This window comes from Amycolatopsis sp. NPDC043889 (genome assembly GCF_056435645.1).
Genome location: NZ_JBWKEC010000006.1, coordinates 188177 through 243818 on the forward strand (window position 1 = coordinate 188177; position 55642 = coordinate 243818).

The window sequence follows — 55642 nt, forward strand, 5'->3', positions numbered from 1 at the left end:
CGTGTCGGACACGGGCGCCTTCCTGGACGCGCTGATCGAGGCGGCGTCGAAGCGTTCGCCGGTGCGGGATCGCGCGTGGCCACAGCGGATCGGCGAGCTCAAGGGGAGCCTGCCCCGGCGCGAAGACTTCGAGGACACACCGATCAAGGCGCCCCGGGTGTTCAAGGAGATCAACGAGTTCTACGGCGAGGACGCCTACTTCGTCACCGCGATCGGGCTCTACCAGATCTGGTCCGGGCAGTTCCAGCGCGCGCACAAGCCGCGGCACTACCAGGTGTGCGGCCAGGCGGGGCCGCTCGGCTGGGAGATCCCGGCGGCGATCGGGGTCAAGAAGGCGAAACCGGAGGCCGAGGTCGTCGGCGTCGTCGGGGACTACTCGTTCCAATTCCTGGTGGAGGAGCTGGCGGTCGCCGCGCAGTACGACGTCGGGTTCGTGCTGATCATGCTGAACAACGAGTACCTCGGGCTCATCCGGCAGGCCGAGACCGGCTACGAGATGAACTTCGAGGTCGACATCCACTACGACAAGATCGGCACGGACAACGTGAAGGTCATGGAGGCCTACGGCTGCTCCGGCACCCGTGTCACCGAGCCTGGCGATATCCGGGCTTCGCTGGAATGGGCGCGCAAGGAGGCCGAGCGGACGTCGCGACCGGTGCTGGTGGAGATCATGATCGAACGCGAAGGGAACGCCGCGATGGGCAAGGCACTCGACAGCGTCGTCGAGTTCGAACCGATCGCGGGCTGATGACGGTGTCCCGGCGGCCGGCCCGCCGGGACACCGTCATGCGGTCAGGCCTTGCTCTGGTCGTTGCTCAGCCACTTCTCCGGCCGGACGCGGACCAGCACGGAGTTGTCGCTGAGCGCGCCGTCGACGTACTTGGTGCCCTCGTCGCCGGGCAGGTAGCGGTGCGCGATCTTCAGCGCCTGCTCCCTGGTCGGCGGCGTGTCGTTCGCGATGACCGGACCCTCGGCCGTCACGTACTTGTAGGGGAAGGTCTCCGTCTGCGCGACCAGGCTGAGCCTGCCCGCCTTCTTGATCGCCTTGTCCTTGACCGAGCCGCCGTCCATCCAGATCAGGAGCTCTCCGCCTGGCTCGTAGTCGTACCAGACCGGCACGGCCAGCGGCGCCCGGCCCTCCCGTTCCACGGCCAAGACCCCGATGTGGACCTCGCTCAGGAAGGCTTCCCGTTCTTCGGCGGTCATGACGAAAGACGACATCCGTGTCTCGCTTCTCTCGGTTGGTGGCTACGAGAAGCGGTAACGCGGAACGGGTTCAGGCCATTCCGGGCGCTGAGTCGGCGATGTCACGTGATTGACCGGACGACACGCGTGATCCGGCGGATGACACGCGTGACTGGATGGACGACACGACCCGCGGCCGATTCCGCCGCGAGTCGTCCGCCCGAACACGCGAAACCGCCACCCGCGCACCGGCAGAACCTACTAAGCGAGCGTGGCGGTCCCAGCGGTAGTGAAGGCCTCCTTCCCTACCCTCAAGGTAGGCAAGGAGGCCTTCACGGACCGGCCCGCGCAAGCTCATCCAGGCGCCAGTAGGTACCTAAGACACGGCTGGCCCTAACCGTCCTTACCACTGACGAGCGTCACGGGGTGGGTGAAGTGGTGGTGCTGGTCGGGCTCGTCTCGCCGGTGTTCCCGGCCGGTGTCGAGGACGGCGCAGCCGAGGACGTGCTGGACGGCGGGGGCGTCGTCGAGGACGGAGGCGTGCTCGAAGGCGGTGTCGACGAAGACGGTGTCGACGAGGGAGGTGTCGACGACGGCGGGGTGCTGGTCGGCTTCGAGGGCGAAGTACTGCTCGGCGGTGTGGTGCTGCTCGGCGGGAGCGACGTACCGGGCTGCGACGTCGGCGGCGGCGTGGTCGTACCGGGCGGGGGAGTGCCGGGCAGGGTCGGCACCGGGACCTCGCCGCCGGGCGTGCCGGCGGCGACGTCCGGAGAGTCGGGAGCGCCGACGGGCACCTGGCTGTCCGGCGTGGTCGCGACGCCGCCGCGGTAGGCGACCGCCCAGCGGATCACGGTGTCCACATAGGACAGTGAGTGGTTGTAGCGGTACACGGCCACGCGCTGGGTCTGTTCCGACGTCAGGTCGACACCGCCGGAGCAGAGGTACCGGCCCGAGGCCAGCGTCGCGTCGTAGATGTTGTTCGGGTTCGACTCGCCGTCGCCGTTGCCGTCGGAGGCGTAGCCCTTCCACGTCGACGGGATGAACTGCGTCGGTCCGACCGCGCGGTCCCACACCGTGTCACCGTCGTACTTGCCGCCGTCGGTGTCGGAGATCGCGGCGAACGGCCCGGCGCCGTTGAGTTGCGGGCCGAGGATCGGTTCGAGGGTGTTGCCCTTGGCGTCGACGTAGCCGCCGCGTGCGTGATTGGACTCGATCCGGCCGATGCTGGCGATCAAAGCCCAGTCGATGTGGCAGCCGGGCAGTTCCTTCGCGAGGATGTCGGCCGCGTTCTTGTACGCCTTCATCATGCTGGCGGGGATGCCGAGCGCGCCCGACGGCGCGAACGCGCCGCCGACGTTGCCGCTGTGGCCGGGGACGGTCAGCGGGTCCGGCGTGGGCGGCTGGGGGAGGCTGCCGTCGACGGCGATCTCCGGGACCGTGCCCGCCGGCGGTTGCCAGGCCGCGGCCTGGTTCTGCGGTGCGGCCGATTTCGGCGCGGCGACCGGGGCGTCCGGGCCTGCCGACGCGGTGACCGCGGGCAGGACGGCGAGCGCCCCGCCGGCGAGCGCGAAGGCCGTCCGGTGCCGGGCGGACAACTTGTCCGTCTGTCGAGGGCGGTGCTTCGGCATGTTCTCTCCCGCAAGGTCGACTCCGGGCAAAACTATCCGATATCACCGAATTTCGGGGACGGCGCAACGAGAAACCCGCGATCCTGTCGAGTTTTCGTCCGCCCGGCACAAGACCTTCGTAGTGAAGTTGTCAATTTCACGCTGAGTTCACCGAATCGTCAGCAGAATCCCCGCTCGCTTCTCGGGGTGGCCTGAACCGCGTGCAAAGAGACCTTTGCACAATCTCCTTTGCACGGCTACCTTGGTGCCATGACCGGTCCGCCGCCACCCGAAGAGATCGCCGACGCCGCCGTGCTGAAGGCGGTGATGCACCCGCTGCGCCGCCGGATCATGGAGGCGCTGGGCCGCGGACCCGCGACGGCGACGAAGCTGGCCAAGGAACTGGGGGAGAGCTCGGGTGCGACCAGCTACCACCTGCGGGAACTGGCGAAGTACGACTTCGTCGACGAGGCGCCGGAACTCGCGCACGGCAAGGAGCGCTGGTGGCGTGCCCGGCAGCGCGACATCCGCTGGCCCCGGCACAGCGAGCAGAACGACGAGATGCGCGCCGTGTTCGACGAGGCGCAGCGCGCCGCGTTCACCGAAGACCTCGAACAGCTGGCGCGTTTCCTCGAGCGCCGCGGTGAGCTGGGCGAATGGGGTGACGCGCTGGTCTTCTCACGCGGTTCGGTCTACCTGAACCTCGAAGAGCTCAAGGAGTTCTTCGACGAGTACCTGGACCTGCTGCGCCGCTATTGGCGGCCGGAACCCGGCCCGGACGCGCGGAAGGTGCTCGTGCGCTGGACGGCGTTCCCGGATGCCGATGGGGAGGTGGGGGAAGGGAAGTGAAACCGGTGGGAGAGCGGCCACTCGACCACCGGTATCGCGTCACCACGCCGGACGGCGTGTCTTCACGAACGACTCCACAGACAAGGGGGAGCAGCATGCTGCTCTGGAAGAGAATCGCGGCCGTCTGCGCCGCGGCGAGCCTGCTCGCGGCGGGGACCGCGGCGGCCGCGCAACCGCCGGACGGGGCAACCCGGGCGGACGCCACCATCCGCTACACCGAATACGGCATCCCGCATATCGTCGCGAACGACTGGGTGAACCTGGGCTTCGGGCAGGGGTTCGCCGCGGCCAAGGACAACATCTGCGCGATCGCGGACGTCGCGGTCACGACTCGGGCCGAGCGTTCCCGCTGGCTGGGGCCGGACGCGCCGCCGACGAGCGGGGTGAGCCAGGCGAGCACGAACCTCGCGAGCGACCTGTACTTCCAAGGTCTGAACGAAAGCGGCGTGATCGAGCGGCTCCTTTCGGCGCCCGCGCCGCGCGGGCCGTACCGAGAGGTCCGCGAACTGATCCGCGGCTACGTCGAGGGGGTCAACAAGTACCTCCGCACCGGTGAGATCACCGACCCGGCTTGCCGGGGCGCCGGCTGGCTGAAGCCGATCACCGAACTCGACGTCTACCGGCACAGCCACGCGGTCGGCATGATCTTCGGACAGGGCGGCGTCGCGGACTCGATGACCGCGTCGCTGCCGGGTGCGCCGCCCGCGGGCGGCGGTGCCGGACAGATGCTCGGGGAGACCGGGATCGGCAGCAACGCGATCGCGATCGGCTCGGCGGCGTCGGCGAACGGACGTGGTGTCTCGCTGGCCAACCCGCACCTGCCGTGGCAGCTGAGCGGGACCAGGCTGTGGCAGTCGCAGGTGACGCTGCCCGGCAAGCTCAACGTCAGCGGAGCCGGTATCCCCGGTATTCCGCTCATGTGGCTGGGACACAACGAAACCGCCGCCTGGAGTGGAACCGCCACCGACACGACGCGGACGTACACGCTGTTCGAGCTGAAGCTCGCGCCCGGCTCATCGACGACGTATCTGGTCGACGGGAAGCCCGAGCGGATGCGCCGCCACGACGTGAGTGTCCTGTCGCGCAAGGCGGACGGCACTCTGGAGCGGGTCGTACGTCCACAGTGGACGACGCGGTACGGCCCGGTGACGACCCGGCTCGGGCAGCGGGAACTGCCGTGGACGGCGTCGAGCGCGTTCGCCATCGCGGACGCCAACGCCACGAACCTCGGGATGACGAACTCGATGTTCGCGATCGCCCGCGGCCGGACGGCGGGGGAGATGATCGGCGCGGTCCGCGAGACCCAAGGGCTGCCGTGGATGAACATCCTCGCCACCGACGACCGCGGCCGGGTGGAGTTCAGCCAGATCCACGGCGTCCCGCACGTCACCGACGAGAAGGCGGCGCGCTGCAACACGCCACTGGGCAAGGAGCTGTTCGACTCTGACGGCGTCGCGGTGCTCGACGGTGCCAAGACGGCCTGCGCGTGGGGCCGGGATCGCGACGCGCTACGACCTGGCGTCTTCGGCCCGTCCAGCCTGCCGAGCCTGAGCCGGTCCGACTACGTGGCGAACTCGAACGACAGCTACTGGCTGCCCAACCCCTCGGCCGCGACGACCGGTTTCCCCAGGATCGTGGGCCCGGTCCGCTACGAACAGAACATGCGGACCCGTGGCGGCTTCGTCGAGATCGCCGATCAGCTGAAGAAGGGCGGCTTCACGGGGCAGGCGATGCGGGACCTGATGTTCTCGCACCGGGACCACGCCGCCGAACTCGTGCGGGCCGACGTCGTCGCGATGTGCCGCACGATGCCGGGAATGGAGGCCGCGTGCGCCGCGCTGGCGGGCTGGGACGGCCGTTCGGACGCGGAGAGCAGGGGCGCTCTGCTGTTCGACCGGTTCTGGTCGGCCGTGGATCGCGTGGGGCCATCGATCTGGAAGGTTCCGTTCGACGTCAAGGACCCGGTCCGCACGCCGAACACCCTCGACACGGGCGACGCGGCGGTCCGCAAGGCGCTTTCCGATGCCGTCGCGGAGTTGCGAGCGGCGAAGATTCCGCTCGACGCGCCGTACGGCGACAACCATTACATCGTCCGTGACGGCCGGAAGATCCCGCTGGGTGGTGGAACCGCGGGCCGCGGCGTCTACAACACCCTGGGCGGACCTTGGGATCCGGCACGCGGCTACACCGAGTTCACGCACGGCGGGACGTACCTGCACGTCGTGGCGTTCGACGGTACGGGCTGCCCGGACACGACGACGCTGCTGACCTACTCGCAGTCCGCGAACCCGGAGTCCGCACACCACAGCGACCAGACGGAGTTGTACTCGCGCAAGCAGTGGGTCACCGAACGGTACTGCGAGAAGGACATCCTCGCGTCGCCGTCGCTGGAGGTCGTCCGGGTGAGCAGGCGATGATCGCCGCGCTGCTCGCGGCCGTCGTGGCGGTCTCGGCACCGGTGCCCGCCGCGGCTCCGGACGGCGAAGTTTCGTTCACCAGCCACGGGGTCACCTTGCGGGGAACGGTGGTCGCGCCGGAGGGCGGCGGTCCGGCGCCGGGCATCGTCATGGTGCACGGATCCGGCGAACACGACAGGGACGACTATCGCGCCGAGGCGGAATCCTTCGCCAAGGCGGGGATCGCGACCCTGATCTACGACAAGCGGACCGAGGGCTATTCGCTGTTCGAACGGGACTACTCGGTCCTGGCCGACGACGCTCTCGCCGCTGTCCAGGCGCTGCGTTCGCGTCCGGGGGTGGATCCGGCCCGCGTCGGCGTGTGGGGACTGAGCGAGGGAGGCTGGGTCGCGCCGCTGGCGGCGTCGAAGTCGAAGGACGTCGCCTTCGTGGTCACCGTCGGTGCCAACGGCGTTTCGCCCGACCGCCAGCAGTCGTGGGCCTTCGAGACCTATCTGCGCCGCGGCGGGGTCACCGGTTCGATGGTGGACATGGTGTCGTCGACGAACATGCGCACCCTCGCGGGCGCCGGCGTGTTCCCTGAGGCCGGATACGACCCTGTTCCGGTGCTGGAGAGGGTGCGGCAGCCGGTGCTCGGCCTGTGGGGCGAGCTGGATCGGCTCACCCCGCCCGGCGAGGCCGTCCGGATCTTCCGGGAAACGCTGGACAGGGCCGGGAACCGGCAGTACACGCTGAAGGTGTTCCCGCAAGCGCAGCACGGGCTCCGGCGGACCACCGATGGTTTCGACAAGCTCGACGGGTTCGCTCCCGGCTACCTCGACCTCGTCGCGAACTGGGTGAACGGAGCGAAGGGCGGGCCGTCGGCAGACCCGCCTCCGGTCCAGGCGAGCCAAAGTGCGGCACTGGCGCCGCTCGCCTGGTACGAGGCGCCGTGGGTGCAGATCGGGGTCTGGGCGCTGGCTTTGCTGGCGTTCGCGGCCTACCCGGTGACAGCGTTGTTCCGCCGTCGTAAGGAGGTTCCGCTCGGCAGGCCCGCGCGTTGGCTGGCGTCGGCCGGCCTGCTCGGCACGGTGGGATTTCTCGTCTACTACGTCGTGCTGACGATCGGGGCGGCGATGGCGCCGGGCCCGGTCCTTTTCGGACGGACATTGCCGTGGCTCGCGTTGCAGCTGATCGCGGTCGGGGTCGTCGTCGCCGGAGCGGTGACCGCGGTTTCGTGGTGGCGGAAGAAGGAAGGCGCGGGAGTGCGCGTCGGCCTGCTGCTGGCCGGGACCGTGCTGTTCGTCCCCTGGGCCGTCCACTGGGGACTTTTGGTGCCGTGAAATGAGCCTGGGTGCCGGGCGGCCACCCGGCACCCAGGCGAACGGAAGCCGCGTCACCACGCCCGAGGGCGTGTCTTCACGAACGGACCTCCGGGTCAGAAGATACTCAGGACTTCGGGGTGACGGCGAACCGGCGCAGTTCCAGCGCCGGGTTCTTGGCACGTACCTCGGAGATCCGCTCGGCGGAGACCTCGCCGCTCGCGGTCCCCGTGCGCTCGCCGAGCGAGGCGACGACGACGCCCATCGGGTCGACGATCATGCTGTGTCCCGAACCCGCGGGCGCGGCCTGCCCCGCCGCGACGAGGTAGATCGTGTTCTCGATCGCCCTGGCCCGGACCAGGGTGGTCCAGTGGTCCTCCTTGAGCGGACCGGGCATCCACTCCGCGGGCAGCAGCACCGCGTCCGCGCCCGCGTCGACCAGGCGGCGGGTGACCTCCGGGAACCTCAGGTCATAGCAGGTCTGAAGACCGAAGGTGATGCCGTCGACCTCGAACGTCTCCGGGGCCTCGATGTCGCCGGGCCGGACCAGTTCCGATTCGCGGAAACCGAAGGCGTCGTACAGGTGCAGCTTGCGGTAGAGCGCGGCGATCGCGCCGTCGGGGCCGGCCGCCACCAGCGTGTTCGAGATCCGCTCGCCGCCGGGGAGTGCTTCGTTGATGCCCGCGACGACGGTGATTTGCCGGTCCTTCGCGAGGCCGCGCAGCTCGGTGACGAAGGGCCCGTCGAGTTCTTCGGCCGAGGTCACGAATTCCCGGCTCATCGTCGGTACGGTGAACAGCGAGTACTCGGGCAGCGCGACCACCCGCGCACCGCGGTCGGCCGCTTCGCCGACGAGGGAGGCGACTCGGGCGAGGTTGGCCTGTTTGTCGTTGCCGGGCGCGAACTGCGCCACCGCGACGTGCACCATGGGACCCCTTCCAATCAGTGGAACTCTTGTATACATGATGGATACTTGAGTGGTCCAGGTGTAGGCTCTGTCGTGGAAAGTAAGGGAATAGAGGGGGAACGAGATGACTGTGACCGCCGAAGGGGGCGGCCCGGCGCGCGAGCGGGTCTACACGTGGCTGCGCGACGGAATCATCTCGGGCGAGCTGGAGGGCGGCCGCTTCCTCGACGAAATGTGGGTTTCCGGCGTCGTCGGCGTCTCCAGGACCCCGGTGCGCGAGGCGTTCCACCGCCTGGCCGCCGAGCGGTTCATCAGCCTCCTGCCCCGCAAGGGCGCCCAGGTGCGCACGGTCACCGCCAGGGAACTGGAAGAGGTCTACCAGAGCAGGCGGCTGATCGAAGGGCACGCCATCGCGGCGCTCTGCGCGAACTCGGCGGGGGCCCCCGCCGAACTGCCGGAACTCATCGAAGCGATGGCGAGCTCCGGCGCCGAACGTGACTGGTTCGCCGTTTCGGGTTTCGACCGCCGGTTCCACCGCGCCATCGTGAACGCCGCGGGCAACACCGTCCTGACCGAGCTGTACGACACGCTCCGTTCACGGCAGCAGCGGGTCACGGTCCGCGCGCTGGAGGCACGCCCGGAACGGCTGACGGTGATCAACGAGGAGCACCGGGCCCTGGTCGCCGCCCTGAACGCCCATGACGTCAAAGAGGCGTCGCGGCTGCTGGAGGAGCATCTGCGCCCGGTGTCCGAAGTGATGTCGGCGCTGCCACAGGAAGGCTGACCTCGATGGGACTCGAAAAGGTCGTCGGCGTCATGCGCGACAACCTCACCGTCCGGCGTGTCTACGGCGAGCCCGTCGAGAAGGACGGCGTCGTGGTCATCCCGGCCGCGAGCGTGATCGGCGGCGGAGGCGGTGGGCACGGAGCCGAACAAGACAAGGAAGGCGAGGGCGGCGGTTTCATCCTCGCCGCGCGACCCGTCGGGGCCTACGTGCTCAAAGGCGGCGAGGTGCGCTGGGTCCCCGCGGCGGACGTGACCTTTCTCGGAGCGGTGTTCGCGGTCATGGTCGCCGCGATCCACCGGCGCCGGCTATCCCGGCGAGGATCAGATCGAGCCCGGTGAGGAACTGCATCCGGTCGTCGTGATCGCGGGCCTCGGCGGCGACTGTCCGGAGGAAGGGGAATTCGCCCGGATCGAGGTCTTCCCACGCGTCCGCCGCGGCGTGGAGGAATTCGGTACGGTCCACCCCGGGCCCGAGCACCCGGGCGTTCGCGGCGTGCTGGCCCGCGGCGCCGAAGATGTAGTGCACCAGCGCCGAGGTCGCCGTGAACCAGGTGGTTTCGGGGACGCCGAGCGCGCCGACCCGCTGTCCGATGCTTTCGAAGATCCGCGGCGTCACCGAACCCCATGGGCTGCGGGAGAGTTGCGGGGAAAGCCAGGGGTGCCGCTCGATCGCTTCGAACAGGCCGAGCGCGAGGGCGCGGATCTCGCGCAGGGGTGAGCCCGTTGCTTCGACGGCCGGCGCATCAGCGATGACGGACGTGGTCGCGGCGTCGAGCAGCGCGCCCTTGTTCGGCACATGCCAGGAGATCGCGCCAGGGCCGGTGGCAGTGCCTCCGCGCGTGTCCGTGGTGCCATGTCGTTCATCCTGGCAGAGCGCGGATAGGCGGCTTTCGGGTTAGTTTCCCTGTATGGCGAAAAGCTCGGCGGTGGAGATCGAGGTCGGCGACCGGACGGTGCGTGTCTCGAATCCGGATCGTGTCTACTTCCCGGCACGCGGCGAGACCAAGCTCGACCTCGTCCGGTACTACCTCGCCGTCGGCGACGGGATCGTGCGGGCACTGCGGGAACGGCCGTGCATGCTGCATCGGTTCCCGTCCGGCGTTTCGGGGGAGAAGGTCCATCAGAAGCGGGTGCCGAACGGTGCTCCCGACTGGTTGCAGACCGTCCGCGTCGATTTCCCCTCCGGCAGGCACGCCTACGAACTGTGCGTCACCCATCCCGCGGACGTAATCTGGGCGGTGCAGATGTCGACCGTCGAGTTCCACCCGTGGAACTCCCGCCGCGCCGACACCGAACGACCCGACGAATGGCGGATCGACCTCGACCCGATGCCCGGCTGCCCGTTCTCCACCGTGCGGAAGGTCGCCCACACGGTCCGCGAGATCCTGGACGAGCTCGGGATCACCGGCTGGCCGAAGACCTCCGGCGGGCACGGCCTGCACGTCTACGTCCGGATCGAACCACGCTGGGGTTTCCAGGAGGTCCGCCGGGCGGCGCTCGCGTTCGCGCACGAGGTCGAGCGGCGGATGCCCGACGAGGTCACCACCACCTGGTGGCGCAAGGACCGCGACCCGTCGAAGCTGTTCGTGGACTACAACCAGAACGCGCGCGACCACACCATCGCGAGCGCGTATTCGGTTCGTGGCGTGCCCGAAGCCGTCGTCTCGACCCCGATTCGGTGGGACGAGATCGACGACGTCGAACCGCGCGAGTTCACCATCGCCACCGTGCCCGCGCGCTTCGCCGAACTCGGCGACCTGCACGCGGGCATCGACGACACGGCGTACTCGCTCGACACCCTGCTCGAGTGGGCGGACCGCGAAGGCCTCGACGCCGACGGCGAGTGACCCCCTCCCGCATTTAGAGGACTAAATGCGAGAGGGGCAGAGGGTCACTTGCCGACGTAGGCCGCCAGGTGTTCGCCGGTGAGCGTCGAAGCACTCGCGACGAGGTCGGACGGCGTGCCCTCGAAGACGATCTTGCCGCCGTCGTGGCCGGCGCCCGGGCCGAGGTCGATGATCCAGTCGGCGTGCGCCATGACCGCCTGGTGGTGCTCGATCACGATCACGGACTTGCCCGCGTCGACGAGCCGGTCCAGCAGGCCGAGCAGGTTCTCGACGTCGGCGAGGTGCAGACCGGTGGTCGGCTCGTCGAGGACGTAGACGCCACCCTTGTCACCCATGTGCGTCGCGAGCTTCAGCCGCTGCCGTTCACCGCCGGAAAGCGTGGTGAGCGGCTGGCCGAGGCTGAGGTAGCCGAGCCCGACGTCGTCGAGCCTGCTGAGGATCGCGTGCGCGGCCGGGATGCGCCCGTCGCCCTCACCGAAGAACTTCACGGCCTCGGAGACCGGCATTTCGAGCGCTTCGCTGATGTTCTTGCCGCCGAAGGTGTACTCCAGCACTGACGCCTGGAACCGCTTGCCGTCGCATTCCTCGCAGGTGGTCGCGGTGCCCGCCATGATGCCGAGGTCGGTGTAGATGACGCCCGCGCCGTTGCAGTTCGGGCAGGCACCTTCGGAGTTGGCGCTGAACAGCGCCGGCTTCACCCCGTTGGCCTTGGCGAAGGCCTTGCGGATCGGTTCGAGCAGGCCGGTGTAGGTGGCCGGATTGCTCCGCCGCGAGCCGCGGATGGGGGTCTGGTCGACCGAGACCACGCCCTCGGCGGCGGGGATGGAGCCGTGGATCAGCGAACTCTTGCCGGAACCCGCGACACCGGTGACCACGCAGAGGACACCGAGCGGGACGTCGACGTCCACGTTCCGGAGGTTGTGGCGGTCCGCGCCGCGGATCTCCAGTTTGCCGGTCGGCTTGCGGACGCTGTCCTTGAGCGACGCCCGGTCGTCGAGGTGCCTGCCGGTGATGGTGTCGCTGGCGCGCAGGCCTTCGACGGTGCCCTCGAAGCAGATCGTCCCGCCCGCGGTACCCGCGCCGGGCCCGAGGTCGACGACGTGGTCGGCGATGGCGATGGTCTCCGGCTTGTGCTCGACGACCAGCACCGTGTTGCCCTTGTCTCGCAACTGCTGGAGCAGGTTGTTCATCCGCTGGATGTCGTGCGGGTGCAGACCGATGGTGGGCTCGTCGAAGACGTAGGTGACGTCGGTGAGCGAGGAGCCGAGGTGCCGGATCATCTTCGTGCGCTGCGCCTCGCCACCCGAAAGCGTGCCGGACGGCCGGTCGAGGGAGAGGTAGCCGAGGCCGATGTCGACGAAGGAGTCGAGGGTGTGCTGGAGCTTCTCCAGCAGCGGCGCCACCGACGGCTCCTTGAGCCCGCGGACCCAGTCGGCGAGGTCGCTGATCTGCATCTCGCAGGCGTCGGCGATGTTGATCCGCTTGATCTTCGACGATCGCGCGAGCTCGCTGAGCCTGCTTCCGTCGCATTCGGGGCAGGTGGCGAAGGTGACCGCCCGGTCGACGAACGCGCGGATATGCGGCTGCATCGCCTCGCGGTCCTTGGACAGGAACGACTTCTGGATCGTGGGAATCAGTCCCGAGTAGGTCAGGTTGATGCCCTCGATCTTGAGCTTGACCGGCTCCTTGTAGAGCAGGTCGTTCATCTGCCGCTTGGTGTACTTCTTGATCGGCTTGTCGGGGTCGAAGAAACCGCAGCCGCGCAGGATGCGGCCGTACCAGCCGTCCATGGAGAAGCCGGGGATCGTCAGCGCGCCCTCGTTGAGGGACTTCGTGTCGTCGTACAGCGCGGTGAGGTCGATGTCGTTGACCTGCCCCCGGCCTTCGCAGCGGGCACACATGCCGCCGGTGATGCTGAACTCGCGGCGTTCCTTCGTGGTCCGCCCGCCCTTCTCGACGGTCACCGCGCCCGCGCCGGAGATCGACGCGACGTTGAAGGAGAACGCCTGCGGCGAGCCGATATGCGGTTTTCCGAGCCGGCTGAAGAGGATGCGCAGCATGGCGTGGGCGTCGGTGGCGGTGCCGACCGTGGAGCGCGGGTCGGAGCCCATCCGCTGCTGGTCGACGATGATCGCGGTGGTCAGGCCGTCGAGCACGTCGACCTCGGGCCGGGCCAGCGTCGGCATGAAGCCCTGCACGAAGGTGCTGTACGTCTCGTTGATCAGCCGCTGCGACTCGGCCGCGATCGTGTCGAAGACCAGGGAGCTCTTGCCCGAACCGGAAACCCCGGTGAACACCGTCAGCCGTCGCTTCGGCAGCTCGACGGCGACGTTCTTGAGGTTGTTCTCACTCGCGCCCAGCACGCGGATCAGGTCGTGGCTGTCGGCGGGATGTTGCTCGGGCGGCTGCGGCCTGGTGGTCTTGCGCATCTTCTCTCCATCCTCATGTGGGCCGCGTGTACGTTCCGTCAGCCTCACCGGGCTCGATCTAACCAGCTTCGAGCTGTTCGTCCTCGACGATGATCACGCTAGGTGAGTTCGGGCGCATTGTGCTTCTCGATTCCTGATCCGTCTTCCCGAAGCAGGGCCGCGAGGAGCTTCTCTCCCTCGGGCCACGGCCCGTGCGCTCCGGTGAGGTGCCCGACGAGGCCGATGTCGGCGAACTCGGCACCCCAGCTTCCGGCGAAGGACCGCGCGCGGGCCGGGGTCATCCAGCGGTCGTTCGCGCTCGCGGCGACGACGGCCGGGAACGGGAGCCGCAGGCGGGGGATCGGGCCGAACCCGGCCAGCGCGGGCTCGGGGTTCTCCTCGACGTCGGGAGGGGTGACGAACAGGGCGCCGCGCACAGGGCGGTCACCCCCTGCGGCGAGCCAGTGCAGCACGGTCAGGCAGCCGAGGCTGTGCGCCACCAGCACCGGCGGGGTGGTCGTTTCCGCGAGCGCCTCGTCGAGCCTGGCGACCCAGGCCTCGCGAACCGGCGAGTGCCAGTCGTCCTGCTCGAACCGCCTCGACCCCGGATAACGGTCACACCAGACCGACTGCCAGTCCCCGGGCTCGGGGCCGAACCAGCCGTCCACGAACAGAAGTGCCATGGGCGTCAGTATTCAGACGCTCCAGCCCTCGCTCTTCGTCGCCTTCAGGTAGTCCTCGACCGGCGGGCCGACCGGCCTGCCCTCGTACTGGGTCGACAGCACCACCGACGACCGGATCTCGCCGTGTTCGCCCAGCCGTTCGAAGAGGCCTTCGAGGTGTTCGAGCGAAACGACCCGCACCTTCAGCATGGTGCAGCGGTCGCCGCTGAGCCGATGCAGCTCGACCACCTCGGGGTAGTCCTCGGACTTGCTGGTGCGCAGGAGGCAGCTGCCGAGCGAGCAGCGCATCTCGACGAACGCCTGGAGGCCGTACCCGGCGCGGCGGGCGTCGACCTGGGCGCGGTACCCGGTGATGACGCCCGCCTCCTCCAGCCGCCGGACCCGTTCGGCGACGGCCGGGGCGGAGAGGTTCACGCGGCGGCCGAGTTCCTTGAACGAGAGCCGCCCGTCGCTCTGGAGCGTTTCGAGGAGCCGCCAGTCGAGGTCGTCCAGCGCCCTTTCCGATCGTAAGGTCATCGCGCCCGGATTCCTTCCATGATGCGCCTCGCACCCCCGCGAGGCCTTCGTCAGCCTATTCGCCGGAGCGCCCGGAATCCCTAGGTTTGAATCATGAAACCGATGTTCGCGCTCTTCATGGGCGTCGCCTGTCTCAGTACCGCGGTCGTCGGCCTGTCCACCACGGCGGCGCTGATCGTGGTCGAGCACGCCGGCGCAGCGTGGAGCGGACTGCCGAACGCCGTGCTGGTACTCGGTTCCGCGGCGGGTTCGCTGTGGTCGGGGGCACTGGCCGCCCGCTACGGCAGGAGGCTCGTCCTGGTGCTGATGTACGGCGCCGCGGTGGCGGGCGCGCTGATCTCGTTCGCCGGTGTGCTCGGCGGATCCGTGCTCGCGCTGGTGGCGGGGATGCCCTTGATCGGCTTCGGCAACAGCGGCGCGCAGCTGTCCCGGTACACGGCCGCCGACCTGTCGCCCGAGCACCGCAAGGGGTTCGCACTGTCCACAATGGTCTGGGCGGGCACGGTCGGCGCGGTAGCCGGGCCCGCACTGATCGCACCGGCCGCGGCGAGGGCGGAAGCCGCCGACCTGCCCGCCCTGTCCGGCCCGATCGCGGCAGGGGCGATCGTCGTGGCCATCGCCGTGGTCGCCGTCGCCACCCTGCCGCGTGGCCTCGCCGCCCCGGCGGAGGGGGTGCCGAGGAGGGAGCGGATGTCCGTGCGGAACCCGGTGATCCTCGGGCCGCTCGTGGCGATGGTCGGCGCGCAACTGGCCATGGTGGCGGTGATGACGATGACGCCGGTCCAATTGCACCAGCACGGTCAGGGACTGGACGTCGTCGGCTGGGTGCTGAGCGCCCATCTGGTCGGGATGTTCGCGCTGGCACCGCTGTCCGGCTGGATCACCGACCGCTGGGGCGGCCGCGCGGCGATCTTCGGCGGGATCGGTACGCTCACCGTCGCGGCGGTCACCGCGATCGGCGCCCCGGATTCGCATCACGTGGGAATCCCGGTCGCGATGTTCCTGCTGGGCTACGGCTGGAACCTGGTGTTCGTCGGCGGCAGCAGCATGCTCAGCCGCGATCTCCCGCCCGCTCAGCGGACGAGGGCGCAAGGCACCGTCGACGCCTTCGTCTGGGGGACCTCGGCCGCGGCGAGCCTGCTCGCCGGGCAGCTGTTCGGCCTGGGCGGATACGTTCTGGTCGCCGTCGCGGGCGGACTGTGCGCTCTCGTCCCGCTCGCGGTGATCGGCCGACGGGCGGCCGCGCCGGAACCCGTTGAAAAAGCCGGGCTCCGCTGATCTGCGAAACCCGGGGCCTGCCGTCATACTGCTCCACTCCGACACGAACGAACCCGTGATGACGCAGATCACGTGGGTGACCGATTCGGAGGGTCCTAGGGTGAAAGCAGACAAGATGCGGGAGATCGGGGGTGCACGATGAGCGAGTTCGCGGTGAATCTGCGGGACCGGGTACGGCAGGCGAGGGAAGACGTCCAGATCGCCAAGCAGGCCTCGGACGAAGACAGGGCTTCGGCCGTCGGCGCCGATCTGGCCAACCTGGAGCGACTGGCCGCCGAGCACGGCGTGGAGCTGCCGGAGCAGTCTTCGGGTGACGTCCGGGCGTGACCCGGGTTCGGAGCCGATGATCGGGCTTTGACACCCTGGGGCGTGTGACCGCAAGCCTGAACCGGATCCGCGCCTTCCTGGCTGACCGCGAGCCGCCGACACCGTGCCTGGTCGTCGACACCGACCTGGTCGCGGAGCGTGCGGCCGCGGTCTCGGCGGCTTTCCCGGACGCGCTGATCCGCTACGCGGTCAAGGCGAATCCGGCTCCCGAGGTACTCGACGCCGTGGCGTCGACCGGCGCGGGCTTCGACGTGGCGGGCACGGCAGAGATCGAGCTGTGCCTGTCCCGGGGCGCGCGGGCGGCGGACCTGGCCTACGGCAACACGATCAAGAAACCGGCGGACATCGCCTTCGCTCACGAGCGCGGGGTCCGTGAATTCACCACGGATTCCGCCGGTGATCTGGCGAACCTTGCCGAGCACGCGCCCGGTTCGCTGGTCTCGGTCCGCCTCCTGACCGGCGGCCCGGACTCGGTCACGCCGTTCGGCCACAAGTTCGGGTGCGAGCCCGCGGTGGCCGCGGTCTTGCTCCGCCAGGCCGCGGAAGCCGGACTGCGGCCGGGGATCGCGTTCCACGTCGGCTCGCAGCAGCCGGATCCGGCCGCCTGGGAGATCGGGATCGCGACCGCGGCCAAGGTCGCCGCCGACGCGGGCGTCGTACTGGAGCGGCTCAACATCGGCGGCGGGTTCGCCACCGAGCATCGGGAACCCGTGCCGTTGCTGACGGACTACGCCGCGGTGATCCACGCCGCACGCTGGGAGCATCTGCCGGAGCCGGAGTTGCTGCTGGAACCCGGTCGCGTGATCGTCGGCGACGCCGGGCTCATCAGGACCGAGGTCGTCCTGGTGACGACTCGCGCCGCCGCCGACGAACGCCGCTGGGTCTACCTCGACGTCGGCAGGTACAACGGAATGGCGGAGTGCGAGAACGAAGCCGTCGCGTATCGGCTGGAGGCCGTCGGCGTCAAGGGACCGCAAGGACCGGTGGTCCTCGCCGGGCCGACCTGCGATGGTGACGACGTGCTCTACCAGCGGACGCCATGCGCCCTGCCGATGTCGTTGAAGGCCGGCGACCGGCTGGACATCCCGGGCACCGGGGCGTACACCGCCAGCTATTCGTCCGTCGCGTTCAACGGAATCGAGCCGTTGCGTACCTATTGTGTGGGGAGGTTCGCCGATGCCGGGTGAAGTACCACTCGTCGGCCGGTTCGCCGGCCGCCACGTACTCGCGGAGTTCGAGGGGATCGAGCCGTCGTTGCTCGACGATGCCGTGCTCCTCAAGAAGACGCTCGCCGAAGCGGTGACCGAGGCGGGCGCGACGGTCTGCGAAGTCGTGTCGCATTCCTTCGCCCCGCAAGGGGTCACCGTGCTCGCGCTGCTGGCGGAATCGCACGCGTCGGTGCACACCTATCCGGAGATCGGCTCGGTGTTCGTGGACGTGTTCACCTGCGGGGACCGGGCGGATCCGGAACGCGCGGTCACACTGCTGGCGAAGATGCTGGGCGCCGGTACCGTCCGGATGTCCACCGTGGAACGAGGAGAGAACTGATGGCGCAGCGAGTGATCGTCGAGCCGATGGGCGCGGGGCTCACCCGGAACTGGGACGTCGAGGAGGTCCTGTTCGAGGGCCGCACCGCCTTCCAGAACGTCCTCATCGGACGCACCGCGCAAGGGATCTCGTTGTTCTGCGACGACGAAAGGCAGAGCACCGAACTGAGTCAGCTCGTATACCACGAGGCGCTGATGATCCCCTCGCTGCTGCTCGCAGAACGCGTCGAGCGGGTACTGATCATCGGGTCCAGCGAAGGGGTCGCCTCCGAACTCGCGGTCGCCGCGGGCGCAGAGGTGGTCGATCACGTCGACATCGACGCCGAAGCGGTGCGGGCCTGCGCCGAGCATCTTCCCTACGGCTACACGCTCGACGATCTGGCCCGTGCCGAGCGCGGGGAGGGGAAGATCCGGATCCACTACCGCGACGGCTGGGAGTTCCTCGCCGACGCGCGTGAGCGCGGGGATTCCTACGACGTGGTCGTGATCGACCTGCCGGACGAGAACGACGATCCGGAGGCGCAGCACAACCGGTTGTACGGTGCCGACTTCCTCGCCCGGTGCACGGCGTTGCTCACCGACGGCGGAGTGGTCGGGTGTCAGGCGGGTTGCCCGACGTTGTGGCGCAACCAGACGTTGAGCACGTCGTGGCGCCGGTTCAGCGAGTCTTTCGGTACCGTTCTCTACTACGGTTCGGACGAGCACGAGTGGGCGTTCCTGAGCGGCAGGGCCGACGCGCTCGAAGAGCCCGGCGCGCTCGTCGCGGAAAAGCTCGGCAAGGCGGGCATCGGGGAGTCCACTTTGGACGAAGAGGCGTTGAGGGCGAATACAAAGCCGCCGTTTTCCCTGCGGCGGTACTGAGAACCCCGCCCGTCGTTATCCAGCCGAGATCAACGGTCGTCGCCGTGTGTGACGCCGTCGGAACAGGATCCTCCATCTGGGCGTTGCCGGTGATCGCGGTGAAGGCCAGAATCGCTCGGGTGAACAGCTGGCGAACGGACCGGGAGCCCGCGGTCTGTGCCGCCTTCGCGAGTTTGACCGCGAGTGTCACGGAAGACCTCGGGCCGGACCGGGTGGTGGACACCTTGTCCAGCGAATGCACGCGACTGCTGCCGATCGATTCCACCGAGGTCTTCCTGCCGGGTCTCGAACTCGAACGCCATCCCTCGGCGGTGGCGGAAGGGCCCGCGCGAGAGTCGTTCGAAACCGGGAACGACATCGCCGTCCGCGACCTTTCCGCGGAGGCTTCGCGCTGGCCGGGTTACGCCGCCAGAATGGCGGGGAAGGGTTATGCCGCGGTTTCCGCGCTGCCGTTGCGGACGGCGGACGAAACCGTCGGCGCGATCGCCTTCCTCAGTGCCGAAACCGCGGTCCTGAGTGCCGAAGACCGCCGTCTTGGCCGGGCGCTCGCCGACGTCGCGACGTTGTGCCTCTTGCGCCAGCGGGAATTGCGCCACTACCGGACGCTTTCGGAGCAGTTGCAGACCGCGCTCGAAAGCCGGGTCGTCATCGAACAGGCGAAAGGCATGCTCGCCGAACGCGCCGGTGTGGATGTCGGCACCGCCTTCAAGCGCTTGCGTTCCCTCGCCCGCGGTACGAACAGGAAGCTGTCGGAAGTCGCGCGCGGCGTCGTCGAAGGCACACTGGACGCCCGTGAACTCCGGTCGCGAGGCCGGTGACGGCTGCCGGGAAACGGTAAGCGTGGGCTGGTAGGGCCGTTGGTCACCGGAACCGGGGACTTGTCCCGGACAACGCGCGACCGTGCGGCCCTAGGGCGCTAGGTCGTCATCGGAAAGGCTTCACGCACCAGAAGGGTGCGGTGAGGTCATGGCGTCGCTGGGAGGTCTGCGCGGGAGGAGCCGGTCGGTGCGGCCGAGCCTGCTTCCGTTGCTGGAGTTCAGGTCCGCGGCATTGACACTGCGGTCCGGGTACGGGCTGGCGTCCACCGGATCAGGGACGGTTTGCTTCGTCGCGGAGGGCCGTCCGGGCCAGGGGACGGAGGCGGAGATCGTCGCCGGGCTCGCCGGGGACTCCGTCCGTCGTAACGTGGTCAATCACGACGCGCTCGGGCGGACGATCGTGCGCTGCTGGCGGGAGAACGGCGACCTGGGCTGGTTGCTCGACGACCTCGCCGACGTCAACGAGCGGTTGGCTCAGGCCGGGTTCGCGCCCTGGCTGCTGCACACGACGGTCGACTTCGCCGAGCTGCGGGACATGCGCCATCCCAAGCTGACCATGGTCTATCGCCGGGAGCGCGGCACTTTCTATCCGTACGCGCCTCGTGGGACCCAGGGCCGGGACAGGGCTATGGAACTGAGGATCCGCTCGTCGCTGAGCCGGATCGTGCCGATGGAGTCCGACATCGGCCGGTGGCGCCCGGTGTGACGGGCGCCTGCCCGGTCAGCCGGGTGCGCCGCTGAGCCAGCCGCGCAGCCGCTGGACGCGCCGGTCCCGCGGGGTCCACCCCGGGAGACGGCGCCGCGACCGCGTGGCCAGGGCCGCGCCGTCGAGATGCCGGATGGCGGTGAGTACGTCGTCGAGCAGCGAAGCGTGCGTTTCGGGTTCGGCCACGACCCTCGGCAGCCGCCCGCCGGCCGTGACCCGCGCCCGGCGGGCGACCGCGTGCGTGCCGGGATGGCGGCGGGTCTCGCAGATCCTCGTGGTCACGTCCCGGTCACCCTTCCCGTGCTCTCGGTCCGGCAGTCGACGCGTACGACGATGAGCCACCGAGGGCCGTTCCGGTCAGCGCCGAAGGTTGTGCCATCGAGGGCACAAAGACCTCACTGCGGTCGCCGGACGGGTACAACGGGTCACGGGTTGGCCTCGAAACGACGGCGGGACCGGAGGCAGTGGGAAGATGCGCCGGTCTCCAGCCGGACCACACGTGTGCCTGGGCGGAAGACTCGTGTGTCCAGCCGGATCTCGCGTGCTTGAAGCCGGAAGACACCGTGCGATCCGGTTTCGGGTGTGTTCCGTCTTCGGGCACGCGAATTCGCACCAGGGTGAATGCGGCCGTGGGCGGGATTGATTTCCGGGAATCTGCCGGACAATGGTCAGGGCGAGACCACGATCGACGGAGAAGGTGCATGCCGAACCCGACCTCCCCGCAGCCCGCGCCCCCGGAGGCGGCCCCGATCCGGGTGCTGCTCGTCGAGGACCACAAGATGGTGGCCGAAGCGCTGGGCGCGGCCTTCGGGGAATTCCCGGAGATCGACCTGGTGGCGTCGGTGGAGTCCTTGGCGCACGGGATGATCGCGGCGGAAGAGCACCTGCCCGACATCGTGCTGCTCGATCGGCGGCTGCCGGACGGCGACGGGATCGAGGCGATCGCCGAGTTCCGCGCGATCTCGCCGTCGAGCAGGGTGCTGGTGCTCACCGGTGACGCGAACAGCGCCATCGTCGCCAGGATCCTGGAGGTCGGCGGGGCCGGGCTGCTGCTGAAATCCGGTCTCCTCGACGAACTGGTCACGGCGATCCGGACCATCGCGGCGGGCGACGTGGTCATCGACCCCGAGCTGCTCGGCGGCGCGCTGGCCATGCTGGGGGCGGGCAGCCCTGGCAGGCTCGGGCCGGTACTCACCCTGAGGGAACGACAGGTGCTCGGGCTGATCGCCGAAGGAGCGGGAACCGACCGGATCGCCGAAGAGCTGCGGCTGGCGCGGAATACCGTGCGGAATCACGTGCAGCGGATTCTGGTGAAGACCGGGACCCATTCGAAACTCGAAGCCGTGGCGCACGCGCGCAAGAATGGCCTCCTCGAACGGCCGTAGCGGGGAGACGTATCCGAGTGCCAAGCTGCACTATGGCCATGCTGCCATCGGAACAGACGCCTGATCACCGCAGCGCTGTGCTCTTCGAGTTGTTCATGCACAGCGTCGTCGACTACGCCATTTACCTGCTGGACGCCGAGGGCCGCGTGATCAGCTGGAATCCGGCGGCGGAGCGGATCAAGGGCTATTCCGAGGACGAGATCCTCGGCCGTCATTTCTCCGTTTTCTACACCGAAAACGACGTCGCCGACGGCAAACCCGCCTCGGAGCTGCTGGTCGCCGCCGAGATGGGGAGTCACGAGGACGAGGGCTGGCGCGTCCGGCGCGGCGGCGAACGGTTCTGGGCCAACACCGTGATCACCGCCTTGCGGAACGCACAAGGCGGCCTCGTCGGTTTCGGCAAAGTCACCCGTGATCTCACCGAACGCCGGAAAACACTGGAGGAAAGGACCGAACGCCGCCAGGCCTTCGCACATTTGGTCCGGGCACAGGAAACCGAACGTCGCCGTATCGCGTGGGATGTTCACGACGATTCCATTCAGTCGATGATAGCCGTCAGCATGCGGTTGCAGATGCTCGCCGCGCAACGGCGGGATCCCGCTTTGAAGCAACTCGACGAAGCGATTCAAGGGGCGATCCGACGATTGCGGATCCTCGTCGCCCAATTGCGGCCGCCCGCGTTGAACGACGAGGACCTGATCGCTTCCGTCCGCGACTACCTCGACGAGGTCGTGGCGGGGTGGGGGCTCGAATGCACACTGCGGCACGATCTCGCCGTCAAGCCGCCGCCCCACCTCGTCGTCACCGCCTTCCGGATCCTGCAGGAGGCGTTGGTGAACGTGCGTAAACACGCGAACGCCACTTCCGTCGCGGTCTCGCTGACCGGTCAGGACGGCGGTCTGCTGGTGACGGTCGCCGACGACGGCGATGGGATGAAACCGGACGGCGAGAACGCGCATGAATCGTTGTCGGGCGAGCACATCGGCATGGCGTCGATGCGTGAACGTGCCGAAGCGGCGCAAGGCTGGTTTCGGATCTCCAGCAGACCCGGCGAAGGTACGTCGGTGACCTTCTGGATTCCGTTGGGCCCTCTCCGCGGGTAGTCAGGACAAGGAGCCATTTCGATGCCGGAACCGGGAAGCAAGCGCGGATCACGAGAGACGGTCCGGGTGGGCGGGGCGATCGACGACCAAGGCTTGCAGCGGCTGCTGGAGGGCCTGAAAGCCGTTCGCGACGGTGATTTCAGCACCCGGCTGCCCCAGGTGGACGACGTCCTGATGGACGAGATGGCGCTCGTCTTCAACGGGATGGTCGATCAGCTGGCGTTGTTCACCTCCGAGGTCACCCGGGTCGCGCGCGAGGTGGGGACCGACGGAAAGCTCGGCGGCCAGGCGGCGGTGCCCTCGGTTTCGGGGACCTGGAAGGACCTCTCCGATTCGGTGAACGCGATGGCGGGCAACCTCACCGGCCAGGTCCGCAACATCGCCGAGGTCGCGACGGCGGTGGCGAAGGGTGATCTGTCGCAGAAGATCACCGTGGACGCGCGGGGCGAGATCCTGGAGTTGAAGAACACGATCAACACGATGGTGGATCAGTTGTCGTCGTTCGCGGACGAGGTCACGCGGGTCGCGCGGGAAGTCGGCAGCGAAGGCCGGCTGGGCGGGCAGGCGGAGGTGCCCGGGGTGGCGGGGACCTGGCGGGATCTGACGACGTCGGTGAACTTCATGGCCGGCAACCTGACCGATCAGGTGCGGTCGATCGCCGAGGTCACCACGGCGGTGGCGAAGGGTGACCTGTCGCAGAAGATCACCGTGGACGCGCGGGGCGAGATCCTGGAGTTGAAGAACACGATCAACACGATGGTGGATCAGTTGTCGTCGTTCGCCGACGAGGTCACGCGCGTGGCTCGCGAGGTCGGCACCGAGGGGCGGCTGGGTGGTCAGGCGGACGTCAAGGGGGTGTCGGGCACGTGGAAGGGTTTGACCGAGTCGGTCAATGTCATGGCAGACAACCTGACCGATCAGGTGCGGTCCATCGCCCAGGTCGCGACCGCGGTCGCCAGGGGTGATCTGTCGCAGAAGATCATCGTCGAGGCCAAGGGCGAGGTCGCCGCGCTAGCGCAGACGATCAACACGATGGTCGACACGCTGTCGGCCTTCGCGGACGAGGTCACGCGCGTGGCGCGCGAGGTCGGCACCGAGGGCATCCTCGGCGGGCAGGCCAGGGTGCCGAACGTCGCCGGGACCTGGAAGGACCTCACCGACAACGTCAACTCGATGGCGAACAACCTCACCGGCCAGGTCCGCAACATCGCCCAGGTGACCACCGCGGTCGCGCAGGGCGACCTGTCCCGCAAGATCGACGTCGACGCCCGCGGCGAGATCCTGGAGCTCAAGACCACCATCAACACGATGGTCGACCAGCTCTCCGCGTTCGCCGCGGAGGTCACCCGCGTCGCGCGCGAGGTCGGCAGTGAGGGGCGGCTCGGCGGCCAGGCCGAGGTCGAAGGCGTTTCGGGCACCTGGAAGCGGCTGACGGAGAACGTCAACGAGCTGGCGGGCAACCTGACCCGCCAGGTCAGGGCGATCGCCGAGGTCACCAGCGCGGTGGCCACCGGCGACCTCACCCGGTCGATCTCCGTCGAGGCGCAGGGCGAGGTCGCGGAGCTGAAGGACAACATCAACGCGATGGTCCAGTCGCTGCGCGAGACCACGCGGGCGAACGAGGAACAGGACTGGCTCAACAGCAACCTGGCGCGGATCTCCGGCCTGATGCAGGGGCACCGGGATCTGCGGGTGGTGGCCACGCTCATCATGAACGAGCTGACCCCGCTGGTCGGCGCCCAGCACGGGACGCTGTTCCTCACCGAATCCGGTGAACACGGCACCCGGCTGCGGCTCATCACCAGCTACGGGCACAGCGAGGACCCGGACACGCCCTCGGAGTTCGCGATGGGGCAGTCGTTGATCGGCCAGGCCGCGCAGACCAAGAAACCGATCGTGGTCGACCGGACGCCACCGGGTTTCGTGAAGATCTCGTCGAGCCTCGGCTCCGCCCCGCCGGTCACCCTGATCGTGCTGCCGATCGTCTTCGAGGACCAGGTGCTCGGCGTCATCGAACTGGCCACGTTCGGCCAATTCACCGCCGTCCGCAAGGATTTCCTCGAACAACTGATGGAGACCATCGGGGTCAACGTCAACACGATCATCGCCAACGCGCGGACCGACTCGCTGCTGGAGGAGTCCCAGCGGCTCGCCGAGGAGCTCCAGGCCCGCTCGGAGGAACTCCAAGCGCAGCAGGCGAAGCTCCAGGTCTCCAACGCGGAACTGGAGGAGAAGTCCGAACTCCTCGCGCGGCAGAACCGCGACATCGAGGTGAAGAACTTCGAAATCGAGCAGGCGCGCCAGGAGATCGAGGAACGCGCGCAGCAGCTCGCGCTGGCTTCGAAGTACAAGTCTGAGTTCCTGGCGAACATGTCGCACGAGCTCCGTACGCCGTTGACCAGCCTGCTGATCCTCGCCGGGGTCCTCTCGCAGAACACGACCCAGAACCTGACGCCCAAACAGGTCGAGTTCGCCAAGGTGATCCAGTCCGCGGGCACCGACCTGCTGCAGCTGATCAACGACATCCTCGACCTGTCGAAGGTCGAGGCTGGCAAGATGGACATCCACCACGAGCCGTTCCCGCTGCGCCAGCTGCTCGACTACGTTGGCACCACCTTCCTTCCGCTGACCGCGGAGAAGGGGCTCGACTTCCAGGTCACCGTTGAACCCAACGTGCCCGAACTGCTCTTCACCGACGAGCAACGGCTGCGGCAGGTGCTGCGGAACCTGCTGTCGAACGCGGTCAAGTTCACCGAAGACGGCAGCGTCGAACTGCGGGTCAAACTGGTCGACACCGTCGTTTCGCCGTCGGGGGCGCTCCCGCACGAATCACTGGTGGCCTTCAGCGTCATCGACACCGGGATCGGGATCGCCGAGGAGAACCTCGAATCGATCTTCGGGGCCTTCCAGCAGGCCGACGGCACAACCAGCCGCAAGTACGGCGGCACCGGGCTCGGCCTGTCGATCAGCCGTGAGGTCGCGTACCTGCTCGGCGGTGAGATCCGGGCGGACAGTGCGCTGGGGACGGGCAGCACGTTCACGCTCTACCTGCCGGTGGCCAGGTTCGCCGCGCCCGCGAGCCTCGACGAGTCCACTGTGGACAACGTCGGCGCGGAGCGGCGGGTCCTGGTCGTGGAGGGCGAGCGGAACAGCCTGCTGACCCTGCTCGCTCGCGGTGTCGCGGCCGACGTCGCGGACAGCCACGGCTCGGTCCAGGTACGGGCGGTGGCCGATCCGGTGGAGGCGTACGAGGAGGTGAAGCGCGAGAGCTACCGGTGCGTCGTGCTCGACACCAGCATTCCCGGAACGAGCGCGCTGACGTTCCTCAAACAGCTCGCCGAGGGGCCGGACCCCGTCGAGGTCCCGGTGCTGGCGTACGCGACCCGCAAGCTCAGCGCGGCGCAGGAGCGATTGCTGCACGGGCACGCGAAGGTGCATCCGGTCGAGCTGTTGCCGTCGCTGGACATGCTGCGGGAACGCATCATGCTGCACATCTCGGCCAGCGAACTCGAAGGCATCCTGCCGCTGATGCGGCAGCCGGAGGTGACGGTGCCGTCGCCGGACGACCAGCCGCCCGGCCTGCCTGCCGGCTCGCCGCGGTTGCAGGGGCGCAAGGTCCTGCTCGTCGACGACGACCCCCGCAACGTGTACGCGATCTCGGGGATGCTCGAACTGCACGGACTGTCGGTCGTGCACGCGCCCAACGGCCGCAAGGGCATCGAGGAACTGCTGGCCGACGACGACATCGACCTGATCCTGATGGACGTGATGATGCCGGAGATGGACGGCCACGCGACGACCGCGGCGATCCGCGAGATGCCGAAGTTCGCCGGTCTGCCGATCATCACGGTGACCGCGAAAGCGATGGAAGGGGACCGGAAGAGCCTCGCCGCCGGGGCGAGTGATTACGTCACCAAACCCGTGAACGCCGAGGAACTGCTGGCTTGCATGGAACGCTGGCTCGCGGACTGAGTGTCTGTTGGTGAACTCGCGTCGGCAGGGCGCGATCTGGTCTTACCTCTCACGTTGGCGACAGAGGCGCCCTGCCACCGCGATAGCGGGGCCTTCGGCCGAGGCGGGTTCACGCGTTATGTCCCTTTCGCGAGGCACGTCGCAGCTCCGCCAACAGGCTCTCAGCGGCGGGCTACTCGGTCCCGTTGGCGCTGCTCGCGCAGACGCGGCGGATGGCCGCGACGATCTCCGTGTTGGGGCTGCCCTTCACGAGGTATTCGGTGACGCCCGCGGACGCCATCTGGGCGATGGACCGGGTGTCGCTGTGCGCGGAGAACGCCATCAGCCGCGTATGGGGCACCCGGCGCCGGATCTCCCGCGCCATCCACGCGCCGCCTCCGCCGGGGATCCGTACGTCCAGCAGGGCGACCTCCGGGGCCAGCAACTCCGCGAGCGCGACCGCTTCACCGGCGTCGAGCGCGACGCCGACCACCTCGATGTCAGGTTCGGATTCCAAGAGGGCCCGCAGGGCGTCGCCGATGACCGGGTTGTCGTCCGCGACGAGCACCCGGAGTCTGGGGGGCGGCGTTCGGTTCATCACCCGCTCCGAGCCCGCGCGGTCTGCGGCTCCGGTGGTGGTCGCGGGCCCCCCGCCGAACTGGGCGTGACTCAGCAAGAGATCCGGCGGTCACCTTCGCTGGGCTGCTCGATGAGCGTCCTGGCGACGTCGTGGATCTTCATGTTGTTGTTGCGGCAGAACGAGCGCAGCAGTTCGAACGCCGCGTCGATGTCGATCTGGTAACGCTCGGCGAGGATTCCCTTCGCCTGTTCGATGGGAAGCCGGTGGTCGAGCGCGTACTGGAGTTGCTCGGCGCGGGCCCGGTAGAAGCGGATGCGGTTGCGCATGGCCACGAGGTCGTCGGCCGGGTCGGGAGACCCGGCCGCGGGGGCCGGCGAAGACGTGATCTCGGACATGAGGTGATCGTCGCAGCGGCCGGATTGCTCCGGAAGAACAGAACGTCCTGACTCGAATGATGCAAATGAACCTGGTCCGGTCGGCGGCAGCCACTCGAACGGGCGCCGAACAGGGCCCTTTGGCCTGTCGCAGTGACCGGCCGTGCGCCGTACGCTCTCATCCGAGGAGGGAAACCGTGGAGGTCGGAATGCTCCGGGTGTTTCTGGTCGACGATCACGAGGTGGTCCGTCGAGGGGTCGCGGACATGTTCGAGGAGGACTCCGACCTGTGCGTCGTCGGGCAGGCCGCCACGTTTTCCCAAGCGCTGGCGAGGATTCCGGCTCTGCGGCCGGATGTCGCCGTGCTCGACGTGCGGCTGCCGGACGGCAACGGCGTCGAGCTAGCCAGGGAACTGCGCTCCAAGATGCCCGAGCTGAAATGCCTGATGCTCACGTCCTACACCGACGAGCAAGCGATGCTGGACGCGATCATGGCGGGCGCGAGCGGGTACGTCATCAAGGACATCCGGGGGATGGACCTGGTGGCGGCGGTCAAGGAGGTCGGCCTCGGCCGGTCGTTGCTGGACACGCGGGCCGCCGCGACGCTGATGGCGAAGTTCCGCGACGACGCCGCCAAGAAGGGACCGCTCGCCGGGCTTTCCGACCAGGAACGCACCCTGCTGGAACTGATCGGCGAGGGACTGACCAACCGGCAGATCGCCGAGCGGATGTTCCTCGCGGAGAAGACCGTGAAGAACTACGTGTCCCGGCTGCTGACGAAACTCGGGATGCAGCGGCGGACTCAGGCGGCCGTGTTGGCCACGGAACTGCGACGGCAGTGAAGCCTCCGGCCTGGCTCAAGCGGAAATGAGCGTGTCGAGCAGCATGTCCTCCAGCGGGCGCCGGGGCGTCCACGGCAGCGGCGACCCGTAACCGATCCGCAGCAGCACCTGCGGCCACACGCCGCAGCCGAGGAGACGCCGGAGTTCGGCGCGGGCCCCGCGGACCCTGATCGGCGGCGAGATGAACGACACGTCCAGGCCCGCGCAGGTCGCGGTCAGCAGGACCCGTTGCAGTGCCTGGCCGGCTTGCAGCCGGTCGAGCCGTTCGTCGGTCAGGGACCCGATCACCACCACGAGCGGAAGAGGCAGCGTGGTGCTGTGGTCTTCGCCGAATTCGTCGAGGAGCCAGCTTTCGTCGGCGGGGGAGCCCGCCATCGCGTAGGACGGCACCCCGTCGCGAGTGCTCGCGCCCAGGCCGGTCCAGCGGTCGAGTTCGGCGAGGAACGCGGGGTCGGCGAGTTGCTCGCGGCGGGCACGGGCGGTGAGGTCTCGCAGCAGCCGGCACTGTTCGACATCGAAGCTCGACATCCACGCGTGCTCGAGTTCGGTCGCGTGACGGAGCGCGGTGAGCGTGGTCTTCGGGACGACGTCGGACAGGAACGGCCGCCGGTTGGTCCGTCGGCGGGGGATCGCACGGGCGAGCCGGACGACCTTCGGATCCGGCGTGCGCTCGGCGAGCGGCCGGACGACCGCCAGCAGATCGGGATCGGCGCGGCTCGGCATCAGGGTCGTCGCCGGATGGAAGCCGAGTGCGTGAATCGCCGTCCGGAGCGTGAACAGGGCGGCACCGCACGAGAGAACGATTTCCCGGCCGTCCGGATCAGTGGCGGGCAGGATCCGGCGCGGATCGGCGTGGACTTCGATCCCGGTGCCGGTGCACCGGAAGAGCCACGGCTGCGTGTTGTGCGTCGACGGAGCCAATGTCGCCGACCGGAGCACGGAATTCACCTGTTCGGAGTTCAAGCGTCCGACCCTGGTGACTTGTATGGTCATGGTTTCCCCCGCCGCCGCGCCACGGGCAATAAGGTTGTCTTGTGAGACGGTCCCCGCCTGCGGTACGGGGCCGAAAGAGGAGAAAGTCACCACGGCCGCGACTCGTCCCGATCTTCGGAGGCGCAGCAGGATGTCGGCTCATGACCGGCTGGGCGGAAGCGACGACCGGATCACCGGCGCCCTTTCCCAGCTGCGCGTTCGTGAGGTGCTGCGGGACCTCCAGGACCGCATCGAACGGCTCATCGGCACCCGCGACAAGATGGACGGCCTGCTCGAAGCGGTGCTCGCGGTCGCGTCGGGGCTGGAGCTGGACACGACGCTGCGCCGGATAGTGCAGGCGGCCATCGAACTCGGCGAAGCCACTTACGGCGCGCTCGGGGTGATCGCGGACGACGGATCGCTCGCCGAATTCGTCTATCTCGGCATCGACGGCGAGAAGAAGGAACAGATCGGGCATCTCCCGAAAGGGCACGGGCTGCTGGGTTTCGTCATCGACGAGGCGAAACCGGTGCGGCTGGCCGACATTTCGCGGCATCCCGCGTCGGTCGGGTTCCCGCCTTGCCATCCGCCGATGCACTCCTTCCTCGGCGTGCCGATCCGGGTGCGCGACGAGGTGTTCGGAAATCTGTACCTCACCGAGAAACGCGGGGAGAGTTTCACCGACGACGACGAGGTGGTCGTCCAGGCACTCGCCGCCGCGGCCGGGATCGCGATCGAGAACGCCCACCTCTACGAGCAGACGCGGATCCGCCAGCGGTGGCAGGCCGCGACCAGTGAGGTGACCACGGAACTGCTGGGCGGAACCGATCCCGTCGACGCGCTCAACCTGATCGCGGGCCGGGCGCTCGAACTCACCGGTTCCGACCTCACCCTGCTGGCGCTGCCCGGTCCCGGACGGCTCGACGTCAGCCCGGACGGGGAGGACGAGGCCGACGAACTCACCATCGCCGTCTGCGCGGGTACGCGGGCGGCGGAGCTGACCGGGACGCGGATCAGTGTCGCCACCTCGTTGCCGGGGGCGGTCTACCGCGACCGGACCCCGCGCAGTGTGCCCGAACTCGTGCTCGGCGACGAGGGGGAGTTGTGCCTCGGCCCGACGCTCGTGGTGCCGCTCCGGGCGCGGGAACGGACGTCCGGCGTGCTGATGGCGGTGCGGAACCCGGGCGCCGTCCCGTTCGAACTCGCCCAGTTGCCCGTGGTGGCCTCGTTCGCCGACCAGGCCGCGCTCGCGCTGCAACTGGCGGCGCGGCAGCGCACGGCCAGGGAACTCGACGTACTCGCCGACCGCGACCGGATCGCCAGGGATCTGCACGACCACGTGATCCAGCGGTTGTTCGCGGTCGGACTCACGATGCAGAGCACCCACCGCCGCGCGGACTCGCCGGAACTGCGGCGGCGGATCGGCGAGAGCATCGACCAGATGCACGAGATCGTGCACGAGATCCGCACGGCGATCTTCGATCTCCACGGCGGCGAGGCAGGCCAGCAGGGAGTGCGGTTGCGGCACCGGCTCTACGACTCGATCGCCGAACTCACCGACGACACCCCGACCCATCCGACGGTCAGCCTGTCCGGGCCGCTCGACTCGATTCCGCTCGCCTTCGCCGAACACGCCGAAGCGGTGGTGCTGGAAACGGTCGGCAACGTGGTCCGGCACGCGCGGGCGAGCGGGGTTTCGGTGAGCGTCGCGGTGAAGGACGACGTCCTGCGGATCGTCGTCACCGACGACGGCACCGGGATCGGCGGTGAGCTCGGCGGGCCCGGCGGGCCCGGCGGGTTGCGGAATCTGCGCGACCGCGCGGAAAGGGCGGGCGGGACGTTCCGGGCGGAGGCGAAAGAAGAGGGCGGAACCAGGGTCGAGTGGTCCGCCCCCTTGCGCTGACCGCGGTCAGTTCGTCGACTGCGTGGTGAGGATCCCGTCCACTTCGACCGAGCGGGCGACGTCGGAGGCGACGGTCTCCAGCAGTTCCGCGGTGAGGTCCGAAAGGGCCCGTGTCACCGCGAGATAGGAGCCGATCTGGGAGGCCGAACCGTTTCTCAGCCCGGCCTCCGCGATTCCGACACCGACGAACTCGCCGCCGTCCTCGAGCCGGAGCAACGCTTCCGCGCGCACCCGGTACGGCTCGTGCTGCAGGGAAACGTCGATCGTCCACTTGTCCGTCATCGTCGGCTCCGTTCCGGTCATCGAGACTCCCATCGCCGCCGTTCGTGGCACAGGGTCCTAAGTCCTCGCTCCCGGGAATCGGGGGCGAAAGTCCTCGGAATTCGTGACCGGCGACCGCTGCGGTCGCCGGGTACCCCGGCCGAAGGTGGACCAACCCTCGTCTTCGGAGAGACCACGATGAAGATCCCGTTGCCGACTCATGTCGACCAGGCGGTGGCGGCCGCCGTCCGCGCGCCGTCCCCGCTCAACACCCAGCCGTGGCGGTTCGTCGTCGACAGGGACCGGATCGAGGTGTGGCTCGACCGCGCCAGGGTGCTCCGGATCGCCGACCCGGACGCCCGCGAGGCGCGGCTGTCGTGCGGTGCGGCGATGTTCAACCTGATGATTTCGTTGCGGTCCAACGGCAAGACCCTTTCGGTGCGGGTGGTGCCGAAGCCGGACGAGCCTGATCTGCTCGCCGAACTCGAGATCGATGGCGACCGGTTCTCCTCGCCGGAGGAGCGGAGGCTGGCCGAGGTCGTCTTCCGCCGGCACACGAACCGTCGTCCGTTCCTGGACCGGCCGGTGCCCGTGTGGGCGCGGATGACGTTGCGGGCGGCCGCGCTCGTGGAGGGTGGACTGCTGGAGCTGTTCGGTCGTGGTGACCGGGCGAACGCGGTCGCGCGCGTGCTGCACCGGGCCGAGGTCGCGCAGGCACGCAACGGTGCGTTCCAGGCGGAGGTCGCGTTGTGGACCAGGCGGACGGCGAACGCGCCGGACGGCGTCCCGGCGCCGACCAGACCGCCGTCGGCTCACCGCACTGCCTCGCAGGAGTCCTTCTTCACCGCGGAGCCCGAAGGCGGTGAGCCGGTGCTCGGCGCGGTGCTGACCGCGGACACCGGGCCCGCCGCGGATCTTCGGGCGGGCATGGTGCTGCAGCGGGTACTGCTGACGGCGACGGCCGCCGGCCTCGCGGCGTCGTTCGTCGGCAGGCCGTTCGAAACCCCGGAGACCCGGGCCGGGATGGACCGGATCTTCGCCGACCTCGGCCGGCCGCACACGGTGTTGCGCTTCGGGTACGGCCGTCCGGTGCCGATGACGGCCCGCCGTCAGGTCGGCGAAGTGCTGCTCCGGCGGTCCGAGGCGAGCCTCTGATCCGGGGTCATCTCGTCGACATCCACGCTTCGGGCCGCCGCCACCCGCCCGTCACCCGGGGCGGGTTCGGTCTCCCTATGGAGATCATGCGGAAATCCTTGGCGGCACTGGCCGTCGTGGGCCTTTCGGTCGCGGCGTCCGCGCCGGCGGTGGCGGACGAGGGCGCTCGCGATCGCGGTTCGATCGTCATCACCGAGCAGGCGTCCAAGCGGATCCTGGTCCTGTCCGCGGACCGGGCGTCCTGGCAGGGCCGGAAGGTGAGCTGGGCGTGGGCGCCGAACGCCGCGAACGGGCTGGCGGACCTGGCGGGTTCGTGGAGCAACCCGAGCGACGCGAAGCTCGCCGAGCGAGGTGGCGAGAAGTACCTGCTGACGTCGGCATCGGGCGGTTTCACCGCCGTCGTGCCGTATCCGGCGGGTGACCGGGCGTACTGGGCGGCGAACGTCGGCGGGCCCGCCAACCCGCACAGCATCGAACTCCTGCCGGACGGGAACGTCGCGGTGGCGGCGAGCACCGGTGGCTGGGTGCGGATCTACACCGCTTCGCAGGGGCAGCGTTCGACGGCCTACACGGAGTACCGGCTGGTGGGCGCGCACGGCGTGGTGTGGGACGCCGGGAGGAGCGTGTTGTGGGCTCTGGGCACCGACGCGCTCGTCGCGTTGAACGTCGGCGGCACGCCCGCCGCGCCTGTGCTCACCGAGCAGCGCTCCGTTCCGGTGCCGAGCAAGGGCGGGCACGACCTCCAGCCGGTCCCGGGTCGGCCGGACCTGCTGTGGGTGACCACGGAAGCGGGGGTGTACCAGTTCTCGAAGACGAGTGGCGGGTTCTCCCAGCGCTACGCGGGCGTGCGGGAGATCGACCGGCCGCATGTGAAGAGTGTGTCGACGAACCCGCGGACCGGGCAGATCCTGACCGCCTCGGTGCAGGACGGTCACCTGTGCACGTGGTGCACGGACACCGTCCGGCTGGCCTTTCCACGCGCCGAGCTGGCGCTGCACGGCGCGTGGATCTACAAGGCCCGCTGGTGGATCGGTTGAGCTGAACTTCCATGTCGGTACCGGCCGTTCGGGGGGCTGCCCGGCCGGTACCGACACACCAGAGAAGAGGAGATCCCGTCGTGAGAATGACGCGCGGCCGCGTCTTTCACCTGACCGAGTGAATCGGTCCGTTCAGCGGGCGGTGTCGACCCATTCGGGGTATACGCCTCACCCGAGGAAGGTCCGTAGCTCGTCGATGACCGTCCGCGGCTGCTCCTCCGCGACGAAGTGCCCGGAACCGGAGACCTTCCGCACCCGGACGTCGACCGCCTTCGACGGCAGGACCGCGGCGAGGTAGTCGTAATTGAACTCCGAGCCCAGCCCCAGCATCGGGGCGGTGATCCTCGCGTAGGCCTTCTGATCCTCGATGTCCGTGCCGAACGCCTGGTACCAGCCGTTGCCCGCGCGGATCGCGTCCGGGCGGTCGTACGCGGCGGCGTAGATCGCCCGGTCCCTGGCCCCGATCGAGGCCGGATCGGCCGCGAGATGGTCGAACATCCAGTCGACGAGAAAGCGTGACCGGCCGGTCAGCAGCTGTTCGGGCAGGGTCGCGACCTGGTTGAAGGCGAACCACCAGACGTTCACCGGTTGCCCGGGAGGAGCCAGCATGGGGAGCTGGTACAGGCTTTCGTCCGGGTGTGAGACGTCCATGAGCGTGACGGTCTTCGTCGCCTCGGGGTGGTTGGCGGCGAAGGCGAACGCGACCATGGCGCCGATGTCGTGCCCGGCGATATGCGCCTGCCGGAGGCCCAGCGTGCGCAGGAGTTCGAAGATGTCGCGGGCCATCGTCTTCTTGTCGTACCCGCCTGCGGGTTTGCCCGAGCCGCCCATGCCCCGCAGGTCGACGGCGATGACGCGGTACCGTTTCGCCAGCTCCGGCATGACCTTGCGGTACTGCCACCACGTCTCGGGCCAGCCCGGCAGCAGGATCAGCGGTTCGCCGCGGCCGCCGGCGACGTAGTGCAGCCGGACCCCGTTGACGTGGGCGTATTCGCTGCGGAAACCGCCGGGGAGGGAGCGGGCGAGTGCCGCGTCGTCGGGAGCGCCGGACTGGCCGGCCTCGGCGATGCCACCCGAGGCCACCAGCGCGGCCGCGGCCCCCGCGCCGAGGGTGAGCATGGACCGGCGGTTGAGGAAGGAACGGCTGTCTTCGGTCATGTCCCGATCGTGGCCGGACGGGGTTCCGACCGTGAGCGGTGTTTTCGCCAAACGAGGTTCGTTTCAGGACAGGATGGGCTCGGGCACGCCCAGCCTGGTCCCGAACGTCTCCCGATAGGACACCGGCGTGACCCCGACCTGCCGCCGGAAATGCGGGCGGAGCGCGGCGGACGAGGAGAACCCGCAATACCTGGCGATCTCGTCGACCGGGAGATCGGTGGATTCGAGCAGTTGCTGCGCGCGGATGACGCGCTGGTGGGTCAGCCACGTGCCGGGCGCGGCACCGGTGATCTCGCGGAACCTGCGATCGTAGTTGCGCCTGCTCATATGTGCCCGCCTGGCGAGTTCGTCGACCGGGAGCGCCGTGTCCAGCCGGGTCAGCGCCCAGGCCATCGTCTCCGATACCGGGTCGCCGTCGTCGAGTTCCGGCATCGGCGACTCGATGTACTGAGCCTGTCCGCCGGGCCGGTGCGGCGGGACGACCATGCCCTTCGCCAGCCGGTTCGCCACCTCCGCGCCGCACCACGAGCGGATCAGGTGCAGACCGAGATCCATGCCCGCCGCGCCGCCGCCCGCGGTCAGGATGTCGCCGTCGTCGATGTAGAGCACCGATTCGTCGAGGAGGACCGCCGGGAACCTGGCCGCGAGCAGCGGGGCCATCGCCCAGTGCGTGGTCGCGGGGCGTCCGTCGAGCAGCCCGGCCGCGGCCAGGACGAAGGCGCCGCTGCACAGTCCGGCCACCCGGGCTCCCCGGTCGTGTGCTGCGCGGAGTGCCTCCAGGGCGGCTTTTGGTGGATCCTCCATCGGTGACCGCCAGTTCGGGACCAGCACCAGATCGGCGTCCCGGACCGCGCCGAGGTCTTCGGGGACCGGCACGGTCAGCCCGCCGCCTCGCAGCGCGGTCCCCGGTTCGCCACCGACCACCTTGAGTTCGAGGTCGGGCAGCTCCCCGAAGGCGGAAGCCATTTCGAACACGCCGAACGCGAAGGACATCGCGCCGAGGGATGCCCCGTTGAAGACCACCACGGCCAGCCGTCTCATGGGGCGGATTGTAGAGATTCGCGAGTGGTGATGGACGTGTTCATGAAGGATTTGGGACGGTGAATGTCCCAAATCCTTCATGGACATCCCTGCGCCGCCGTCCTCACCACTCACGAGTCCCGAGCCGCATCACGACTGTCCGAAGGGGACGGTAGATTCCTCTCGCACAGGTTGTTCGGGGGAAGGAAGCATCGATGTCGTACCCATAGGAACCGCAAGGGCCGCAGTGGCAACAGGGCTATCCCCAGCAACAACATCCCCAGCAGCAGTACCCACAACAGGGCTACCCGCCGCCGGGCTTCGGCGGGCCGCAGTACCCGGGACCAGCCGCCGAAGAAGGGCAATGGCCTGCTGATCGGGCTGATCGCCGGTGGCGGCGCGCTCGTGGTGGTCGTCTTCGCGATCCTCGCGTTCGTCGCGCCCGGATTCCTGCTGAGCGACAGCAAGTCCTCGAAATCGGCCAGTGCGACGCAGACTCCGCCGAGTCGGCCTGCGCGGACGCAAAGGACAAGGTCCGCCAGACGGCGAAGGAATATGGCGACCGCAACGCGTCGCTCACCGCGCAAGAACCGCGTGCCGCGGGCCCGGACCTGATCGTGGTGACGATGACCGGCACCCTGAACTACAGCGAGAGCTTCACCGGGACTATGGAGGTGCGGCGAGAGGCAGGCGACAAGTACTGCATCTCGTCGGTCTCGCCCGTTCCCGCGGGCTGAATCAGGGGAGCAGGCCGATCCGCCGCGCGTGCGTGACGGCCTGCAACCGGGAGGTCGCGTCGAGCTTGCGCATCGCATCCCGCAGGTAGCTCTTGACCGTCTCCGCGGTCAGCCCCAGCCGGTGCGCGATCTCGGCGTTGGTCAGGCCGAGCGCGACGAGCGCGACGGTGTCCAGTTCCCTCGGCGCCAAGCGCGCCACGGGGGAAGCGGCGCCGGTCAGGCTGGCGCACATCGCGTCGAGGCGGTCACGGAGAACGTCGTCGGCGATCTGGCCGGAGAGCGCCCGGAGCTCGCCGTAGACCTCGCGCAGCCGTTCGCGCGGAGCGGCCTCCTCGCGATGCTCCGCCAGCGGCCGTGCCTCCACCAGCCGCTTCTCGATTTCGTCCTCGACGGCCAACGTCTGTTCGAGATCGCGCGCGGCGTGCAGGGCGGCGGTGATCGTCCGGTCGGAGAGGGTGGTCTCGTCGCGCAGACCGCCGTAGAGGACGGCGCGGACCCGGCGGCGCACGACGACGGGGATCGCGACCACCGAGTGGATGCCCTCGTCGCGGACCGGCTCGTCGTAGTCGTGACTGATCGTGGTGGCGCTGTGGTAGTCGTTGGCGACCACCGGCCGGGTCAGCGCGAGCGCCTTGCCGCCGAGGCCGCGGCCCGCGCGGACGGACAGGCCGTTCAGCGCGGTGCCGCGGTTGCCGAGGAACGCGGTCAGCCGCATTCGCGGTGAGGCGACGGCGACCCCGGCGAAGCCGACCGGCAGGCCGGTGTCCCGGCGCAGGTCCGAGACAGCGCCGAGAAGCTGGGCGTCGTCGACCGGCATCGGCTCACCCTCCTCGGTGATCCCCCTCGATCGGGGGTGGTGGACGGATCGGGCCCGCCCGCACGATTTCCGGAACTGTACGCCTTCGCCAACGTCCCGGGAGAAACGATGACCGAAGCTCACGTCCGGCGGTTGCTCGAGGTCTACGACGACGAGCGGGCCTGTGCGGCGACGCTGTTGTGCGACCGGCATCCGGCGGAGGCGGTCGCGTTCACCGTGGTCGAAGCGGATCTGACCAGCCACGATCTCACCTACGGCGAGCTGCGCGAGCAGTCGGAACGCTTCGCCGGGGCACTGCTCGGCCTCGGGGTCGGGCCGGGGGACCGGGTCGCGACGCTGATGGGCAAGTCGGCGGAGCTGGTCGTGGCGCTGCTGGCGATCTGGCGGCTCGGCGCGGTGCACGTCCCGCTGTTCACGGCGTTCGCGCCGCCCGCCATCGCGCTGCGCGTCACCGGCAACGGCACGAAGGTCGTCATCGCCGACGCCGGTCAGCGTTCGAAGCTGACGCCGTCCGCCGATCTGCCGGACGACCCTGCGCGGCGGATCGTGGTCGTCGGGGACGGCGAGGCGGGCGATCTGTCGTTCCGGGAGATGCTGGCAGACGCCGCGCCGCTGCCGGGAGCCGCGGTGACCGGTGGGTCCGGGGTCCTCGTCGAGCTGTTCACCTCCGGGACCACGGGAACGCCCAAAGCCGTCCCGATTCCTCTCCGTGCGCTCGCGGGTTTCCAGGCGTACCAGGACTTCGCGCTCGACGTCCGAGCCGACGACGTCTTCTGGAACGCCGCGGACCCCGGCTGGGCCTACGGTCTGTACTACGCGATCATGACGCCGATGGCGACCGGCAGGCGGAGTCTGTTGCTGCACGCGGGTTTCTCCGCCGAACTGACGTGGGCGGTACTGGAGCGGTTCGGTGTCACCAACTTCGCCGCCGCCCCGACGGTGTATCGCGCGCTCCGGAACTCGGCCGCCCCGGTGCCGGGCGGTCTCCGCCTGCGGCACTGCTCATCGGCGGGGGAACCGTTGACGCCGGATGTCCTGGAGTGGGCGTCGTCGAAGCTCGGTGTCGGCGTTTACGACCATTATGGACAGACGGAACTCGGCATGGTGGTGGGCAACGCGTGGCATCCCGACCTCCGCTCGGAGGTCAAGCCAGGGTCGATGGGACGTGTCCTGCCGGGCTTCGCGGTCGAGGTCCTCCGTGAGGACGCCGACGTGGTGGCCGAGCTGGGAGAACGCGGCCGTGTCGCCGTGGATCTCGCGGCGAGCCCGCTGGTGTGGTTCCGGGGCTACCGCGACGCGCCCGAGCGCACCGCCGCGCGCTTCAGCCCCGACGGCCGCTGGTACTACACCGGTGACGTGGCCGCCAAGGACACCGATGGGTACTTGACCTTCGCCTCGCGGGACGACGACGTCATCCTGATGGCGGGCTACCGTATCGGCCCGTTCGACGTGGAAAGCGTTCTGCAGCAGCATTCCGCCGTGGCCGAATGCGCCGTCGTCGGTGTCCCGGACGCGCTGCGCGGCGAGGTGGTCGTCGCGTACGTGGTCGCACGGGACGGCGCCTCCGCCGACACCGCGTTGGTGGCCGAGTTACAGCAGCTGGTGAAGACGCGATTCGCCGCGCACGCCTACCCGCGTGAGGTGCACTTCGTGCCGGAGCTGCCCAAGACACCCAGCGGGAAGATCCAGCGGTTTCTCCTGCGGGAGCGGCATCCGAGCGCGGAACACGCGTGATCAGAGGCGGAACACGCGTGATTGGGGACCGAACACGCCGAAGCCGGGTCATCCGGCTGGAATCACGCGTGTTCCGCCTCCAAGCACGCGTGTTCCGTCCCGGCACACGGGGCTCATTGGTCGATCGGCCACGTTTCGTCTCGCAGCAGCCGCTTGAGCACCTTTCCGGTCGCGTTCCGGGGCAGCTCCTCGACGAAGTACACGTCCCGCGGCACCGCGAAGCGGGCCAGCCGGTGGTGGATGTAGGCGCGGACGTCGTCCGCACTCATGCGGGCACCGCGTTTCGGCACGATGTACGCCGCGAACCGTTGCCCGAACTCGCGATCCGGCACGCCGATCACCGCGGCTTCGTGGACGCCGGGCAGGGCGGCGATGGCCTCCTCGACCGGGCGAGGGGACACGTTCTCCCCACCGGACACGATCATCTCGTCCGCCCGGCCGGTGACGAAGAGCCGTCCGGCGGCGTCCTGGTAGCCGACGTCGCCGGTCGCCATCAGGTTCTCCGCGCGGGGCACGCTGGCGCCGTCGGTGTAGCCCTCGAAGAGCATGTCGTTGCCGACGAAGATCTGTCCCTCCCAGCCCGGTGGGACACGATTGTGGTCGTCGTCGAGGATGGCGACGCGGGTGCCGGGAGGGCAGCGGCCGGCGGTGGTCGGCGCGGCGCGCAAGTCCTCGGGCGTGGCGATGCTGGCCCACGAAACCTCCGTGGAGCCGTAGAAGTTGTAGAGCACGTCGCCGAAGGTGTCCATGAACTCGGTGACGATCGGGCCCGGCAGCGCGGATCCGCTGCTGGCGACGATCCGCAGCGACGACAGGTCGTAGCGGGCGCGGATCCGTTCCGGCAGATCGAGGATGCGCTGCAACATGATGGGCACGGCGAACAGCACACCGCAGCGGTGTTCGGCGATGGTCCGCAGGATCTCCTCGGCGTCGAACCGCCGGATCAGCGACAAGGACGCGCGCACGGCCATCCCGATCTGCATGCCGGCGAGCCCCCAGCTGTGGAACAGCGGCGCGGCCACCACGAACCGGTCTCCGGAGTGGAGCGGGATGCGGTCGAGCATGGCGGCCGACGTCGACAATCCCTTCGGCGTGGGGCGGCGCGCGCCTTTGGGGGTCCCCGTGGTGCCCGACGTGAGAACGACGAGCCTGCCGATCCGGTCCACCGGTTTGAGTTTGGTGGCGGGCACCCCGGCGATCAGCTGATCGATCGTCGGGTAGCCGTTCTCGGTCTCCGGCCAGGTGGACAGCCGCAGGAAATCGCCGGAGATGCCGGCGATGATCCGCGAGAACTCGTCGTCGGCGAGCACCGCGACCGGTTTGTGCTGCTCGATCACGTCCGCGACCGCGCCGGCGGAAAGCCCGGTGTTGAGCAGGATCGCGTCCACCCCGAGTTTGCTGCACGCGATCAGTGACTCGACCATCGCGGCGTGGTTGCGGCACAGCAAGGCGATCCGGTCGCGGGCGCGCACTCCGCGGGCCGCGAGGGCGTTCGCGAGCTGGTTGCTGCGATCGGCCGTCTGCTTGAACGTCCGGACGTTGCGTTCGTCGTGCAACGCGACGTCGTCGGGCACACGGGCGGCGTTGGCCGAGTAGCCGCCGGCGACGGTGGCGCCCCATTGCGACAAGGAGGTGAGCTGCCGGGCGATCTTGTCCGGGCGCGCGGCCGCGAGCACCCCGGCCTTGATCAGCGTGCTCGCCGTGTGCAGCGTGGTGGCCTTGGTATGCGCCGGTTCCTCCTGGGGCGACGCCGCCCGGCCCGAAAGGTGCAGATCGATCCGGCGGGCCGCCGCGCGGACGGATCGTTTGAAGGACGCGGCGGACACGAGAGGGGAGTGTGGCGCCGGAAGCATCAGCTGCGCGACGAGTTCCGTGCCGCCACCGGGAGCCTGCCGCAGCTCGACCGAGACCCAGATGCCGTCGTTCTCGACGCCGCACCACACGACGTGCTCGCCCGGCCGCCAGACCCGCGCCTCGATGTCACCGACGACGAGCGTCCCCGGCCGCGGTTCCAGCCGGACAAGACATTTCGGGCCGCGCCCGCGCTCGGCAGGACGTTGGATCTCGCACCAGCTGATCTCCGCGACGAACCTCGAGTAGGACTCGGGATCGCCGATCACTTCCCAAACCTGGCCGGGGGAATGCCCGAGAATCGAGCTCGCCTGGACCACATCGTCTCGCATGCGATTCGCCTCACCACGCGCGTTCGGGGTGTTGACCGGGCCGCTGCCGGCGCCTCCTTCGTCGTTCAAGTTCGGCGAACCTACCAGCAATCGGCCGAACGCAATACTCCGAACGACCGCGGGTTCGCGTCCGCCCAAGGGAACCGTCTCGGAAGAGGGTAAGTGTTCGGGCGGCGCGACGCCGTCCGCCGACGGTGTTGATCGCGACGTCCGATTCTCGCCAGCCTCCGGCGCGCGAGGCGGCGAAGCTGGCGTACGTGACAGTTACTACGACGGCGGCCGAGACCGCGCACACCCGTATCGAGCCAGGAATCCTCTACTTCGGCACCCCTGTGGTGCTCCTTTCGACGGTCGACCAGGCGGGCGCTCCGAACCTGGCACCGATGTCGTCGGCGTTCTGGCTCGGCTGGCGGGGCATGCTCGGACTGGGCGCGAAAGCCAAGACCGCGCAAAATCTCATGCGCAACCGTGAATGTGTTCTGAATCTCCCTTCCGACGCGCTGGCTGCCGCCGTCGACAGGCTGGCGCTGACCACCGGTTCGGATCCCGTCCCGGCCCGCAAGTACGAACGCGGCTACCGGCACGAACCGGACAAGTTCGCCCGCGCCGGCCTCACCCCGGTGCCCTCGGAGACGGTCCGGCCGCCGCGCGTCGCGGAATGCCCGGTGACGATGGAGGCCGTCGTCGAGGCCGTGCACCCGCTCGCGGAGGACGATCCGAAACAACGCGGCGGCGTCCTCGTGTTCGAGGTCCGCGTGCAGCGCGTCCACGTCCACGACGACGTGCGGATGCCGGGCACCGAAGACCGGATCGACCCCGACCGGTGGCGGCCGCTGATCATGAGTTTCCAGAAGCTCTACGGCCTCGGCCCGCAGGTCCATCCGTCGACACTGGCGCGGATCCCGGAGCGGCTCTATCGCGGGCCGGACATCGAGCGATCGCGGGCGAACGAGAACCGGTTCACCAGCGGCAGCCAGCGCTGATAGGACACGGCCAGCAGTGGCCACGCTTCGCCGGACAGGCCGCGTTCGAGTTTCGGGCGCAGTTCGTGGTCGTTCATCTTCGACACGATCTCGATGGCCTTGTCGTCGGGGGCGCTCCCATCGAGGTCGGCGAACCACCGGACTGCGTCCGGATGCCCGACGTGGACCGCGAGCAGCACCAGCACCGCACGGAACGGTGCCTCGCGGTCGCCGTCGGAGAGGAACTCCGCCAGGTCTTCTCCGGCGAACCGTGCTCGCAGCAGGCGATACAGGTTCAGGAGCCTTTTCGCGGCACGTGGGGACCGGACGAGCGGGGCCAGTGTCGGCAGGAAGTCCAGTTCCGGCGCCGAGATCACCAGCCGAGGAGGTCGTAGGTCTATTGTGGACTGTTCGGACGACGGTCGCGGTGCTTCCGCGCGAGGGCGAGAATCGGCCGGGACCGGAGAGCGGTCACCGGTGGCCTGATCCGGTTCGGTGGGCGTCGGCGACGGCGAGGCGTCCTGGACCTCGGTGTCGGCGAGCCCGCGCACGAGCCCCGCGAACCCTGGATCGTCCATGGGGGACAACGTGAACGGCACTTGGAAGATCTTCTCGAGGTAGTTCTCGGCGAAGGTCTCCGGATCGTCGCCGAGCATCTCCTCGTAGTGCTGCTCCACGGCCTTCTTGAGCCAGCGGGAGTCGACACCCACCACGACGACGAACACCGGCAGCGCCAGTAGAAGATGAATGGCTTCGAGGACCTGCACGACGACCTTCGGCGGGCAGCGGTCGAGATCGTCGATGTAGAGCACGGTCCGTTCGATCTTCCCCGAACCGTGGGGTACCTCGGCGAGCATGGTCGCGAACGTCTCGAGATCCTTGCGCAGCAGCGAAACCACGCCCAGATGTTCGACGTAGTCCGAGACCCGGGACTCGGCGAACGACACGAGGTCCAGCCCCGGTGCGAGTTCGGCGACCGCCTTTTCGAGCCGGTCGGATTCGGCGTCCAGTTCGGCCAGGCGCCGCTCGGTCTCTTCGTCCTCTTCGGACGGTCCGCCGAGCTTGTCGAGCGCCTGGTGGATCCGGTCCGCGCTGGCGCGCATCCGCAGGACGACGGTCAGCGCGGAGCTCACCACGGTGAGTCCGCCGAGCACGCCGGACACCTGCGACCGGCCGACGAGCAGCGTGACCACCAGGACCGTCACCAGCCCACCGATCAGGACCAGCAGCGGAACCGGATCCTGCCGCAGCCGCCGCCAGAATTCGGCGACGTCCGACCGCAGCCCGCCCGTTTCCTGCGCCAGCCGTTCGAGATCCTCGGCGGTCGGCTGGTCGACGCCGATCCGGGACGCGATCCACGCCTTGTCCGCGTCGGTGAGGCTGTCGAAGACCGCGCGGACGTACTCGCGCGGTTTCCGTCGCCTTCGCTTCGCTTGTTTCTGCTGGGCCGTCAGGGTTCTGCGTTCGAGCCGGACCGCGCTGAGCCTGCCGAGAAGCGTCTTCTCGGTCATGCGGCGTTCGGCGAGCAGGTCGGCCTGGCGCTGAAGGTCGTTCTCGGCGCCGTTCGCGGCGAGGTTGTCGAAGATATGCGTGGCGAGGCTGGCGAGGAGGTTCGCTTCGCTGTAGTGCCAGGCGTTGAAGCTGATCTGGCGAACGCTCGAACAATAGGAGGACACGGACTTCCCGTTCGTTCCGGCCTCGGTTTCGGCCGCCCGCGCGGAATCGGCGAGTTCGCGGACGCGCAGTTGCATCTGGCGCATGAAGAAGCTCTTGCCCGAACCCCAGCTGCCGAACAGGCCGATCGACAGGGGAGGGGTGATCATCCGGGAGACGACCAGGTCGGCGAGCATACGGACGTCGGTGCCGATGCCGAGTCGATCGACGCCGTCGTCGGTGTCTGGCCGGTAGTCGGCGACGTGAGCGGCGAAGGGGTCCGGGCCTTTGTTCCCGGAATCAGGAGGGCTCCGCACGACAGCGATTTCGTCAATCGTGCGGATGGGCCCTGACGCGGGGAACATCGCCTTGGCTTCAGCGCGTTCGGCGGCGGAGAGAGCCGGGCCGATGTGGAGGACGGTCGGCCCGAGGCGATCGATCGCCGCACGCAGTTCCGGGTGGTCGTATTGGCTTTCGCCGACGAGCCCCAGAAGTCGGCGCCGAGGATCCTTGTCCAGCCATTTGGCCACCGCGGCGGGGTCGCGGCCGAGAGTTTGGGGCAGTTTCCGGTCGAGCCAGAGCACTGCCGGGCCGTCGCGCCGGTCCATCACGAGCTCGTCGAGCTCCGGCTCGATGACCAGGTCCGTTCCGGCGTACGTCATCCACAAGGCTTCCAAGGCCGATCGCCTGGCGCCCGAGTAGACCTCGTGGACGACGAGCGTGAACGGCGTGGTCTTGAGCGCTGACCTGAGCGGGCCGTCGATGTCCCTGGGCAGGTAAGCCCCCGGTTTCTCGCCCGATGCCTTGTTCATCAGCAGAATCGACGGATCGACGTCGCGCACCAGCACCATCCGTGCTCCCCTCCCAAGGCCGAACGGAAGGGCAGTCTAGAGGGCGGCTACTCAGCTGGGGGTGAAACTACGCCTCCGCTCGGTCACTGGTCGCTACATTTGATCTCATGACGGGGGAGCGGCTGGACGGCAGGTACGCGAAGCTCTGGGCGGCGAGTACGACGTCCGCGCTGGGCAGCGGTCTCGCGACGGTGGCGGCGCCGTTGCTGATCGCTTCCCGCACCGACGAACCGCTCGTGGTCTCGGGCGGCTTCGCGGTGGCGTGGCTGCCTTGGCTGCTCTTCTCGCTGCCGGGTGGAGTGCTCGTCGACCGGGTGGACCGGCGCAAGCTGATGATCACCCTCGACTGGATCCGGGTGCCCGCCGTCGCCCTGCTGGCCGTCGCGATCTCGATGGGCGACGTCAGCATCGCCTTGCTGTACGCCGTCCTCTTCGTGATCAACGCGAGCGAGGTCGTGTTCCGGACGGCCGGCGGGGCGATGCTGCCCTCGATAGTCCCGAAAGCGTTGCTGGAGCGGGCGAACGGCCGGCTGTACGCCGGGACGACACTGACCCACGGCATGCTCTCGGGGCCGCTGAGCGGATTCCTGTTCGGCGTGGCGGCGAGCATCCCGTTCTACGTCAACGCCGGGACGTACGCGGTCAGCGCCCTGTTGCTCGGGCTGATCGCGGGTGCGTACCGGCCGCGGCCCGGCGACGGCACCGGTGAGCCGGTCGCGCGCCGGTCGATGCGCTCGGAGGTGGCCGAGGGGTTCCGCTGGCTCGCCGGTCAGCGTCTGCTGCGGACCATGATCGGGCTGATCGGGATGTTGAACCTGACGCTCGTCGCGGCCACCTCGGTCCTGGTGCTGCTCGCGAAGGAACGGCTCCAGCTGGGTGCGGTCGGATACGGCCTGCTCTTCACCTGCATGGCGGTGGGCGGACTACTCGGCTCGGTCATGGGCGACCGGCTGATCGCCTGGTGCACCCCGACCTGGACGTTGCGGATCGGGCTGCTGATCGAGGCCGGGACACATCTGGTGCTCGCGACGAGCACGAGCGCGCCGGTGGTCGGGGTGATCCTGTTCCTCTTCGGGGTACACGGCGCACTGTGGGGAATCGTCGGCAGTTCCCTGCGTCAACGGCTCACCCCGCCCGACATGCTGGGCCGGGTCGGCAGCACCAGTCTGTTCATCATCGCGGGCGGCAACTGCGTCGGTGCGCTGCTCGGCGGGGCGGTGGCGTCGAAGTTCGGGCTGACGACGCCGTACTGGGCCGGTTTCGTGGTGGCGGTGATCGTTTCCGCGCTCACCTGGCGGGTGTTCGACCGCGAGGTCGTCTCCGCGGCCTACGCGCAAGAGCCCACTGTCAGCCGTTGATCCCGGTGAGCGCGAAGAACTCCTGGCGCGAACGAGCGTCTTCACGCAGTGTGCCGAGCAGGGTCGAGGTGACGGTGCTCGACCCGACGGCCTGGACGCCGCGCAACGTCATGCACGAATGCTCCGCTTCGATCACCACGCCGACGCCACGCGGTTCGAGCTGCTCTTCGAGCCAGTCGGCGACCTGTTTCGTGAGCCGTTCCTGAACCTGCGGACGGCAGGCGAAGTGCTCGACGATCCTGGCCAGCTTGGACAGGCCGAGGATCCGCTCTCCCGGCAGATATCCCACGTGCGCGACCCCGACGAACGGCAGCAGGTGGTGTTCGCAGACGGATCGGACCGGGATCCCCCTGGCGAGGACGAGTTCGTCGTAGCCCTCGTCGTTGGGGAAGGTTGTGAGATCGAACGGCCGAGGAGTGAACAACTCGGCGTACGCGCGCGCCATCCGGCCCGGCGTGCCACGGAGGCTCTCGGAGTCCAGCGAAATGCCCAGTGCGGTGAGGAGATCGGCGGCCGCGGCCTCGGCCGCCGCGAGGTCCGGCCCCGGCCCGGTTTCGTGCACGACGCGCAAGGCGGGAGTGGACATTGGGCCTCCTAGGCTGAACGCGATCCCCAGTGGATTAAACCAAGACTTTTGGGTGTTTTGCCACCCGGTGGCTCATCTTACATGGTAGATCGGCAGTCCAGAATGTTCCGCCGGTTGAGATAGGCGATATCGTGGTGAACGTGACAGTGCCCGACCCGGACGGCCTCGACGCCCCCGCCATCGCCGCTGTGGCGGCGCTCGACGACGACCTCCGTCGAGGCATGTACGTCTACGCGCGGCGTGCGAGGCGCCCTGTCACGCGGGACGAGGCAGCGGCGGCGGTCGGGATCTCCCGCAAGCTCGCCGCCTTCCATCTCGACAAGCTCGTGGCGGCCGGGCTGCTCAGATTCGGCTTCGAGGCCGGTCCGGTGGTGAAGGTGGGACGCAGACCGAAGGTCTACGAGCCCGTCGACGAGGCCATCCAAGTGCAGCTTCCCGCCCGGCGGCACGAGATCCTGGCGGGCATCCTCGCCGAGGCCGTGCTCGCCGAAGGGAGCGGCGAGTCCGCGCGGGAAGCCGTGCTGCGGGTCGCGGGGGAGCGCGGTTTCGCGGTGGGCGAAGAGGAACGAGCGCGAACGCGCCCCGGCAGGCTCGGCACGGAACGCGCGCTCACCGTGGCCGAAGGGATGCTTCGCCGCTACGGCTTCGAGCCGAGCCGGGACAGCAGGACCTGCGTCCGACTGCGGAACTGCCCGTTCCATCCGCTGGCCGCGGAGGCGCCGGGGCTGGTCTGCGGGATCAATCAGGCCTTCCTTGCCGGTTTCCTGAACGGCGTGCGCGCCGGGAACGTGGAGGCGGCCCTCGTTCCCGGCGCGGCCGAGTGCTGTGTGGAGCTACGGCAGGCCGAGTAGGTCGCTCAGGCGGCGCCGGCGATCTGCCGGGTGGCGACGTTGAGCCGGTTCCAGGTGTTGATGGCGGCGATGGAGAGGACCAGGCTCGACAGCTGCGCTTCGTCGTAGTGACGAGCCGCCTCGTCCCAGATCTCGTCGTCGACCGGGTCGGCCCGGTCCGCGATGCGGGTGAGGGCCTCCGCCAGCGCGAGCGCCGCCCGTTCGGCGTCGGTGAAGTAGGCCGTGTCGCGCCACGCCGCCACGGTGAAGATCCGCTCGTCGGACTGGCCCGCCTCGCGCAGCTCCTTGGTGTGCATCTCCAGGCAACCGCTGCACCCGTTGATCTGGCTCGCGCGGACGTGCATGAGGTAGTGCGTGGTCTTCGGGACACCGGTGTCGCCGGTCGACTCCGCCAGTGCGATCAGGGCCTTCAACGTCGCGGGGTTCGCGAGGGCGGGGTTCGGGATGCGGGTTTCCATGGTGGTTCTCCTTCAGGGTTTCCGTCTTGCTTTCACCGCACTGACGGATCCCGGAGCGGAGATGTGACCGAGTTCAACCGAGGCGCCACCTTGCTCTAGGCGGGCGCGGACACCGTCGCGCGGTCGCGGAGCGAGACTTCCAGCCTGAAGCCCTCCGGCTTGAGGGTCAGCAGCTCCTGCACCTTCAGCCGATAAGACGGGTCGCCGCGCAGCTCGTACCGGCTCAGCAGCATGCCGAGTACCAGCGTCGCCTCGTGCAGGGCGAACTGCCGCCCGATGCAGGCCCGCTCGCCGGTGCCGAAGGGTTTGTAGACGTGCGCCGGGCGGGCACGGTTGCGTTCCGGGGAGAAGCGGTCCGGGTCGAACGATTCGGGATCGTCTCCCCAGGTGGGATCACGGTGCAGCGCCGGGATGAGGACCAGCGCCCACTGTCCCTTGCGCATCGGGTACTCGCCGCCGACGACGGTGTCCACCTGGGCCTGGCGCGCGAACGCGGGCGCCGTCGGCCAGAGCCGGAGCGCTTCGTCGAGCACTCGCCGGACGTAGCGGAGCTTCGCGACTTCTTCGTACGACGGGTCCGGGTTCTCGCCCCAGACCTTGTCCACTTCGGACTGAGCGCGGGCCAGGACGTCCGGGTTCCTGGCGAGGTAGTACAGCGCGAACGACAGCGCGCCCGACGTGGTTTCGTGCCCGGCCACGAGGAAGGTGATGATCTGGTGCCGGATGTTGTCCTCGTCCAGCGCCTCGCCGGTGCTCGGCTGAGTGGTGTTCAGCATGAGCCCGAGCAGGTCTTCGGTGCTCGTGTCGTTCCGGCGCGCTTCGATGACGTCGGCGACGACCGAGTGGAGGAACGCCAGGTCGGCTTCGTTGCGCCGGTTCGCCTTGCGGCTGAGAAGCGGGCCGATGACCGGCGGCTGGATCGCCCTTCGCTGCGCATGCCGCAGCGTGCGGACCATCGCGGCGACGAACGGATGCGGCTCGGCGCGTTCGAACGAAGAGAAGCTGTAACCGAATCCCGTCCGGCCGATGGTCTCCAGCGTCAGCTTGGTCATGTCGTCCGCGACGTCGACCTCGCCGCCCCTGTCCCACGTGTCCAGCAGCTCGCGGGTGATCGCCAGCATCGTCGGGTGATAGCGCTGCATGGCGTTGCGGCTGAACGCGGGCGCGAGGATCTCGTGCGCGCGCCGCCAGTTCGGCTCTTCGTTGTGGGCGGTGAACAGGCCGTCGCCGCCTAGCGGGCGCAGGTTCGAGATCGCGGGAGTGACGTGCTTCGCGAAGCGCTTCTCGTCGGAGAGGTCGGCGACCATCTCGGCACCGTTGACGAACACGATGCTCCGGCCGAACACCTTCCGCTCGAAGACCGGGCCCAGTTCGGCCGCGTGCCGCATCGAGTCCTGGACCGGCGTCTTCGGCGACACGCCGAGCACGTCGCCGATCAGCGGGATCCGTCGCGGGGGATGGGGGAGAGCGGTGGCCATCGAGCCCCTCCAGGTGTGCGCTGTTGAACCGGCATCCAATAGGGAGCGTGGCCTGTTACTGAACTCGTGTCAAGTAAGTACGATGCCCGGATGGCGCCGAGTACTTCCGGGAAGCCCCGCAGCAGGCTGAGCACCGCCGAGCGGCGGGAACAGCTGCTGCGGATCGGCGCCCGCCTGTTCGCGGAGCGGCCGTACGACGATGTGTGGATCGAGCAGGTCGCGGATATCGCCGAGGTCTCCCGGGGGCTGCTGTACCACTACTTCCCGACGAAACGGGACTTCGTCACCGAGGTCATCAGGTCAGAGGGCGAGCGCCTGCTCGAGATGACCAAGTCCGATCCCACGCTCCCGGTCGCGGAGCAACTGACGGCCGGCCTCGACGCGTACCTGCGCTACGTCGAAGCCAACGAGGACGGCTACCGGGCACTGCACTCGGGCACGTCGATCGCCGTCGACGGCGTGCGTGAAGTCGTGGACAACAACTTCGCCGAGCAAGGACGCCGGATCCTCGAGGTGCTGTGCCCGGACGGCGAGCCGCCGGAGGCCCTGCGGATGCTCGTCCGCGGCTGGCTGGCCTTCGTCGTCGCGGTGTGCCTCGACTGGCTCAAGTACCGGAAGCTGACCCGGGACCAGATCCGGGATCTGTGCGCGAAGGCGTTGCTCGACATCGTCGACGTGCCAACATGACCTCGGCGCGTTCCTCGATCAGCTTCATCCGCGCGAGCCGCTCGCCGTCGTCGTTGTGCGCCGCGGACCGGGTGACCTGACCGGCCCACTTCCGGTAGAACATGCCGCACGTGGAGACGAAGTAGCCGTCGGAGCAGGCGTTGGCGGCGAGGATCAGCCCGGTGTCCTCCGACGCGGGCAGCGCCATCCAGCCGCCCAGATCCAGCAGAAGGTCGCGGCGGATGCACAGCGTCCCGGCCACCACCGACGACACGTAGCCGTTGCGCCGCCAGTGGCGCAGGATCGCGCCGCGTTCGATCCGTCCCTCGTCGGGATCGCTGTCGACGCCGGCCGTGGTCCCATCCGGAAAGAGGTCGAGGACCCGGCAGGTCGTCCAGCCGACCTCGGGGTCCTCCAGCGCCGCGATGTCTCGTGCGAGCGCGCCGGGTGCCAAGAGGTCGTCCGCGTCGAGTGCCTTGATCAGCTCCCCGGAGGCGCGTGACAGAGCCATCATCCGCGCGACTCCGGGACCGCCTGGGCGCCCCGAGCCGGGCAGGACGCGCTCGTCCGCGGGGAGGACGCCGTCGAGCAGGCCGGTCTCGCCGTCCTCCTGTACCAGCCATTCCCAGCTCCAGTCCGGCGGTAGTTCCTGCGCGGCGAGGGATTCGTACGCCTCGGTCAAGTACGGCAGGCTCGGCGGGTGGACCGGGGTGATCACGCTGACGACCGGCATGCTCACTCCGGGCGGCGGGCGAGGACCAGGAGGTGCTCCTCCGGCGGTGTCCCCGGCTCGTCCGCGGTGAAGAGCTCCGAATGGGTGCCGGTGACCTCCAGCCCGGCCGCCTCGACCCGCCGGACGAGGTCGTCCGGGGCGAAACTGGTCTCGAGGAAGGTGCGGCCGAAGAACTCCGCCGGCACGTCCTCGGCGTCGCGCGGAACGGTGACCAGAGCGAAGAGCCCGCCCGGCACCAGCCAGCGCCCGATGTCGGTGAGCACGGCTTCGGTCTCCGCGCGCGGCATCTGGAGGAAGGGGAAGAAGGCGCAGACGGCCTCCCAAGATTCGGACGGCGAGGTCCATTCCCGCACGTCGGCGTGGACGAAGGTGGCTGCGGGAACCTGCTCACGCGCGAGATCGATCATCACCGGCGACACGTCGAGCCCGGTCACCCGATGACCGGCGGAAGACAGGTCCTCGGCCACCGGCCTTCCCGTTCCGCTTCCGATGTCGAGCACCCTCGACGACGGCGGCAAGCTGTCCAGCAGATGCCGCACCGCCCTGTCAACCGCCGGCGCCCGTCCGAAGACGTCCTCGTAAGCGGAACCGATGGCGTCGAACAGCTCTGCCGCCGTGACCGGTCGGTCCATTGCGCAGCTCCCCGGATCGAGTGGCTCTCCCTCCGGCGAATCTACCGATCGACGTCCTCAAAGGACGGGCCCACCCGGGCCCTTAGACTGGAGCCGACGGAGTTACTGGGGTTTGGGGTTCAAGATGAGCGTGTCGAGTGACGAGTTCCACCGGATGCTGAAGTCGCTCGCCGACGTCGAGCGATCCGACGCGAAGGAGTGGGAGTCGTTCAGCGTGCGCGGGAAGCGGTTCGGCTACTACTGGCCGCGGACCCAGACCGTCGGCCTGAAGCAGACGCTCTCGGAACAGGAAGCCCTCGTGGCCGAACGGCCCGACGTCTTCGAGGTGCAGTTCACGGCCGGGGGATTCGGCTGGGTGGTGGTGTACCTCGACGGCATCGAATCCGACGAGCTGAACGAATTGGTCTACGAGGCATGGCGGCTGTCCGCTCCCGAAGAACTGGTGGATCAGGTTCCGCCGCCCTGCTGAGCGTTACCGCATTCGTGTGTTGACGCGCGTCACTTTTTTCGCGGGGAACATTTTCCGAGCCGTGGCGTTGTAGAGAGTGTCGGTACGGATGGTGCCCCCGGGCCTCACCCTTCGCCTTCACGGAATACCGGTTCGGCCGGAGCCGTGTCGAGCCACTCGCCGAGAGGCGGCCCCCGTACCGGCCACAAACTCCCGCTTCCTGCTCGCAGGAACCCCCAGCCTTCGCTGAGCGGAAGCGGGACCTTTTCTTTCCTCGCCCGTCGCCGGTTCGGTGGCGGTTTTTTGTTTTGCGGTCGGGTGTGGACGGAAGGAAGCGGTCGGTGGTCCGTGAAGGCCTCCTTGCCTACCTTGAGGGTAGGGAAGGAGGCCTTCGCTACCTGCTCGCGTGACTGTGCCGGGGTGGTTGTCGGGTTTGGAGTCCGTGAAGCCCTCCTTGACGGATTCGTATTTGTCCACCCACCTGTGCGGCCGGCGGTTTCGTCGATGAGGGATTGGGGACATTGAACGTCCCGAATCCCTCATCAACGGCGTCCTGCGTTGTCTCGAAGCCTGGCGGCGCCGTGACTCTGGGTCCCTCAAGGAAGCCTTCACGGATATCAGGGGCCCGGCGAGGGCGCCTTTTCTCTATTCCGAGTCGACGTGGGCATGGCGAGGGGCCCGTCGCCGGTGTGGCTGGCGGGCTCCTCGGGGTCAGTGGTGGTGGAGGGTGTTGCTGGGCGTTTCGAATCAGGGCCCGAGGCCACTCACATACCCGGCCGCAGAGACCTCACGACTCCACGAGAGTCCCGCCGGTCAACCGCACCCGCCGATCGACCTTGATCTCCCGAAGGAACCGCTCGTCATGGCTGACGACCACGAAAGCCCCTTGATACGCCCCCAGCGCGCTCTCCAATTGCCCGACGCTGACCAGGTCGAGATTGTTGGTCGGCTCGTCCAGCAGCAGGAGTTGCGGCGCGGGTTCGGCGAACAGGACGCAGGCCAGGGTGGCCCGCAGGCGTTCGCCTCCGGAGAGCACGCCGACGGGAAGCTGGCTTCGCGCGCCTCGGAACAGGAAGCGGGCGAGCAGGGTCATTCGCTGTGACTCGGGGAGGTTCGGGGCGAACGCGGCGAAGTTCTCGGCGATGGTCCGGCCTAAGTCCAGCAGGTCGAGCCGCTGGGAGAGGTACGCGATCCGCCCTTCGGCTCGCTTCACCACGCCACTGTCGGGCGTGAGGTCTCCCTTGAGCACCCGGAGGAGGGTTGACTTGCCGGTCCCGTTTCCGCCGGTCAGGGCGATCCTTTCGGGGCCGCGGATCGTCAGGTCGACTCCGTCGCCCGCGAAGACGTTCCGGTCGCCGTAGCGGACTTGGATGTGCTCGCCGTGGAACATCGTGCGCCCGGTGGGGACGTTGGTGCCCGGCAGGATGAGCGCGATCTTCTGGTCGTCGCGGAGGGAACGTTCGGCCTCGTCGAGGCGGTTCTTCGCTTCGCTGACCCGCGCGGCGTGTGTCTCGTTCGCCTTGCCCGCGGACTCCTGGGCGTTGCGTTTCATGGTGCCAGCGAAGATCTTCGGCAGTCCGGCGTTGCCCAGGTTCCTGGCGGCGTTGCCCGCCCGGCGCGCCGCCCGCTCGCGAGCTTGCTGCATCTCCCGTTTCTCGCGTTTGACCTCTTGTTCGGCGCTGCGGACGTTGCGCTCGGCGACCTCTTGCTCGGCCTTGACCGCCGCTTCGTACTGGGTGAAGTTCCCGCCGTGGTACCTGAGATCGCCGCGGTCGAGTTCGGCGATCCGGTCCATCCGGTCGAGCAGTTCCCGGTCGTGACTCACCAGCAGCAGGCAGCCGGACCAGTCTTCGAGCACCCCGTAGAGCTTGCGGCGGGCGTCGAGGTCGAGGTTGTTGGTCGGTTCGTCCAGCAGCAGGATGTCGGGCCGCTTCAGCAATTGCGCGGCCAGGCCGAGGGAGATGATCTGCCCGCCGCTCAACGTACGCAGGCTCCGGTCCAGCGAGATGCCGTCGAGGCCGAGCCGATCGAGCTGGGCGCGGGTGCGCTCCTCGATGTCCCAGTCGTTCCCGATGGTGGTGAAGTGCTCTTCACTCGCGTCGCCGGACTCGATCGCGCTCAGCGCCGCGAGCTGCGGTGCGATCCCCAGTACTTCGGCCACGTTCAGGTCGGCGGTGAGGGGCAGAGACTGCGGCAGATAGCCGAGGACTCCCTGGGTGGAGACCGACCCCGACACCGGTCGCAGCTCTCCGGCGATCAGTTTGAGGAGCGTGCTCTTGCCCGCCCCGTTCGGCGCGACCAGACCGGTGCGGCCACCGGGCACGGTGAAGGACAGGTCGTCGAAGACCGGGGTGTCATCCGGCCAGGAGAAGGAGAGGGCGGACACGACGACGAAGGCGTCTGACATGGAAATGACCTCGTGAAAGACAGCGGGCGCCTTGAGGCTGCACCGCGGTGGACGTGGTTTGAGGGGACGACAAAGAGGCCACGTCGGCGTCAACGCCGGTGGCCCGCCGACTCCGGCTCACCCGGAGATGTCGTCTTCACCTGCCACGTCTGGTCTCCACTGCTCGTCGATCAGGTCCGCACCTACGATAACAAGACCTGCCGGAGTGTGGCCACCGCAATCCCTCGGCGCGGCGTCGGCAAGGCGCGAAATCCGGTGTTCATTCATTCATTCACCATGATTCCCGATGATCGGTAATCGTGTGGTTGGAATCATATTCATTGAGGGGTGAAGGCGGGATTCCTGATGTTCTCGATGGCCATCACCCGATTCCTTGATCTGGGAGGTTTTCCGATGATGTCGAATGCCGGAACCCGAAGACGAATCGCGACCACGGTAACCGCACTGGGGGCGTTCGCCCTGGTCGCTCCACCGGCGCATGCCGCCGAAATCGCCGTTCCCTGCGACTCCGCCGCGTTGGTCCAGGCCATCGCCGAGGCCAACGCCACCCCCGGGCCGGACACGCTCACCGCGGTCGCCGATGTCTACTGGAGTGCCGGGCTGCCCTCCAACGAGGGAAAGCTCACCGTCAACGGTAATCACGCCACCATCTAACGCGCCAAGGACGCGCCCCGATTCCGCATCATCAACAATTGGGGCGACCTGACCCTCAACGAGGTCACGATCGCGGGCGGTCATGCTCCTGACGGTGTCGGGACCAACTCCTATGGAGACGCGAACCCGGGCGGCTCCGGCGGCGGTATCAAGAACTGGGGTTCGCTGACCATCACCGACAGCGTCATCAGTGGCAACGCCGCCGGCTCCGGAGGCTCCGGCGGTGGGATTTCCTCCTACGCCTCCGCTCGGACAGAGTTGACGATCACCTGCAGTTCGATCACCGGCAACGCCTCCGGCTCCGGTGGCCCGGGCGGGAACGGGGTGGCAGCCAAGGCGGGTGGACGAGGCGGTTCAGCCGGCTTCGGCGCCGGTGTCGACGTGCTCAGCGGCACCGTCCTGCGGCTCACCGACAGCGTCGTCACCGGCAACAGTGCCGGGAGCGGGGGCAAGGGCGGCGCGGGAGGCTCGGAGGGCGGCGGAGCCGGACACGGCGGCAGCGGCGGCACGGGCGGCGGCCTGATCATGTCGACCAGCCCCGGTGTGCTGCTGAATCCGGTCATCACCCGCACCACCATCACCGGAAACCATGCGGGACGCGGCGGTGATGCCGGCGTCGCGGGGCCGGGCGGGTACTCCGGGATCTCCGG

52 protein-coding genes (2 of these 52 cut by a window edge) are annotated in these 55642 nt (G+C 68.8%); 29 read left to right on the plus strand and 23 right to left on the minus strand.

The window, feature by feature from the left end; all coding sequences use genetic code 11:
- Positions 1-748, plus strand: the end of a protein-coding gene (gene gcl, locus AC0685_RS14870) for a glyoxylate carboligase (protein ID WP_478226008.1). Its footprint begins 947 nt before the window's first position; 748 of the gene's 1695 nt are visible here — the last part of the coding sequence; its start codon lies off the left edge, out of view; it ends in the stop codon at positions 746-748.
- A 44-nt stretch (positions 749-792) separates the two neighbouring features.
- On the opposite strand, the gene AC0685_RS14875 is transcribed toward gcl, so the two are convergent.
- Together AC0685_RS14875 and AC0685_RS14880 are read right to left on the minus strand one after the other, a co-directional pair.
- Complete coding sequence (locus AC0685_RS14875) at positions 793-1221, minus strand: pyridoxamine 5'-phosphate oxidase family protein (RefSeq protein ID WP_478226009.1); 429 nt, start codon at positions 1219-1221, stop codon at positions 793-795.
- A gap of 383 nt (positions 1222-1604) precedes the next feature.
- A complete protein-coding gene (locus AC0685_RS14880; protein WP_478226010.1) occupies positions 1605-2813 on the minus strand; it encodes a lytic transglycosylase domain-containing protein in 1209 nt (402 codons plus the stop codon).
- Positions 2814-3062: 249 nt separating this feature from the next.
- On the opposite strand from AC0685_RS14880, the gene AC0685_RS14885 reads away from it, so the two are divergent.
- The 3 genes from AC0685_RS14885 to AC0685_RS14895 all read left to right on the plus strand — a co-directional run bounded on the left by AC0685_RS14885 (position 3063) and on the right by AC0685_RS14895 (position 7380).
- On the plus strand, positions 3063-3641 hold the full coding sequence (locus tag AC0685_RS14885; protein WP_478226011.1) for an ArsR/SmtB family transcription factor: 579 nt from the start codon (positions 3063-3065) through the stop codon (positions 3639-3641).
- Positions 3642-3736: 95 nt separating this feature from the next.
- Complete coding sequence (locus AC0685_RS14890) at positions 3737-6058, plus strand: penicillin acylase family protein (RefSeq protein ID WP_478226012.1); 2322 nt, start codon at positions 3737-3739, stop codon at positions 6056-6058.
- Entirely contained in the window at positions 6055-7380 is a 1326-nt protein-coding gene (locus AC0685_RS14895) for an alpha/beta hydrolase family protein (protein WP_478226013.1), read from the plus strand. The genes AC0685_RS14890 and AC0685_RS14895 overlap by 4 nt, the downstream gene beginning before the upstream one ends.
- Before the next feature lie 106 nt (positions 7381-7486).
- Here AC0685_RS14895 and AC0685_RS14900 read toward each other — a convergent pair whose 3' ends face one another.
- The gene (locus AC0685_RS14900) at positions 7487-8287 is read right to left on the minus strand and encodes a carbon-nitrogen hydrolase family protein (RefSeq protein ID WP_478226014.1); all 801 of its coding nucleotides are present in this window, start codon (positions 8285-8287) and stop codon (positions 7487-7489) included.
- 103 nt (positions 8288-8390) lie between these two features.
- Here AC0685_RS14900 and AC0685_RS14905 point away from each other — a divergent pair, with 103 nt between their 5' ends.
- On the plus strand, positions 8391-9050 hold the full coding sequence (locus AC0685_RS14905; protein WP_478226015.1) for a GntR family transcriptional regulator: 660 nt from the start codon (positions 8391-8393) through the stop codon (positions 9048-9050).
- 5 nt (positions 9051-9055) lie between these two features.
- A complete protein-coding gene (locus AC0685_RS14910; protein WP_478226016.1) occupies positions 9056-9391 on the plus strand; it encodes a sporulation protein in 336 nt (111 codons plus the stop codon).
- Here AC0685_RS14910 and AC0685_RS14915 read toward each other — a convergent pair.
- The gene (locus AC0685_RS14915; protein WP_478226017.1) at positions 9330-9848 is read right to left on the minus strand and encodes a TetR/AcrR family transcriptional regulator C-terminal domain-containing protein; all 519 of its coding nucleotides are present in this window, start codon (positions 9846-9848) and stop codon (positions 9330-9332) included. The genes AC0685_RS14910 and AC0685_RS14915 overlap by 62 nt on opposite strands.
- Before the next feature lie 112 nt (positions 9849-9960).
- Here AC0685_RS14915 and ligD point away from each other — a divergent pair, with 112 nt between their 5' ends.
- On the plus strand, positions 9961-10899 hold the full coding sequence (gene ligD, locus AC0685_RS14920) for a non-homologous end-joining DNA ligase (protein ID WP_478226018.1): 939 nt from the start codon (positions 9961-9963) through the stop codon (positions 10897-10899).
- 44 nt (positions 10900-10943) lie between these two features.
- Here ligD and AC0685_RS14925 read toward each other — a convergent pair whose 3' ends face one another.
- From AC0685_RS14925 to AC0685_RS14935, 3 genes are all read right to left on the minus strand, one after another.
- Positions 10944-13328, minus strand: a complete 2385-nt coding sequence (locus AC0685_RS14925) for an ATP-binding cassette domain-containing protein (protein ID WP_478226019.1) — start codon at positions 13326-13328, stop codon at positions 10944-10946.
- 98 nt (positions 13329-13426) lie between these two features.
- Complete coding sequence (locus AC0685_RS14930) at positions 13427-13990, minus strand: RBBP9/YdeN family alpha/beta hydrolase (RefSeq protein ID WP_478226020.1); 564 nt, start codon at positions 13988-13990, stop codon at positions 13427-13429.
- Between the two features lie 12 nt (positions 13991-14002).
- Positions 14003-14506 (minus strand): Lrp/AsnC family transcriptional regulator, encoded by a 504-nt coding sequence (locus AC0685_RS14935; protein WP_478226022.1) that lies wholly within the window; start codon positions 14504-14506, stop codon positions 14003-14005.
- A 93-nt stretch (positions 14507-14599) separates the two neighbouring features.
- Here AC0685_RS14935 and AC0685_RS14940 point away from each other — a divergent pair, with 93 nt between their 5' ends.
- The 7 genes from AC0685_RS14940 (at position 14600) to pspAB (ending at position 20043) form a co-directional block, all read left to right on the plus strand.
- Positions 14600-15784 (plus strand): MFS transporter, encoded by a 1185-nt coding sequence (locus AC0685_RS14940; protein WP_478226023.1) that lies wholly within the window; start codon positions 14600-14602, stop codon positions 15782-15784.
- Between the two features lie 138 nt (positions 15785-15922).
- Positions 15923-16111: a hypothetical protein gene (locus AC0685_RS14945; protein ID WP_125683248.1), complete on the plus strand. Its 189-nt coding sequence runs from the start codon at positions 15923-15925 to the stop codon at positions 16109-16111.
- A gap of 44 nt (positions 16112-16155) precedes the next feature.
- The gene (locus AC0685_RS14950) at positions 16156-17298 is read left to right on the plus strand and encodes a type III PLP-dependent enzyme (protein ID WP_478226024.1); all 1143 of its coding nucleotides are present in this window, start codon (positions 16156-16158) and stop codon (positions 17296-17298) included.
- The gene (gene speD / locus AC0685_RS14955) at positions 17288-17659 is read left to right on the plus strand and encodes an adenosylmethionine decarboxylase (protein ID WP_340681572.1); all 372 of its coding nucleotides are present in this window, start codon (positions 17288-17290) and stop codon (positions 17657-17659) included. The genes AC0685_RS14950 and speD overlap by 11 nt, the downstream gene beginning before the upstream one ends.
- The gene (locus AC0685_RS14960; RefSeq protein WP_478226025.1) at positions 17659-18519 is read left to right on the plus strand and encodes a spermidine synthase; all 861 of its coding nucleotides are present in this window, start codon (positions 17659-17661) and stop codon (positions 18517-18519) included. Before speD ends, AC0685_RS14960 begins: the two co-directional genes overlap by 1 nt.
- 119 nt (positions 18520-18638) lie before the next feature.
- Positions 18639-19337 carry a GAF and ANTAR domain-containing protein gene (locus AC0685_RS14965; protein WP_478226026.1) on the plus strand — a complete coding sequence of 233 codons (699 nt, stop codon included), beginning with the start codon at positions 18639-18641 and terminating at the stop codon, positions 19335-19337.
- 148 nt (positions 19338-19485) lie between these two features.
- A complete protein-coding gene (gene pspAB / locus AC0685_RS14970) occupies positions 19486-20043 on the plus strand; it encodes a PspA-associated protein PspAB (protein ID WP_478226027.1) in 558 nt (185 codons plus the stop codon).
- 15 nt (positions 20044-20058) lie between these two features.
- Here pspAB and AC0685_RS14975 read toward each other — a convergent pair whose 3' ends face one another.
- Positions 20059-20325 (minus strand): hypothetical protein, encoded by a 267-nt coding sequence (locus AC0685_RS14975; protein WP_478226028.1) that lies wholly within the window; start codon positions 20323-20325, stop codon positions 20059-20061.
- A 419-nt stretch (positions 20326-20744) separates the two neighbouring features.
- Here AC0685_RS14975 and AC0685_RS14980 point away from each other — a divergent pair, with 419 nt between their 5' ends.
- The 3 genes from AC0685_RS14980 to AC0685_RS14990 are packed head-to-tail and all read left to right on the plus strand — an operon-like array spanning position 20745 to position 26503.
- Positions 20745-21428, plus strand: coding sequence for a response regulator (locus AC0685_RS14980; RefSeq protein ID WP_478226029.1), 684 nt, complete (start codon positions 20745-20747; stop codon positions 21426-21428).
- A gap of 32 nt (positions 21429-21460) precedes the next feature.
- Entirely contained in the window at positions 21461-22531 is a 1071-nt protein-coding gene (locus tag AC0685_RS14985) for a PAS domain-containing sensor histidine kinase (protein WP_478226030.1), read from the plus strand.
- A gap of 21 nt (positions 22532-22552) precedes the next feature.
- The gene (locus AC0685_RS14990; RefSeq protein ID WP_478226031.1) at positions 22553-26503 is read left to right on the plus strand and encodes a HAMP domain-containing protein; all 3951 of its coding nucleotides are present in this window, start codon (positions 22553-22555) and stop codon (positions 26501-26503) included.
- 172 nt (positions 26504-26675) lie between these two features.
- On the opposite strand, the gene AC0685_RS14995 is transcribed toward AC0685_RS14990, so the two are convergent.
- A complete protein-coding gene (locus AC0685_RS14995; RefSeq protein WP_478226032.1) occupies positions 26676-27080 on the minus strand; it encodes a response regulator in 405 nt (134 codons plus the stop codon).
- 71 nt (positions 27081-27151) lie between these two features.
- On the minus strand, positions 27152-27457 hold the full coding sequence (locus AC0685_RS15000) for an ANTAR domain-containing protein (RefSeq protein WP_478226033.1): 306 nt from the start codon (positions 27455-27457) through the stop codon (positions 27152-27154).
- A gap of 188 nt (positions 27458-27645) precedes the next feature.
- On the opposite strand from AC0685_RS15000, the gene AC0685_RS15005 reads away from it, so the two are divergent.
- Positions 27646-28278 carry a response regulator gene (locus AC0685_RS15005; protein ID WP_478226034.1) on the plus strand — a complete coding sequence of 211 codons (633 nt, stop codon included), beginning with the start codon at positions 27646-27648 and terminating at the stop codon, positions 28276-28278.
- Between the two features lie 15 nt (positions 28279-28293).
- Here the strand turns inward: AC0685_RS15005 and AC0685_RS15010 are convergent, their stop codons facing one another.
- Positions 28294-29271 (minus strand): Acg family FMN-binding oxidoreductase, encoded by a 978-nt coding sequence (locus AC0685_RS15010; RefSeq protein ID WP_478226035.1) that lies wholly within the window; start codon positions 29269-29271, stop codon positions 28294-28296.
- Between the two features lie 130 nt (positions 29272-29401).
- Here AC0685_RS15010 and AC0685_RS15015 point away from each other — a divergent pair, with 130 nt between their 5' ends.
- Positions 29402-31153 carry a sensor histidine kinase gene (locus AC0685_RS15015; protein ID WP_478226036.1) on the plus strand — a complete coding sequence of 584 codons (1752 nt, stop codon included), beginning with the start codon at positions 29402-29404 and terminating at the stop codon, positions 31151-31153.
- Positions 31154-31159: 6 nt separating this feature from the next.
- Here the strand turns inward: AC0685_RS15015 and AC0685_RS15020 are convergent, their stop codons facing one another.
- Positions 31160-31456 (minus strand): dsRBD fold-containing protein, encoded by a 297-nt coding sequence (locus tag AC0685_RS15020; protein WP_478226037.1) that lies wholly within the window; start codon positions 31454-31456, stop codon positions 31160-31162.
- A gap of 156 nt (positions 31457-31612) precedes the next feature.
- Between AC0685_RS15020 and AC0685_RS15025 the strand changes: the two genes are divergently transcribed.
- Entirely contained in the window at positions 31613-32569 is a 957-nt protein-coding gene (locus tag AC0685_RS15025) for an Acg family FMN-binding oxidoreductase (protein ID WP_478226038.1), read from the plus strand.
- 86 nt (positions 32570-32655) lie between these two features.
- Positions 32656-33606, plus strand: a complete 951-nt coding sequence (locus tag AC0685_RS15030; RefSeq protein WP_478226039.1) for a DUF6528 family protein — start codon at positions 32656-32658, stop codon at positions 33604-33606.
- Positions 33607-33774: 168 nt separating this feature from the next.
- Here AC0685_RS15030 and AC0685_RS15035 read toward each other — a convergent pair whose 3' ends face one another.
- The 3 genes from AC0685_RS15035 to AC0685_RS15045 form a co-directional block, all read right to left on the minus strand.
- Positions 33775-34764 (minus strand): alpha/beta fold hydrolase, encoded by a 990-nt coding sequence (locus AC0685_RS15035; RefSeq protein ID WP_478226040.1) that lies wholly within the window; start codon positions 34762-34764, stop codon positions 33775-33777.
- A gap of 63 nt (positions 34765-34827) precedes the next feature.
- Complete coding sequence (locus AC0685_RS15040) at positions 34828-35805, minus strand: GlxA family transcriptional regulator (protein WP_478226041.1); 978 nt, start codon at positions 35803-35805, stop codon at positions 34828-34830.
- A 717-nt stretch (positions 35806-36522) separates the two neighbouring features.
- Positions 36523-37338 (minus strand): helix-turn-helix transcriptional regulator, encoded by an 816-nt coding sequence (locus AC0685_RS15045; protein ID WP_478226042.1) that lies wholly within the window; start codon positions 37336-37338, stop codon positions 36523-36525.
- 108 nt (positions 37339-37446) lie between these two features.
- Here AC0685_RS15045 and AC0685_RS15050 point away from each other — a divergent pair, with 108 nt between their 5' ends.
- A complete protein-coding gene (locus AC0685_RS15050; RefSeq protein ID WP_478226043.1) occupies positions 37447-39072 on the plus strand; it encodes an AMP-binding protein in 1626 nt (541 codons plus the stop codon).
- A gap of 113 nt (positions 39073-39185) precedes the next feature.
- Here AC0685_RS15050 and AC0685_RS15055 read toward each other — a convergent pair whose 3' ends face one another.
- Positions 39186-41255 carry an AMP-binding protein gene (locus AC0685_RS15055; RefSeq protein ID WP_478226044.1) on the minus strand — a complete coding sequence of 690 codons (2070 nt, stop codon included), beginning with the start codon at positions 41253-41255 and terminating at the stop codon, positions 39186-39188.
- Positions 41256-41587: 332 nt separating this feature from the next.
- On the opposite strand from AC0685_RS15055, the gene AC0685_RS15060 reads away from it, so the two are divergent.
- Positions 41588-42238 carry a flavin reductase family protein gene (locus AC0685_RS15060; RefSeq protein WP_478226162.1) on the plus strand — a complete coding sequence of 217 codons (651 nt, stop codon included), beginning with the start codon at positions 41588-41590 and terminating at the stop codon, positions 42236-42238.
- On the opposite strand, the gene AC0685_RS15065 is transcribed toward AC0685_RS15060, so the two are convergent.
- Positions 42169-44721, minus strand: a complete 2553-nt coding sequence (locus AC0685_RS15065) for a P-loop NTPase fold protein (protein WP_478226045.1) — start codon at positions 44719-44721, stop codon at positions 42169-42171. The two genes, AC0685_RS15060 and AC0685_RS15065, sit on opposite strands and share 70 nt — an antisense overlap.
- A 107-nt stretch (positions 44722-44828) precedes the next feature.
- On the opposite strand from AC0685_RS15065, the gene AC0685_RS15070 reads away from it, so the two are divergent.
- On the plus strand, positions 44829-46079 hold the full coding sequence (locus tag AC0685_RS15070) for an MFS transporter (protein ID WP_478226046.1): 1251 nt from the start codon (positions 44829-44831) through the stop codon (positions 46077-46079).
- Here the strand turns inward: AC0685_RS15070 and folE are convergent.
- A complete protein-coding gene (gene folE / locus AC0685_RS15075) occupies positions 46069-46665 on the minus strand; it encodes a GTP cyclohydrolase I FolE (RefSeq protein WP_340681596.1) in 597 nt (198 codons plus the stop codon). The two genes, AC0685_RS15070 and folE, sit on opposite strands and share 11 nt — an antisense overlap.
- Before the next feature lie 134 nt (positions 46666-46799).
- On the opposite strand from folE, the gene AC0685_RS15080 reads away from it, so the two are divergent.
- Positions 46800-47516 (plus strand): helix-turn-helix transcriptional regulator, encoded by a 717-nt coding sequence (locus AC0685_RS15080; protein WP_478226163.1) that lies wholly within the window; start codon positions 46800-46802, stop codon positions 47514-47516.
- Positions 47517-47521: 5 nt separating this feature from the next.
- On the opposite strand, the gene AC0685_RS15085 is transcribed toward AC0685_RS15080, so the two are convergent.
- Both AC0685_RS15085 and AC0685_RS15090 read right to left on the minus strand, forming a co-directional pair.
- Positions 47522-47974: a carboxymuconolactone decarboxylase family protein gene (locus AC0685_RS15085; protein WP_478226047.1), complete on the minus strand. Its 453-nt coding sequence runs from the start codon at positions 47972-47974 to the stop codon at positions 47522-47524.
- A 95-nt stretch (positions 47975-48069) separates the two neighbouring features.
- Positions 48070-49452, minus strand: coding sequence for a cytochrome P450 (locus AC0685_RS15090; protein ID WP_478226048.1), 1383 nt, complete (start codon positions 49450-49452; stop codon positions 48070-48072).
- Positions 49453-49542: 90 nt separating this feature from the next.
- Between AC0685_RS15090 and AC0685_RS15095 the strand changes: the two genes are divergently transcribed.
- The gene (locus tag AC0685_RS15095; protein ID WP_478226049.1) at positions 49543-50139 is read left to right on the plus strand and encodes a TetR/AcrR family transcriptional regulator; all 597 of its coding nucleotides are present in this window, start codon (positions 49543-49545) and stop codon (positions 50137-50139) included.
- Here AC0685_RS15095 and AC0685_RS15100 read toward each other — a convergent pair.
- Both AC0685_RS15100 and AC0685_RS15105 read right to left on the minus strand, forming a co-directional pair.
- Positions 50057-50851 (minus strand): glycosyltransferase, encoded by a 795-nt coding sequence (locus AC0685_RS15100; RefSeq protein WP_478226050.1) that lies wholly within the window; start codon positions 50849-50851, stop codon positions 50057-50059. The two genes, AC0685_RS15095 and AC0685_RS15100, sit on opposite strands and share 83 nt — an antisense overlap.
- 2 nt (positions 50852-50853) lie before the next feature.
- Positions 50854-51483, minus strand: a complete 630-nt coding sequence (locus AC0685_RS15105) for a class I SAM-dependent DNA methyltransferase (protein ID WP_478226051.1) — start codon at positions 51481-51483, stop codon at positions 50854-50856.
- A 124-nt stretch (positions 51484-51607) separates the two neighbouring features.
- Between AC0685_RS15105 and AC0685_RS15110 the strand changes: the two genes are divergently transcribed.
- A complete protein-coding gene (locus tag AC0685_RS15110) occupies positions 51608-51952 on the plus strand; it encodes an MmcQ/YjbR family DNA-binding protein (protein ID WP_125683301.1) in 345 nt (114 codons plus the stop codon).
- A gap of 766 nt (positions 51953-52718) precedes the next feature.
- Here AC0685_RS15110 and abc-f read toward each other — a convergent pair.
- The gene (gene abc-f, locus AC0685_RS15115; RefSeq protein WP_478226052.1) at positions 52719-54338 is read right to left on the minus strand and encodes a ribosomal protection-like ABC-F family protein; all 1620 of its coding nucleotides are present in this window, start codon (positions 54336-54338) and stop codon (positions 52719-52721) included.
- Between the two features lie 327 nt (positions 54339-54665).
- On the opposite strand from abc-f, the gene AC0685_RS15120 reads away from it, so the two are divergent.
- Both AC0685_RS15120 and AC0685_RS15125 read left to right on the plus strand, forming a co-directional pair.
- Positions 54666-54992, plus strand: coding sequence for a hypothetical protein (locus tag AC0685_RS15120; protein ID WP_478226053.1), 327 nt, complete (start codon positions 54666-54668; stop codon positions 54990-54992).
- A gap of 258 nt (positions 54993-55250) precedes the next feature.
- Positions 55251-55642, plus strand: partial view of a hypothetical protein gene (locus AC0685_RS15125; protein WP_478226054.1) — the 5' portion only. 238 nt of this gene lie beyond the right edge of the window; the window shows 392 of its 630 coding nt (coding positions 1-392); its start codon is at positions 55251-55253; its stop codon lies beyond the right edge, outside the window.

What these genes read in the sequence shown, in the direction of transcription:
- AC0685_RS14875 (WP_478226009.1), bottom strand. Translation starts at nt 1,221, where the DNA reads ATGTCGTCTTTCGTCATGACCGCCGAAGAACGGGAAGCCTTCCTGAGC.
- AC0685_RS14880 (WP_478226010.1), bottom strand. Translation starts at nt 2,813, where the DNA reads ATGCCGAAGCACCGCCCTCGACAGACGGACAAGTTGTCCGCCCGGCAC.
- AC0685_RS14885 (WP_478226011.1), top strand. Translation starts at nt 3,063, where the DNA reads ATGACCGGTCCGCCGCCACCCGAAGAGATCGCCGACGCCGCCGTGCTG.
- AC0685_RS14890 (WP_478226012.1), top strand. Translation starts at nt 3,737, where the DNA reads ATGCTGCTCTGGAAGAGAATCGCGGCCGTCTGCGCCGCGGCGAGCCTG.
- AC0685_RS14895 (WP_478226013.1), top strand. Translation starts at nt 6,055, where the DNA reads ATGATCGCCGCGCTGCTCGCGGCCGTCGTGGCGGTCTCGGCACCGGTG.
- AC0685_RS14900 (WP_478226014.1), bottom strand. Translation starts at nt 8,287, where the DNA reads ATGGTGCACGTCGCGGTGGCGCAGTTCGCGCCCGGCAACGACAAACAG.
- AC0685_RS14905 (WP_478226015.1), top strand. Translation starts at nt 8,391, where the DNA reads ATGACTGTGACCGCCGAAGGGGGCGGCCCGGCGCGCGAGCGGGTCTAC.
- AC0685_RS14910 (WP_478226016.1), top strand. Translation starts at nt 9,056, where the DNA reads ATGGGACTCGAAAAGGTCGTCGGCGTCATGCGCGACAACCTCACCGTC.
- ligD (WP_478226018.1), top strand. Translation starts at nt 9,961, where the DNA reads ATGGCGAAAAGCTCGGCGGTGGAGATCGAGGTCGGCGACCGGACGGTG.
- AC0685_RS14925 (WP_478226019.1), bottom strand. Translation starts at nt 13,328, where the DNA reads ATGCGCAAGACCACCAGGCCGCAGCCGCCCGAGCAACATCCCGCCGAC.
- AC0685_RS14930 (WP_478226020.1), bottom strand. Translation starts at nt 13,990, where the DNA reads ATGGCACTTCTGTTCGTGGACGGCTGGTTCGGCCCCGAGCCCGGGGAC.
- AC0685_RS14935 (WP_478226022.1), bottom strand. Translation starts at nt 14,506, where the DNA reads ATGACCTTACGATCGGAAAGGGCGCTGGACGACCTCGACTGGCGGCTC.
- AC0685_RS14940 (WP_478226023.1), top strand. Translation starts at nt 14,600, where the DNA reads ATGAAACCGATGTTCGCGCTCTTCATGGGCGTCGCCTGTCTCAGTACC.
- AC0685_RS14945 (WP_125683248.1), top strand. Translation starts at nt 15,923, where the DNA reads ATGAGCGAGTTCGCGGTGAATCTGCGGGACCGGGTACGGCAGGCGAGG.
- speD (WP_340681572.1), top strand. Translation starts at nt 17,288, where the DNA reads ATGCCGGGTGAAGTACCACTCGTCGGCCGGTTCGCCGGCCGCCACGTA.
- AC0685_RS14960 (WP_478226025.1), top strand. Translation starts at nt 17,659, where the DNA reads ATGGCGCAGCGAGTGATCGTCGAGCCGATGGGCGCGGGGCTCACCCGG.
- pspAB (WP_478226027.1), top strand. Translation starts at nt 19,486, where the DNA reads ATGGCGTCGCTGGGAGGTCTGCGCGGGAGGAGCCGGTCGGTGCGGCCG.
- AC0685_RS14980 (WP_478226029.1), top strand. Translation starts at nt 20,745, where the DNA reads ATGCCGAACCCGACCTCCCCGCAGCCCGCGCCCCCGGAGGCGGCCCCG.
- AC0685_RS14985 (WP_478226030.1), top strand. Translation starts at nt 21,461, where the DNA reads ATGGCCATGCTGCCATCGGAACAGACGCCTGATCACCGCAGCGCTGTG.
- AC0685_RS14990 (WP_478226031.1), top strand. Translation starts at nt 22,553, where the DNA reads ATGCCGGAACCGGGAAGCAAGCGCGGATCACGAGAGACGGTCCGGGTG.
- AC0685_RS14995 (WP_478226032.1), bottom strand. Translation starts at nt 27,080, where the DNA reads ATGAACCGAACGCCGCCCCCCAGACTCCGGGTGCTCGTCGCGGACGAC.
- AC0685_RS15000 (WP_478226033.1), bottom strand. Translation starts at nt 27,457, where the DNA reads ATGTCCGAGATCACGTCTTCGCCGGCCCCCGCGGCCGGGTCTCCCGAC.
- AC0685_RS15005 (WP_478226034.1), top strand. Translation starts at nt 27,646, where the DNA reads ATGCTCCGGGTGTTTCTGGTCGACGATCACGAGGTGGTCCGTCGAGGG.
- AC0685_RS15010 (WP_478226035.1), bottom strand. Translation starts at nt 29,271, where the DNA reads ATGACCATACAAGTCACCAGGGTCGGACGCTTGAACTCCGAACAGGTG.
- AC0685_RS15015 (WP_478226036.1), top strand. Translation starts at nt 29,402, where the DNA reads ATGTCGGCTCATGACCGGCTGGGCGGAAGCGACGACCGGATCACCGGC.
- AC0685_RS15020 (WP_478226037.1), bottom strand. Translation starts at nt 31,456, where the DNA reads ATGACCGGAACGGAGCCGACGATGACGGACAAGTGGACGATCGACGTT.
- AC0685_RS15025 (WP_478226038.1), top strand. Translation starts at nt 31,613, where the DNA reads ATGAAGATCCCGTTGCCGACTCATGTCGACCAGGCGGTGGCGGCCGCC.
- AC0685_RS15030 (WP_478226039.1), top strand. Translation starts at nt 32,656, where the DNA reads ATGCGGAAATCCTTGGCGGCACTGGCCGTCGTGGGCCTTTCGGTCGCG.
- AC0685_RS15035 (WP_478226040.1), bottom strand. Translation starts at nt 34,764, where the DNA reads ATGACCGAAGACAGCCGTTCCTTCCTCAACCGCCGGTCCATGCTCACC.
- AC0685_RS15040 (WP_478226041.1), bottom strand. Translation starts at nt 35,805, where the DNA reads ATGAGACGGCTGGCCGTGGTGGTCTTCAACGGGGCATCCCTCGGCGCG.
- AC0685_RS15045 (WP_478226042.1), bottom strand. Translation starts at nt 37,338, where the DNA reads ATGCCGGTCGACGACGCCCAGCTTCTCGGCGCTGTCTCGGACCTGCGC.
- AC0685_RS15050 (WP_478226043.1), top strand. Translation starts at nt 37,447, where the DNA reads ATGACCGAAGCTCACGTCCGGCGGTTGCTCGAGGTCTACGACGACGAG.
- AC0685_RS15055 (WP_478226044.1), bottom strand. Translation starts at nt 41,255, where the DNA reads ATGCGAGACGATGTGGTCCAGGCGAGCTCGATTCTCGGGCATTCCCCC.
- AC0685_RS15065 (WP_478226045.1), bottom strand. Translation starts at nt 44,721, where the DNA reads ATGGTGCTGGTGCGCGACGTCGATCCGTCGATTCTGCTGATGAACAAG.
- AC0685_RS15070 (WP_478226046.1), top strand. Translation starts at nt 44,829, where the DNA reads ATGACGGGGGAGCGGCTGGACGGCAGGTACGCGAAGCTCTGGGCGGCG.
- folE (WP_340681596.1), bottom strand. Translation starts at nt 46,665, where the DNA reads ATGTCCACTCCCGCCTTGCGCGTCGTGCACGAAACCGGGCCGGGGCCG.
- AC0685_RS15085 (WP_478226047.1), bottom strand. Translation starts at nt 47,974, where the DNA reads ATGGAAACCCGCATCCCGAACCCCGCCCTCGCGAACCCCGCGACGTTG.
- AC0685_RS15090 (WP_478226048.1), bottom strand. Translation starts at nt 49,452, where the DNA reads ATGGCCACCGCTCTCCCCCATCCCCCGCGACGGATCCCGCTGATCGGC.
- AC0685_RS15095 (WP_478226049.1), top strand. Translation starts at nt 49,543, where the DNA reads ATGGCGCCGAGTACTTCCGGGAAGCCCCGCAGCAGGCTGAGCACCGCC.
- AC0685_RS15100 (WP_478226050.1), bottom strand. Translation starts at nt 50,851, where the DNA reads ATGCCGGTCGTCAGCGTGATCACCCCGGTCCACCCGCCGAGCCTGCCG.
- AC0685_RS15105 (WP_478226051.1), bottom strand. Translation starts at nt 51,483, where the DNA reads ATGGACCGACCGGTCACGGCGGCAGAGCTGTTCGACGCCATCGGTTCC.
- AC0685_RS15110 (WP_125683301.1), top strand. Translation starts at nt 51,608, where the DNA reads ATGAGCGTGTCGAGTGACGAGTTCCACCGGATGCTGAAGTCGCTCGCC.
- abc-f (WP_478226052.1), bottom strand. Translation starts at nt 54,338, where the DNA reads ATGTCAGACGCCTTCGTCGTCGTGTCCGCCCTCTCCTTCTCCTGGCCG.